The organism is Rhizobium sp. RU36D (assembly GCF_900176345.1).
Lineage (GTDB): Bacteria > Pseudomonadota > Alphaproteobacteria > Rhizobiales > Rhizobiaceae > Allorhizobium.
Map to the genome: position 1 here is coordinate 1 of NZ_FWXU01000002.1, position 56,967 is coordinate 56,967.

Consider the following 56,967-nt stretch of genomic DNA (forward strand, 5'->3'; position numbering starts at 1 on the left):
CGAAGGGTGGCGGAACGCGCTTGAGGCGAAAATTGCCACCATTTTCGGGATAACGCTCCTGGCGGACATTAGAAACGATAATGCAAGATTATCGGTTGTTAAAGGAAGGCGACGTTGCGTGCGGTAAAAGATATAAAAATTGGAAGAAACTGTATTTATTGGTGCCTTCGGCTCGATGACGAATGGCGAGGTATTCGGTGCGGACCACGCTGGAATGAACCGGCACCGCTTGGCGCGACGCGGCCCGGGACTTCCCGAGCGAGCCGTCGGGACCTCATCTGTTGGATGACGGAGTCCCCTATTTTTGCGGATGGCCCTTTGCGGTAAAGCGCTGCCTGGGTGTGGCTGGACGCTGGAGGATCGGCAGCGTGCTCGACAAGAAAGTTGGTCGCGACGACCGGCTGGTAGGCCTGAAGACTGCCGGAGCGCACTTTGCCGCTGCAGAGAGCCTCGTGGTTCATCCCGAGATCACCGCGCTGGGTGCGGCACGCTCATTCATATCGATGGCCGGGCAGATCGGGTGATATCACGCCAGGCCTGTTCTATATGTCGGGCCGTTCAGCGGAGACACTTGCACTTGTCATATATCAACGTCCAGTTGCACTTCATGTCCTCTGCAAGATGCGGGTTAAGGACGGTGATGTCATTGATGTCGACGCGGCCGCAATACCATCTGCCGCAGGCATCGACCTTGATGACACCGGGGAACCGGTCGGTGCGGCGGGTGCAGCTCCGACCGAGCACCACGCCCTTGGGGCCGACCGTGGTCGATTGCTGCCTCGTCTGGGGCTGTGCCTGTGTCTCTGTCTGTGTCTGGGCTGGCCCCGCCATGCCGAGCGTACCAATCACCAGCAGGCACAATAGCATAGGCAGACTCGGCATGGGCATGGTGCATCGCGACATCACGATCAATCCTTGGAATGGGTGTAGGTGGGCACGGGCGGTGGCGGTGCTGGCAGCGATGGCATGTCCTGGGTAGCGGGGGACTCCAATGTGGCAGGAGCGGTGCGGCGATCCGGGCGCGGTTCTGCTGCGGTCTCCGGCACGGGCGGTAGCGATCTCCGATCACGGGTCCGGCCGTCGCCCAAATCCAGTCTACGGCCCATATCAAGACCGAAATTCAGCATGTCCTCGATCGACGGGCCGGATGGTTGACGCTCCACCGGTCCCAGGAGCACATCGCCCTCATCACGCTGGGGACGTCTACGTTCACGCACAATGTCGTTGTCGGGCTTGCGGTTCTTTTCCCGGGTCTTTCTGAGGTCGGGCGTGACCGTCTTGCGCTCCCGCTCGATAATCAATTCCTTTGGCTTGTGAAGGACTTCCGGCTCGCACCGGCTGCCTTGGCGGACAAATCGCGGCGGGCATGCCATCGCAATCGGGTTGCCGACAGTATCCCCGCCATTGCAGACCAACCGCTTGTTCTTGCCTTCGCCCACCATCTTGCAGGCAGGTCGGCAGGCATGGGGATTGGTGGGATCTATGCCATTGGAGCAATCGAGCTGCCTGCATTGCCGATCGCCAGGTCTTGCCACCATGCCCGTTGGACACTCGTTGCATTGCAGGGCGCCCTGGCCGAGCGCTGCCGCATCCGGCACGAAATTGGCGGGGCAGGAACCGCAGGAACCCGCACTGGCCAAGGCTGCGGGTGCCTTGACGAAAAACTGGCCAGCGCTGCACAGCGGCTTGCATTGGTAGCCTTCCGTCACGCCAAGACGCACGGGCTTTTCACCGGCCGGGCAGGTTCTGGTGGCTGGGCTGCAGATTCCTTGGTTCAGCCGGCCCGAAGAGACCGTCACCGCCTGTGCGGTTTCGCTGAAACGCTCGGTGTCGCACGGCGTGCAGGTGCCATCCTCGATGCGCTGATCGGCAGGGCAACCGCAAGAGCGGGCCTTCGGATCATAGGTACCACCGACCGGCAGCGCGCAGCCGCAGCGGATCAGGTCAGTCGCGCCGGCCGGATCCTCCTGCCGCTCGAAGCGACCAGGCGGATAGCAGGTGCAGGTTCGGGTCTGGGTCAGGGTCGGCGTAACGGTGGTCTGCGAGATCATGCTCGCACCATCGGCCGTCTTGCTGAAACTATAGGGCCTGGGAAACTTGATCCAGCCGCCACAGCCATAGTCGGTACTCACATTCACATGCGGGGTCTCCTCAGAACTGCCAAATGCGCCTTCATCGGCATCCGGGAAGATATCATCTACAAGATTGCCGACCGCTTCCGCGCCGCTCTCCAATCCGTCCAGAACTGCTTCGCCAACATTGGCAATAAAGCCCGCGCATTGCTTGACGTCCTGGGCATAGCCCTTGGCGATTGCCGCCACGGCCTCCGCCTTGCCGTAGACGGCGCAGCCGCAGTTCATATATTGGAAGATCTGATCCAAACCCTGGATCTGTGCGATGTTCGAGCCCGCCTGCCCGGCGGCAAAGTCCACAAGCTTCTGGTAGCTGTCGCCAAGCGCTTCTTTCAGGGCATCGGAGATCCCAGGCGTATTGATCAGGATCTCGGAAATGGTGGTCCCGATCTGTCCCGTCGTCATATTGGTGCATTCGGCCTTGCTGCCATAGGCGCCCGCAGCGCCGGCACCAACAATCGCTACCACGGTCGCCGCCAGCACCACATCGCCGCTGGCGATCTGCGCCGAGCATTGGAGAAATTCCGGGTCGGCCGCCGAAAGCCCAAGCTGGGCCAGGGACTTGTAGCCGCTATAGGCATTCAGGCAACTTGCGATGTCATCAAGCGCATCGGCCTGGGCCGCACGCGGCGCAGCCGTAAACAAGGCGATGGTCACCAGGAGAGTGACGCCCCAGCGCAATGACGATCTGACCCGCCGCCGCAGCTTGTCCTTGCCGCGCGCCATGTCAATTCAGCCTGACCGCCTGTACCCGACGATTGCTCGCCCGCCCATAGTCGGTGCCGTTGTCCTCAAGCGGCTCCGACAGGCCACGCCCCTCCGCCTCGATCCTTGAGGGCAGGATACCCTGCTGGATCAGCCAGAACTTCACCGCGCTGGCGCGCTTGGTAGACAGCGTCTGATTGTATCCGGCGGAGCCGACATTGTCGGTATGGCCGATCAGTTTCAGGTTTAGGCCCGGATTGGCTCTCAGCGCCGCCAGCAGTTCGTTGAGCAGCGGCAGCGAATCCTCGTAGAGTTGATCGGAATCCGTGGCAAAATGAACATAAAGCTGAACCTGTCCCGTCTGCATAAGGCTCTGGGCGATCGGTAGCTGGACAGGAGCGGCCGGCGCTGCCACCGGCTGGACGAGTTGATGACTGAAGCTGAAGCTTCCCTCCATCGCGCCGCCATTGGAGGAAATGACGCCGTTGCGGGTTGCGCCAGCATAGCTTTTGCGGCCGGGCTGCGGCAGGACCGACACATTGCCACCAGAAGGCGTTAGGACGCCGTAGTGGACGGCGGCGAGGCAAATGGCCGAATCCTCAGAATAGATATCCATGCCCCAGATGCCGCCCGCATTGCTCTCTAGCGCCGAGCAGAAGCAGCTAAGGGCCTCGGAAGAGCCGCGAAACGCCACGAAATTGTCCGGGCACTGGCTGAGCGGCACCAGCGGCAGCGGCTGCACGATTGGCTGCACCGGGACGTAGCGGGCCTGAACCGTGGTTGGCTGGAAGCTGAAACTGCCTTCCATCGCACCATTGTTGGAAGAACTGATGCCGTTGCGCGTGACGCCGGCATAGGCCGGCCGGCCGGGCAGAGGCACCGCGGTCACCAGGCCGCCGTCAGCCACGAGAAAGCCGGCATGCACTGCCGCAAGACAAAGATTGGAATCCTCCGTATAGACATCCATGCCCCAGACTGCGGAACTGTTCGTATCGACGGGCGGGCAATGGCAGGTCAGGGGCGCGGTCTCACCGCGCCAGGCAACGAAATTCTCCGGACACTGGCCGACCGTGGCGGTGGCAGGCTGCGGCGCGGCCGAAGGCGCAGGCGCCGTCGTGACGGGCATGGCCGCAGGCTGGGGAGGGGGCGCCGGCATGGCGGGAGCAGGCGCCAGGGGAGCCTGACTGACGGGAGCGGGCAAGGGTTCAGCTGGAACGGGTGCGGTGGGCGGGGCCTGTGCCACCGCTGCCCCGGCGAAGCTGAAGCTGCCTTCCATCCGTCCGTTGTTGCCCGAGGGGATGCCGTTGCGGGTCAGCCCCGGATAGGCCCGTTGCCCCGGCAACGGAATGACCGTGACATCGCCGCCGTTTCTGCCGATCCGGCCCGCATGGACTGCCGCCACGCAGATGCTGGAATCCTCGGTATAGACATCCATGCCCCACACGCCGCCCCACTGCGTGCTCTCCGCAGAGCAGGTGCACGACAGCGGCGCGCTCGTGCCGCGAAACGCCACGAAGTTGTCTGGACATTGCTGCGCTGCCGTGGCTGCGCCACCATAGGACAGGGCGACAACAAGGCCACCGATCGATATCAGCAGTTTGAACAAGGGCGTCACGATCTGCTCCCAGGTGCCTTCCAGCGCTTTTTTCAGCTTGGGGAAACCTGTGGCTTTTTGCACTCCCCATTCGGGTAGGTTCCCGCACGGCGACTGATGGCGCTGTTGCGCCAATGCTGATATGCGGGCATGATGCCGCATTGGGTCATGTGTCCAGTGGGAGCCGGCATGGGACAGGTTGCAGGCGATGTGGCGCAGCTTCATACCGCATTCTACGAGGCCGCCGCCAATCCGCAGATATGGCCTGAGACGCTGGGCATGGTTGCGACAACCTTTTCGTCACGCGGCTGCCTGCTGACGACACCGAACTTCACCCCCGGCGCCATTCCCCATTCTCCCGGCATGCAGGATGTGCTGGATTGCTTCTTTTCAGAGGGCTGGCACAAGCGCGACCTGCGCACCGCGCTTGCCCGGGCCAAGCCCGCCATCACAGGTTTCTTCGCCGACCAAGACCTCATTTCGGCCGAGGAAATGGCAAAACACACCTACTATCGCGACTTTGCCCGGCAGGCCGGCGTGCCCTGGTTTGCCGCGGCGCTTCTAACGACAATTGCCGATGACGATTTCGTCGCGATTTCGCTGCAGCGCTCGCAGGCGGAGGGACCTTTCTCGCGTCGGGAGCTTAAGGCCCTGAACACGCTGTTGCCGCAGTTGAGAAATGCAGCCGAGCTTGCCCGAAGGCTGGCGACCCAGCACGGCAAGGCGCTTGTTGATGGTCTCGCGCTGGCATCAGAGCCGGCCGTGCTGATGGATCGACACGGAAGGGTGGCGTTCGTCAATGCCATGGCGCAGGCCTTGTTGGGATCGGCGCTCAGTATCGTGGCAGGCAGGCTGAGAGCCGCGCGGCCAGCAGACAATACGCAATTGAACGGGTTGATCGAAAGGGCATGCGTCGCGGTGACATCGCGAGACGAGATGCCCGCCCTGGCTCCCGTTTCGCTGCGCGACCGCGACGACGAACAGTTGCTCGTGGCCCGCGCCGCGCCGATACGACGGTCCGGGGAGGATGTGCTCGGCTTTTCCGGCGTGGTGCTGATGCTGACGGATGTCCGTGCCGTCCAGCGCGCCGACATGTCCCTGGCGACAAACCTGTTCGGCCTCACGGTTCGCGAGACGCAGGTTCTGGCCGCCCTGGGGCAATACAGCACCCTTGAGGCTGTGGGCCAACATCTCCAGATTTCGCGTGAAGCCGTCCGGTTTCACCTGAAGTCGATCTTCCTGAAAACCAATACGCATCGGCAGGCCGAACTCGTCAGGCTGATCGCAAAGCTGTGTTAAAGCGTGTTGCGATCTTTCAGATTCGCTTCCACGCTTTAATCCCTAGTTTTTCCAGCATCTCGTTGTCGCAAAACCGCTGCACACGTTTGCGCGACTCCTCTCTTGTCAACAAGACCAAGTCTGTCTCATCGGAGCTGATGTCGAACACGCGAGCTTGCCGCTGGCCGAGCGGCCATTTCGGAACCGAAGTTATTGAAGCTCGGCCTTGATGAAGCTTCCACCCTTCATGATGATCGGCATATGCGCTCCCTGTTTCGTTAGCAGTGAAAGATCCGTCAGCGGATTTCCATCGACAACGATGAGATCTGCGAAAGCACCTGATGCAACCGTGCCGATACGACCTTCCATGCGCAGGAGGCGTGCTGCGATATGGGTCGCGGAAGCGATGACTTCATGTGACGGAATCACGCGTCCGCGGATAACGAATTCTTCCGACTGATGCACATGCATGCCGCCCAGGAGGTCGCTGCCGTAGGCCATCTGCAGACCTGCGTCGCGCATGATGGACAGCGATTCCATGCCTGCCAGTCGCACGTCGTCGACCTTTGCAATCGACGCTGCAGGCAGCCCCATCGAGGCCCCTTCACTCGACAGTTTTTCGTAGGTGACCAAGGTCGGTACGGCGAATGCACCCTTTTCAGCGGCAAATTTCGCCGTCTCCGACGTGATCAAATTGCAGTGCTCCAAAGAATGAACGCCACATTCCACCGCGCGGCGAATGGCCTTGTCGGTGTAGAGATGCGCCGACACGTAAGTTCCGGCATTCTCGGCCTCTTCAACGATCGCTACAATTTCTTCGACCGAAAACCCCAGGAAATGGATCGGGTCCGTTGGCGAAGAAACACCGCCATTTGCCATGATCTTAATGAATTCGGCGCCGCTCTTCAGTTCTTCACGGGCAGCGCGCCGAACCTCGGGAATGCCGTCGCAGATACGGCCAAGTGCACCAAGCGGGAAACCGTTACGACGCGTCGGCTCATCGTTGTAGGGGCCGCGATAGTCGCAATGTCCGCCGGTTTGTGCCAGCGCCTTGCCCGAGATGTTGAGGCGCGGCGTCGGCCAGAAGCCTTCCCGCGTCGCGGCAACCAGGGCTGAGGTGGCTCCGCCGACATCGCGCACGGTGGTGAATCCGCGGCGGAGCATTTCGCCCATCAGCTTGAAGGCCCGCACCGTGATCAGCGCATCCGGCAACTGTCCGTTGAGGCCAAGATCGGCCGTCGAGGCGACCACATGCACATGGGCATCGATCAGCCCCGGCATCAAGGTCAGGCCCTTCAAGTCGATCCGCTGGGCGGTTGTGGACGAGACTGCTTTGCCAACCTCCCTGATCATCTCGCCTTCCACGAGCACCTGCATGGGCTCTGTCGGTTCGTCGGCTGTTCCGTCAACGATCCGGGCGTTTTCAAAGAGAATGCTTGTCATGTCAAAGTCCTGAATGAGAGAGGTCAAAGCCAAAGGCGCGCTCAGGCGCGGCGGGCTTCGAGATAGGCGGGAATGAGCAGAGGGGCATAGGCGGCAGCCTTGTCCAGATGCGCTTGCGTGTAGGCGCCTTCCTTGTCCAGCAGGTTCATCGTTCCGATCGTCTCGCCATTGTAGACGACCGGAATGTTGATGACGGCCCCGAGCCCGAGGCTGAAGATCAACTCGTGATCGAAGAAAGCCCAGACGATCGCAGCCTTGTCGGGACCGAGGAAGGGTTGCCCATTCTTCAAGACCTTTTCGCCCCAGGGTGTCGGGCCCATCGCCTTGCGGCCGAAGACCGGATAGGAGTTTTCATCGCTGGAATACACCCTGGCGACCTCGTGACCATCCGCATAAAGAAGCGTGAAGAGACCGAAGCCGATGTCCTTCGACAGCTGCAGTTCGAGTTCGCGGTAGAGCGTCTGCGGCTGGCCGGGTCTTGCAAGGTGTTGAAGAAGATCAATCATGGTTTTGGCTCCGTCTTTGGCGCAAGGCCGGTACGTTCGGGAAGAAGACCCTGCGGGCGTAGGTGAAGCACCACCAGAAGCGCAATTCCGACCAGCATCTCGCGCACAGCCGCAACCTGGCCAGCTTGCAGTCCGGGAAGGATTTCACCGAGGAAACGCGTGGCCTCAAGGAAGAACACAACGAGATAGGCACCGGCAAGGCCTCCCAATGGCCGCCCCACGCCGCCGGCCGTGACCGCCAGGAAAATGTAGATCGTGATCAGCGGCTGGAAATGATCCGGCGAGATATAGCTCTGGAAATGCCCATAAAGCGCTCCGGCCAGCGCCGCTATGGCGGCAGAGAGCGCGAAGGCCTGGATCTTGAAGCGCGTGACGCCCTTGCCCGCAAACGCCGCAAGCTCCGGATCTTCGCGTATGGCCTTCATGACCCGGCCAAAAGGAGAACCGTCCAGGCGGTTCAGCATCAGGAAGATGCCGAGAACGAAGACGCTGACGAGCGCGAGGTAAAACAGGTTGAAGCCCTCGGTACCGAGCGCCACGCGGAACGGTGCCGGAATGCCCGACACGCCATCGGAACCTCGCGTCAGCCAGCGCTCGTTTAGCGCCACCATGCGCACGACCTCGGCAAAACCAAGCGTGACGATGGCGAGATAGTCGCCGCGAAGCCGGATCGTTGCAAATGTCGCGATAACGCCGACGCCTGCACCGATGATGCAGGCGATCGGAATGGTCAGGGCGAGTGGTACGCCTGCTATGGAAATCAGCGCGGACACATAGGCGCCGACGGCAAAGAAGCCGGCAAGGCCGAGATTGACCATGCCGATCCCGCCCCAGATCAGGTTGAGGCTGAGGGCAAGAAGCGCATAAATGCCGCCGAGTGTCAGCGTGAAGATAAGATAGGACAGCATCAGGCGCTCCTTTCCCCGAGAAGACCCGCGGGGCGCAGTGAAAGGATAAGCAGGATGGTGGCGAAGCCAACGGCCGAGCGGTAGGTGGCCGGCAAGACCAGCACCGCCAGTTCCTCGCCAATGCCGATCATCACAGCACCAAGCACGGCACCCGGAATGGAGCCGAGGCCGCCAAGCACAGCCGCGGCGAAAATGGACAATAGCAGCCGCGATCCCGTCATCGGATCGATGGCGGTATCAAGCCCCAGCAGCACGCCGCCGACACCCGCAAGCCCCGCGCCGAGCGCGACAGTCACCATGGCGATCCGGCGCGGATCCATGCCCATCAGTTTTCCCAGATCGGCATTGTCGGCCACCGCCCGCATCGCCTTGCCGAAGCGGGTGAAACGCAGGAAGGCAAACACAGCGGCCATGATCGCAAGCGCGATCAGAGCCGTCTGCAATTGTTGCGGTCCGATCCGTAAGTCCGCAAAGCGCCAGTCACGCGCCAACGGCGTGTCAAATCCCTGCAGATCATTGCCGAAGGTGAAGCGGATAGCGTTTTCGATGATGAGGTTGACGGCGATCGAGGCAATCGCGACTGCTAGTGCTCCAGATGGCCGCAGCTTTGCCAGTGCGACCTCTTCGGCAAACAAGCCAACCGCCCCGCCGGCCACGAATGCCGTGATTGCGGAAGGCAAGACCCCGAAACCGAAATGCGTGTTCACATACCATGCGGCAAACGCGCCGACCGTGGCATAAGCCGCTATCGCGAAGTTCACATAGCGCAGCACTGCGAATATGGCGGTGAGGCCGATGGCGGGAATGGCAATCAGCATTCCCGTCATCACTCCGTTCAAGATGGCTTGAACCACGGTCGTCATCGTTGCCTCACGCGATCTTGACGAGGGTCAGTTTGCCGCCGAGAACCTGCTCGTAGCGGAAGGCGCTGTCGGTGATATCGCCCTTGTCGGTGAAGTCGCAGGGGCCTGAGGCACCCTGGTAATTTACCGGCTTGCCCTCGGCAATCAGCTTGAGCCCGTCGAGGGCGTTATCGACCGCGGTGCCGTCAGCGCCCTGTGAGACAAGGCGGATGGCATCGCGGATCGAAACGCCGTCCGAATTGCCCGCCTTGGCGATCGCCAGCGCCACCAGGTTCATCTGGTCATAAACCTGCGTCGTGTAGGGATCGGGATTGGCCACGCCGATCAGACCCACCAGGCGCTTGTATGCCGTCGAGGTTTCGGCCGGCGACGGTGCTATGGTGAAGATGCCTTCAACGACTTCTGCAGGCACGCTGTCGATGAGCTTCTGGTTGACGGAATATGCGAAGGCGATCTTCTTGCCTTCGTAACCGGCGCGATAGATATCCTTGAGCAGAACGGTCGTATCGGCTGCGTAGCCACCCAGCACGATGACGTCAGGCTCATAGGCCATCATCTCGTCGACTTCGCTGCGGTAGGACGGCTTCTTGTCGTCGTAGATCAGCGACTTCGTCTCGCCGCCGGCGGCCGTGACGGCGCTGGTGATATTGGTGAACTGGCTTTCGGCGAACGGCGTCTGCGGCGAGACGAAGAACAGCTTCTTGACACCCTGTTCGACTGCGAATTCACCGAACTTGCGGCCCTGGAGTATGGTCGTGGGCTGCGTGCGAATAATGAAGCCCTGGTGGGGAAGCGTGGTGATCGCATCGGCGCCGGAAACGGTCAGCAGCATGGTTTTGGATTCCCAGCAGATCGGTGCGACGGCGGTTGTGACCGACGATGCCCAGGTGCCGATGATTGCCGAGACCTTGTCCACATCCACGAGCTTGCGGGCGGCACGGACGCCGGCTTCCGGGTTGGTCTGGTCGTCTTCGGAGATGATCTCGACCTTGCGTCCGAGGATGCCGCCGGCAGCATTGATCTCGTCCGCGACCGCCTGAATGGCCTTGACCATGACCGGGCCGTAGGTGCCGCCGGAGCCGGTCAGGGGCGTGAGCGCGCCGATACGGATGGCTTCCCCCTCTGCCATGGCGCGCAAGGGTGCGATGCTGGTGAGGGCAAGCGCTGCCGTCCCACCGAGGAAGGCGCGGCGATGAATCTTCATGTCGATCATGTCAGTTCCCTTTGTTGTTTATGCGGATAAAGCTCGGATGGGCATGCGTGTCGTCAGCCACCGAGAAACAGGCGGCGGATTTCCGGATCGACTGCGAGATCCTTGCCAGCACCCGTCGCCGCATTGCGGCCGGTGACGATGACATAACCGCGCGTCGAGATTTGCAGGGCCTCAAGGGCGTGCTGCTCGACCATCAGGATTGGAAGCCCGGTGGTGTTGAGCTCGATGATGGCGTCGAACAATTCGTTGGCCGCCTTGGGCGACAGACCGGCTGTCGGCTCGTCGAGCAGCAGCAGCTTGGGCTCCGTCATCAGGCCCATGCCCATGGCCAGCAATTGCCGCTGCCCGCCCGATAGTGTGCGGGCAAGCGCCTTGCGCTTTTCGGCCAGCACCGGATAGCGCGCATAGATCGCATCGCGGCGACCGGCCATTCCGCTCGGGTTGGAAAAGCTTGCCACCTCAAGGTTTTCGGCGACCGACATGGTGCCGAAGACGTTCTTTTCCTGCATGACGAAGGCAAGCCCGGCCTTGGAGCGGCCAAGCGCATCCTGGCGGGTGACGTCGACGCCGGAGATCGTCACGCTACCGCCCTTCAGCGGCACCAACCCGGCTATGGCCTTGAGCAATGTCGATTTGCCCGCGCCGTTTGGCCCGATTATCGTGACGATCTCGCCCGACTGGATTTCGACCGTGGCACCCTTGAGAATTTCCTCTGCCGCGCCATAGCCGGCAATCAGTCCTTTTGCTTCCAGCATGTCAGTGCCTTCCCCCGAGATAGGCTTCCTGGACCCGTTCGTCGGCGACGACCTCCTCGAAGCGGCCCTGGGTCAGCCGGCGACCTTCGGCCATCACGATCACGGGGTCGCACAGATGGCCGATCAGCTTCATGTCGTGTTCGATCAGGCAGATCGTTACGCCCTCGGCATTCAGCGCGCGCAGATGTTCGGCGATTTCGCCTGTCAGCGTCGGGTTGACGCCCGCCATGGGCTCGTCGAGCAGGATAAGACGCGGCTTGGCCATCAGTGCGCGGCCGATTTCCAGCAGTTTCTTTTGCCCGCCTGACAGCGCGGTTACGGGATTGTCGAGCACATGGGAGAGCCGCAGTCGGGCAGCGACGGCCAGCGCCTCCTGAGCAAGCTCGTCCTCGTGCCGGCGGGCCGTGCGGTTGCCGGTCAGGCTGGCGAGCAGGCCTTCGCCGGGATGCCGCTGCCCATAGAGCATCAGGTGCTGGAACACCGTCAACTTTGGAAAACCGCGCGCCAGCTGGAATGTCCTGACCAGGCCGCGCTCGACGCGCTCGCGGGGCGATACACCTGTGATGTCGGTACCATCCAGCAGTACTTGCCCGCCGTCTGGCGGAAACAGGCCCGAGACCGCATTGAAAAGCGTGGATTTCCCCGCGCCATTTGGTCCTATCAATCCCGTGATCGTGCCATCGATTACCGTCAGATCGACGCCGTTCAGGATCTTCACGCCATAGAAGCTGCGCGTAACGCGCTTAACCTCGAGAAGCGACTTCATGCCTTGATCTCCCCGGGAGCGGAGAGGCTGGCAAAATAGGCGCGAACCTGTTGCTTCCAGAATTCCAAGAGGTGTTCGTAATAGGATCTGTCGGAACGCAGCACGGTTTGCGCGATCATGCCCCGGATCATGCACATGGTCGCGTTCATCACCACGCGGACCTTTACCGGCTCGACGCTGCGATGGACGGCCAAGGCAGACCAGATTGCATCCAGCCCGTCGTGAAACTCCTGCACGACAGGAATGAGGCGACTGCGGAAGCCCGGGTTGTGGCGCGCCTCCGGGAGGTATTCCATTGTGACGTAGAAAAGGCGATCAAACATGATGTCCCAGAGGTAGTCGACGATTTCGTCGCTGGACCCGCCACGCGTGCCAAACTCATCCGCGAACCGAAAAAGCTTCTTGTTGACGATCGCCAGATGGTTGGCGACGGCGCTGACAATCACATCTTCCTTGGTTGCAAAATGATGGGTCAGCGCGCCGCGGGAGACCTTGGCTCTTGCGGCGATTTCGGGTGTCGAGGTCTTGGCAAAGCCCTTGTCATGAAGAAGGTCGATGGTCGCGTTTAAGATCGCCTGAACAGTCTCGTCTGACCGCTCTCTTTGGGTGCGCGTCTGTGGTTTTGCAGTGGCTTTGGCGGGTTTCAGCATGTGCCCTCGAGCAGTAGTGGCTGTTCTTTGTGCATTCGTCCCTGGAGGCCGAAATTTGGGCCTGACACAAAAGCGCCATACAACTTACAAACAGTCAAGTCTGTTTTTATGTTGGCTTTCGCTGAGGGCCATCTGAAGCACTGCAAGGACGCAGCGCATCACTGTCGATCCCTGTCTGGGATGACTGTCAGTGGAGACGCATCATACTCCGATGGCGGATGGACGGGGGTCGATGATCAGCTATCGTCGGAAGAAGGAGGGAGCGCGATGACGGCCGATCCTGGTGTCGCAGACTTCAAGCCGCGAAGCTTTTCCCGGATGATGGTCAGCAGACCGGCCGACGCAATGACGACGATACCGACGAGAGCGAGTGCGTCAGGATATTCGCCAAACAGCAGAATCCCGAACACCACCGCCCAGGCGAGCTGGGAATAATGCATCGGCGCGATCTGGTTGGCGTTTCCATAGCGCGCGGCCAGAACGAAAGCCCATTGCCCCAGGCCATAACAGACACCTGCGAGCGCCAGCAGCGCCAGCTCCCGCAGCGTGGGAACCGTGATGCCCCGGAATGTCATGGCAACGGCATTGATCGCCAGGAGATAGAGGATGAGCGTGCCCAGCACGCTGGTGGTCTTCACCTTGCCGCCGACGCGCCGGAGAATGATGATCGCCGTGCCCGTGCCAAGCCCGGTGCCGATGGCGGCGAGATGACCCAGTTCGAAGGGCAGATAGCCAGGCTTGACCACGAGAAGCACGCCTATGAAGCCGATGACCACGGCGGTCCAGCGCCAGGGTCCGACATATTCCTTCAGCACCAGGGCCGACATGATCGTCACGAATAGCGGCGATAGAAACACCAGCGCATAGGCATGGGCGAGGGGAATGGTGGTGAAGGCATAGACGCCGCAAAGGCTCGCCACGACGCCGCAAATGGCGCGACCATGGACGGCAAGCGGATAGGGCGTGCGCCAGAAATCCCGCCATTTCTCATTGGGGTGGCGGGTGATCAGCAGGGCGAGCCCCGCAAAGACATTGACGATAAAGGCGATCTCGAAAATCGTCAGCTGACCGCCGGCACCCTTGACCGAAGCATCGGTGATGGAGAAGGCCGCATAGGCGAGCAGCGCGAGAATATAGACATTGGTCACCGTGCGGCTCGCATTCGATATGTCATTTCAACTCATGGACTTAGACGATCCTTTCGTGCTCAAAGGTTGATGTCAAGCAGTTTGGCTTGATGGCTGCTCGCGGACATGCCCACCGCCGGCATCGGAACGGCGGGCTGCAGACTGGTGCGGGGCATTGCCAGTATTTGATTGGCCGCGCTAGCCCGGCACATGTGCGGTCTGGACCAGGGCGGCCTTCAACCGCGCCGTCTCCATGCCAAGCTCGATGAACTGGCGGGCATGGCGGGCCAGGGCGACATTGTCGTTCCAGAGGTTGCGCCAGATGGCGGTCTTCAGCGACAGATCCTTGTCCACGATCGCGGTCGAGAAGGATTCGAAGGTGACATAGTCGTCCCAGCCGATGGCCACCAGCGCATCGAAAATCGCGGCGAAATCGATGGTGCCGGTGCCGAGATAGCCGCGGTGGCTTTCCCCGATATGCACATAGCCGATCTTGTCGGCGGCATGGCGAATGGCAAGGCCGACATCGGCTTCCTCGATGTTCATATGGAACGTATCGAGATGCAGGAAGACGTTTGAAGCGCCGGTGTCGCGGATATAGGCCAGGCCCTGGGCTGCGGTATTGAGCATGTTGCTCTCGAAGCGATTGACCACTTCAAGATTGAGCGTCACGCCGGATGACTTGGCGCGGTCGGCGACCTTCGACAGGGCGGTGACGCTGTTGTCCCAGCCCTTGCGGGTCAGCGCATGTTCCTGCTTGCCATGGGCGGAGCTCAGGATGCCGGCGAGTTTCTCGCCACCGAGATCGCGCACCAGGGCAACGGCCCGATCAAGGATGTCGATACCCTTGGCGACCACGGCGGGATCCTCGCTGGAGAGATCGCCCTCGGGCGGGAGACCCATGCTGATGGCCACGTCGAGCTTGAGCGCCTGCAGTCGGCCCGCTAGCCATGCCACATCCACCTGCGCGGGATCGAGATAGGAGAACTCGATCAGGTTGAAGCCGAGGCTGTGAGAGCTTTCGAGCGCCTTCTCCAGGTCCGCACGGGAAGAGCCTGCGCTCCAGACAAAGGAATGGACACCGATTTTCGACATGGTCGCAGCCGCTTTCGTCAATGATAACAGGGAAGGTGACCGCCGGGCATGCCGTCTTAGACATGCCCGGCGTTCCGGGAGGAAAAGATTAGCGGGCGGCAGTCCAGCCCTTGTAATCCTTGACGTTTTCGGCCGTGATCAGCTGCGGATCCAGCAGCACGACCGGCTCTGCCGGCTTGTTGCCGTTCAGCACCTCAACGCCCATCTTCAGCGCCTGGCCGGCCATGACATAGGGATCCTGCGAGGCAGACGCCTTGATCATCAAGGTGCCCGATGCCAGCGACTTTTCGATATCGGGGGCGCCATCCACGGCGGTCAGGAAGAATTCGCTGCGGTTCAGCTGCTTGGCCGCCAGTTCGGCGCCGATGGCCGTGGGATCGTTGATCGCGAAGACGGCGTCGATCTTGTCGAAGCGGGTCAGCAGGCCCTGCATGACGGCCAGACCGCCATCGCGCGAACCCTGGCCGTTCTGGTCATCGGATAGGATCTTGATGCCGGCATGCTTGCCGAGCGCTTCCTTGCAGCCCTGGACACGTTCCAGGATCGAGGACGATGCGGGGCCGTTGATGATGACCACGTCGCCCTTGCCGCCCAGCTTGTCGGCGATGTAGTTGCAGGCTTCGGAGCCGGCCTTGACGTTGTTGGTCATGACGGTGACATCGGCGCCGGGCGCGGAGACGTCGAAGGCGGCAACGACCACGCCAGCGGCCTGGGCCTTCTTGACGGCCGGTGCGATGGCCTTGGCATCCACGGCGTTCAGCATGATGATGTCGACGCCGGCGGCGATGAAGCTGTCGACCTGTGACACCTGCTTGTTCAGGTCGTAATCTGCGGAGACCGAGATGACCTCGACATTGGGGTTGATCTCCTTGGCGCGGTCTTCGATGCCCTTGATGGTGGCAACGAAGAAGGGGTTGCCGAGCAGGCCGACGGAAATGCCGATTTTCTTCAGATCTTTTGCGGCGGCAGGCATGGCGATTGCAACGGCCATGGCGGTGCCGACGAGCAGCTTGGACATAAGACGCATGTTTTCCTCCTTGGAAGGCGCTCCTCGCGCCGTTGTTTCCGGTCGCAACCGGTTTGTTCAGCCGGGCATCATGTCCGGCCAAGCCCTTGCAGCCTGTATCGATCGAGCCCGACGGCGACGATGATGACGAGGCCCTTGATGATGTATTGCCAGATGTCAGAGACCCCTACGAGGATGAGCCCGTTGGACAGGACGGCGATGATGAGCGCGCCGATCAGCGTGCCCCCATCTGGCGCTCGCCGAGCGACAGATCGGCGACGCGGCGCCCGCTGTCAAAGCCGATGCCGAGTTGGCGTAAGATCGGTTCCGCCCGGCGCCGCATCTCGGCGCGATCGGTCAGGCCGAACCGGGAGGGTTCGTTGCCGAGGAACATGTTCTGCGCCACCGTGAGGTTCGGCGCCAGCGACAGCTCCTGATAAATCACGGCGATGCCATGGGCCTTGGCCTTTAGCGGGTCGCTGAGCGTCACCGGTTGCCCGTTGATCACGACGGCCCCGCCCGGATCTGCGGTATAGGCGCCGGACAGGATCTTCATGAGCGTCGATTTGCCGGCGCCGTTTTCGCCCATCAGCGCGTGGACTTCGCCGGGATAGACGGTGAGGCTCACGCCGGAAAGCGCCTTGGTGACACCAAAGGTCTTGCTGATGTCGCGCATTTCCAGAAGCGTTTGGATCGGCTGAGGCGAGATGGTCATGCGTGCACCGCCTTCTTGCCGGAGCCGCTGTCCTCGATCAGGCGGCGCCATGCGGCACGATAGGCCTCAAGCCCCGCGATTGTGATCGGCGAGGCGACCTCGCAATCGTTGACGAATGGGCTTTCACCCTCCGACCGGAAGATCAGAGCGGCGGCGCCGAACGCGCTTCCTTTCGGATTGGCGCTGGTATGCACCGTCTGACCCGGACGCAAGGCCGCCAGAACCGAGGCGTAGAGGCCGGTCTTTACGAGGCCGCCATCAATGACGATGTCATTTCGGGACCTGATCAGATCGAGCGAGAGATCGGTCATCAAGGCCACATAAAGCGTTGCCACCGCGGCACGCTCCTCGCCCTCGACGACGGGGCCGATAAAATGACCTTGCTCGCCAGGCACAGGGCCGCCCGGCGCAAAGGACGGCAGCGCGAAGGCACGCTTGGCGATCACCGAAGCCAAGGCTTCCGGCGAAACCGGGCTGGTCCAGCCGCCGCTGGCGATGTCATATTCGCGACCGCCCATGAAGCGGATCGTCGCCACGGGTTGGTGATCGACCGTCACATTCGCCAGCATGTCGCGGGACGCGTCGAGCACATCGAGCGGGCTGGCGGAATTGAAGATGATGACCCAGGTGCCCGTGGAGATCAGCGTGAAGTCACTGAAGCCGAGCGAGCGATAGAAATAGAGGGCCGAATTGCTGTCGTGTACGCCGTTATGGACCACGACCTCACGGCTTTTGCCGTCTGGAAGTTCGACCTGGTGATGGCCGATAGGGCTGCCGGCGGCGGCGAAGTCCGGCATCAGGTTGCGCCAGTTCATCCGGTCGACCAGGCTTGAAAAATCATCTTTCAACGGTGCCCAGAGATGCGAATGGCAGCCGAGATAGGACACCTCCGACACCGCGCTGCCGGAAAAGCGCCAGCTCCAGAATTGCGGATAGGAGAGGATCGCATCCGCCCTGGAGATCAGTCCAGTGTCCCGTTCATTCAGCCAAAGAAGATGACGGCCATAGTTGAAGCCCAGGGGCAGCATCGGCGAGAAGGTTTCCCGAAACTCCGGTACCATCGCATCGATGCGTGCGGCGATGTCAGCCGGCGGTTCCTGTTCGTAGTCGAGGATGCCATGCACCAGCGCATCCCCGCTCACCAGAGCGAAGGTGCAGCCGTGACCGGAGAACATCACCCGATCGACCTGATGTTCCGTGATCACACGGGCGAGTTCCCGGCGCATCCAGTCATAAAGAGCCGCGTCATCAAGGACCCGCAGATCGCCATCCATGCGCCAGACCGGACGGGTTCGCGCCTCGTCCAGCACCTTGCCTTCGGCCGATATGACGAAGAGCTTGGAATTGGTCTTGCCGAGGTCAAAAACGGCGATCGGGAAACGGCTCAATTGGAACCCCCCATGCGCGCGATCAGGATGGTGACGCCGGCATCCTCCAGCATCTTGGCCGCGCCATCCGGCAGGCCGTCGTCGGTGATGATGGTGCCGATCCGCGATAGCGGCAGGACCACATTGCGCGGCTGAATGGAAAACTTGCGGCTGTCGGCCAGAAGGACGATTTCGTCGGCGCAGGCGGCGAGTTCGCCGATGACCTTCACCAGCAGCGGATGGGATTCCAGCAGGCCCTTGCTGCTGATGCCTTGGGTGCCGACGAACAGCCGCGAGGCATAGAAGCTTGGCGAACCCGCGGCCGCATCATGAATGATGCCCGGCTCGCGATAGAGATCGCCGCCGGCAAGCGAGAGCTGGCAGGTGCCGTGTTCGCCAAGATGGGCGGCGAGCGGCATGGAATTGGTCCAGATCCTGAGATTGCGCTGCGCCAGCAAGATGCCCAGTTGATAGCAGGTGGAGCCGGCATGCACGATGATGGAATCGCCATCGCGCACCAGGCTTGCGGCCATGGTGGCAATCGCACGCTTCGCCTCAACGGCAATATCACGGTTCTCGTCATAAGGCTTGGCCGAGAGGCGGGCGCTGTCGCCGGCTTCGCTGGCGGAAATGCCGCCATAGACCTTCCGTGCCCGACCGAGTTCGTGAAGCTTGTCGATATCCCGGCGGATCGTGGCCGGAGACACACCCAGATGCTCCTGCAAGTCGCGAACCGAGGCAAACGGCGTCTCGCGCAAGAGATCGATGATGGCCTTGTGTCTCTCGGTATCGTTCACGGAAATCCTCCCGGCGTCTCCCTGCGCAAGTGACAAAAGATAATCACAGATCAAACTTCCTCGCAAGCATGATGATCAAAATTCTTCACGGTTGACGATATGTCGTCATTCACCTACGATCTCTAGCAAAGTTTTCTCAGGCCTGTCCGGTCATGAGCGAGTAGAGGAGGAGCCAGGATGGCCTTGGGCATTCGGGCGCAAGACACTGAAGAATTCGACGCCTTTATTGAGTTGTCGCGGGAGATCGGCAGCGACATTCTCAAAACCCAGGGCGCTGGCGGAAACACGTCCTGGAAACGCGACGGGCTGATGTGGGTGAAGGCCTCCGGAACCTGGCTGGCCCATGCGTGCGAGCGCGACATCATGGTCCCCGTGCGGGTCGATCCTCTGGTCGCGGCCTTGCGCGATCATGACCCAAGGGCGGAGAAGGCGGTCGACTTCATCGTAGACGACTTGAATAGCTCGGGCCTTCGCCCTTCGATCGAGACGAGCTTCCATGCCGCCCTGCCGCAGGCCGTCGTCGCGCATTATCATTGCGTCAACACCATCGCGCTGTCCGTGCTCCAGGATCGTGATGCGGTCATTGCCGGGCGGATGGCCCGCGTGCCAGACCTGACCTGGGCGACCATTCCCTATCGGCGCCCCGGAACGCCGCTGGCGCACGAGATCGACCGGTTTGCTGCATCGAGGCCCGACGTGCTGATCCTCTACAATCACGGCATCCTGGTCACAGGCGACACGGCCGAACAGGTGCGCCAGCGCATCCGCCTGATAACCGAGGCGCTGGCCGTGCCGGAGCGAGGCACCGATGCCGCCGATTTCGATGGGCTGACCGCGCTGGCTGAAGGCTCTGATTTTCATCCGGCAGAGGATGCCGGCAGCCACAAGACGGCGCTATCCCTTGATAATGTTGCCATCGCTACCAGCGGTTCGCTTTATCCGGACCACGTGGTGTTCCTGGGCGCCGAGATCGGTGTCCTTGCCGAGGGGCAGGCCGTGCGCGACTACGTCGCCGGCAGGCGTTCGCAGGGGAGTGCGGTGCCGAAAATGCTGTTGGCGCCGGGGCAGGGGGTGCTGCTGGCCAACGAACTGACCGCTGGCGGACGCGTCATGGCGCGTTGTCTGGCAGAGGTGGTCGGACGCATCCCTGATGCGGTATCTCCGGTCTATCTCAATGCCGCCCAGGAATACGAACTCACCCATTGGGAGGCGGAACAGTATCGCCAGGCGCTGGATCGCAAGGCGAGCCAGAGGGCATGAGCATGGGCGCTGAGCCGGCTGTGGCGCTGGGCATCGATATCGGCACCTCGGGCGTGCGGGCGTCAGCCGTCACGGCCGAAGGCGAGGTGATTTGCCTTGCGTCGCGACCGTTCGCCGACGACGTTTCTGCCAGGTCTCCGGCCGCCTGGTGGGCCGGGGTCGAGGATTGCCTGAAGGAACTCGCCACTGCCGTCTCGCTGAGTTCCATAGAAGGCATAGCCGTGGATGGAACCTCGGGTACGGTCTTGGCCGTCGACAGCGACGGTGCGCCCATCTGTGAGCCCTTGATGTATAACGAGACCTGCCCGGACGCCGCCATTGTCGAGCGCATCGCCGCCCATGCACCGCTCGACAGCCCCGCCCGCGGTGCCACGTCGGCGCTGGCGCGGGCCATCCACCTGTCCAGACAGCCCGGTGTGCGAAACGTCCTGCACCAGGCAGACTGGATCCTGGCGAAGCTGGGGCTTCCCGTGGTCGCCAGTGACGAGAACAACGCACTGAAGACCGGCTTCGACCTGGCCGCAGGGCTGTGGCCCGACTGGCTTGAGGCCTGCGGCATGGATATCGCGCTTTTGCCTGATGTGATGCCCGCGGGCATGCCGCTTGCGCCGGTCGGCCGTGCCGGAGCCGCATTCGGCCTCTCTGCCGGCTGCCGGCTTCACGCGGGGACCACGGATGGCTGCGCCTCCTTCCTGGCGACCGGGGCCGGCGCGATCGGCGACGGCGTGACGGCGCTGGGCTCGACGCTTGTGCTGAAGCTCGCCTGTGCCGCACCGGTCAATGCCGCTGCCTACGGCATTTATTCTCATCGGGTGCTGGACTTCTGGCTGGCGGGTGGCGCGTCCAATTCCGGTGGTGCGGTCATCCGTCATTTCTTCGACGAGGCGGCGCTGAAAACCCTGACACCGCTGCTGCGCCCGGCCGAACCGACCGGGCTGGACTATTATCCGCTGCTGCGGCCGGGTGAACGATTTCCCGTCAATGATCCGGCCTGGCCAGCGCGGCTTGAGCCGCGCCCGGCCGACGAACTGACCTTCTTCCAGGCCATACTTGAGGGGATAATGGCCATCGAGAAGTCAGGATACGAGCGCTTGACGGAGCTGGGCGGGCCGTCGCTCAAATCCGTACGGACTGTCGGTGGCGGGGCGGCCAATCCCGCCTGGTCGAAAATGCGTGAGGTTGCCATCGGTGTTCCGCTGCTGCCCGCCCGCTCGGCGGAGGCCGCGGTCGGTACGGCCTCGCTGGTGCTTGCAGGACGGGAGCGCTGGCCATGAGCCTGGCGCCGATGACGACGCTTTCCGCCCTCTGCGTCCGGTTCGACACCTTCTTCGTCGACCAGTTCGGCGTGTTGCGCGACGACGACGGCGCCTATGCCGGGGCCAACCAGGCGCTGTTGCACCTGAAGGCACTTGGCAAGACCGTGATCATCCTGTCCAATTCGGGCCGCAGCGGCGACTACAATGCCGAACGTTTCGTCAAGCTGGGCTTTGATCGCGGCGGTTTCGACCGCTTCCTGACCTCGGGAGACGTCGCCCATGCCGTGCTGAAACAGGAGTTGACGGCATCGCCAGCGGCCAGGCGCTGCCTGACCATATCAAGCGGGGACGACCGCAACCTGGCAGAGCGCCTGGGCTTTGCCTCGGTCGAGGCCGCGGCGGATGCCGATATTGTCATCATCTCCGGCAGCGAGGCGGAGAGCATATCGCTCGACGCCTATCGCGACAGGCTGTTGCCGGCCGCCTGCCGCGGGGTTCCCTGTGTCTGCACTAATCCGGACCGTGATAAGCTGGTCAAGGGTGGCGGGACCGCGCCGGGCGCCGGCGCGATCGCCGCGCTTTATGAGGAACTTGGTGGCAGTGTGCGCTGGTTCGGCAAGCCGTTCCCGGACATCTACAGCCAGGCCCTATCCTTGGTCCCCACCAGCGCCGAGCGGATCGTCTGCATCGGCGACAGCATAGAACACGATATCGCCGGCGCCGCCGGAGCAGGTCTTGCATCCTGCCTGGTCCGCACCGGCATACTCGCCGATGCGGTGCCCGCCGACCTCGAGGCGGTCGCTGGGCTTCACCGGGCCTGGCCCGACTATCTCATGCAGGCCTTTGTGGTTTGAGGAGCTTGCGGCCCGCTCCGAGATTGCCGAACCCATGATCGACCTGCGGCGGGTCAGTTCGACCTGCGGCCCGTTTTGGGGTCGAAGAGGTGCAAGGCTCCAGCCGTGCCCGCGAGGTGGACATGGTCGCCAACGCTGATCTCCATGTCACGCGGGAACTCCACGGAAATGGAGGTACCGCCCGCAAGTTCGATATAGCCGAATGTCTGGCTGCCCAGCCGCTCGGCGACCGCGACCGCGCCTGAAAACCATGCGGCCTCCGCCGAACAGGGCGTCAGGTCGCTGGCCCTGACGCCGATGACATAGGCACCGGCGGGAGCAGCTAGGCCCGCCACGGCAAAGGTTTCCCCGGTTGCCAGGGCCACTTTCGTGCCGCCCGTGCCATCGGCGGAGAGGGTCGCCTCCAACGTGTTCATCGTCGGGCTGCCGATGAAGCGGGCGACAAAAAGGCTTGCCGGGCGGTGATAGAGTTCCAGCGGCGCGCCGACCTGTTCGACCACGCCGCCATTCATGACCACGATCCGGTCTGCCAGCGTCATTGCCTCCACCTGGTCATGGGTGACGTAGACCGTGGTCGCTTTCATCCGGCCATGCAGCTTGGCGATTTCGAGACGCATTTCGACGCGCAGCGCCGCATCGAGATTGGAGAGCGGCTCGTCGAACAGGAAGGCCGAGGGCTCGCGCACGATGGCGCGGCCCATGGCGACACGCTGCCGCTGGCCGCCCGAGAGCTGGGCCGGGCGACGATCAAGGAAGGGCTGGATCTTCAGGATATCGGCGGCCTTGGCCACGCGCCCATCGATTGTCTTGTCATCGGCACCGCGCATCTTCAGGCCGAAGGCCATGTTTTCCTTGACGCTCATGTGGGGATAGAGCGCGTAATCCTGGAACACCATGGCGATATCACGATCCGAGGGTGGCAGGGCGTTCACCACCTTGCCGCCGATCAGCAGCTCGCCGCCGCTGATCTCTTCCAGCCCGGCGATCATGCGCAGCAGGGTGGATTTTCCGCAGCCGGACGGCCCGACCAGCACCAGGAACTCGCCGCTCTCGATTTCGATATCGACATCGTGGATGACCTGCAGCGCGCCATAGGACTTGCGAACCTGCCTCAACGAAATTGCACTCACCGGTATCTCCTCCCACGGCCAAAACAGGCCTTGACGTCATTTATCAATATCATTATCGATAATGATGACAAGACGTCAAGCAACTCCTTCGGGTATCGACATGTCGTATTTTTCAGAGCGCAGCCAGGGCCGCCCCATCCAAGGCAAACCGCCGAAATCGGCGGCTGCCTTCAATGGGCTGAAGCGAGAGATCATGCTGGGTCTGCTTCCTGCGGGGGCGGCGCTGACCGAACTGGAGCTTGCCGCGCATTTCGGCTGCAGCCAGGGCACTGTGCGCGAGGCACTGCTGCAGCTGCAGGAAGAGGGGCTCGTGCTGCGCAATGGCCATCGTGGCACCCAGGTGTCGCAATGCACGGAAGCCGAGGCGGTCGAGATGTTTCGCGTGCGCCAGCAGATCGAATGCAACGGCATGGTGCGCGTCATGCATGCCCGCAGCGCCTCGCTGGTGCCGGATCTGCGCGCCATGCTGGCCGACATGCTGGAGGCGGCGGAGGCCGGCGACGAACTGGAGCTCGCCTCCCACGACAGGGATTTCCACCGGCGCATGTTTCGGGATGCCGACCTTCCGGCGCTCGATCCGATCCTGCACCGCTGTCTGATCCATAATCACCGGTTCAAGATTTCGCGGTCCCAGACGCCGCGCGATCTCGTGGCGACCGCGCGCCGCCATGGCGTCATCATCGAGGCAATTGCGGACGGAAATGTTGCTGCGGCCTGTGCCGCGCTGAGTCACCACATCGCCACGATCGTCGATCTCGGTCCCGATGTTTTCGCGGATGCCACGCAATGACGGCCGAGCCTTGCAACTTTCCCCGAGACCTTTCGGCCGAAATGGCGGCGCTCAATGCCCGCGTGCTGGCCGAGGACGGTCCGCAGCCGGACGCCACGCTGATGCCGTCGGCCGAAGGCCGCGCCCTGGTGGAGCGCAACAATGAGAGGTGGAACCGCGACCTGCTGGCGCTTGCCCGCCGCGAGACGGTTTTCATCGAGGCCGATCCGGCGCTGGGTTCCGCCCGGCGCAAGCTCGAAGTGCTGGTGCCGGACAATGCCCGGTCTGGCGCGCTGATCTTCGTTCATGGCGGCGGCTTCTGCTTCTGCAGCACCGCAACCCACGAGCGCTGCGCCCGTCTGCTGGCGATCGAAAGCGGCCTGCCGGTGCTGATGCCGGATTATCGGTTGGCGCCGGAAGACCCTTTCCCTGCCGGGCTGAAGGACGTGGTAGCGGCCATGCGCGCTGCCTTTTCCGCGACCGCCAATCTCGGCGTGACATCAGGCCCGCTGCTGATTTCGGGGGATTCCGCCGGTGCCAATCTCGCGCTTTCGGCCATGCTGCACGAGCAGGAAGCCGGCCGAACCAGTCTTGCCGGGGCCCTGCTGTTCTACGGCACCTATGACTGCGATTTCGACACGCCGTCCTATACCGAATTTGCCGAGGGTTTTGGGCTGACGCGCGCGAAGATGCAGCGCTACTGGTCGGCCTATGCCGGCGGGCGGGAACCGACGGCGCTAGGCAGTGACGTGCTGGCCGCGCCGCTCCGGGCCTCCGATGAGGCGCTCGCCGCCCTGCCGCCGCTTTATCTCGCCGCCGCCGGTGTCGATCCGCTGCTGTCGGACACGCTGCGGCTGGAGGCACGGCTGAAGGCGCTCGGGCGCGACGAGACAACCACCATTCATCCCGGCGTCACGCATGGGTTTCTGCAGAATTCGATCGACCTTGAGGCGGCGCGGGGGGCGCTCCGCCTTGCGGGACAGGCAGCATCAAGACTGGCCGCGACAGCGTAGCCAGATAATCTCAGGAGGAGGAAACATGAGCTACTTGAAAAAACTGACCATGGGTGTTGCCCTTGGCGCCATGCTGGTTGCCGGTGGTGCCCAGGCGGAAACCGTTCGTTTCTGGTATCACTTCGACAACCCGGAAAACCCGATGGCGGACCTCGTGAAGAAATTCGAGGCGGCCAATCCCGGCATCACGATCGAAGCCGAAAACGTGCCGTGGAACAGCTATTACGACACGCTCTACACCTCGCTGGTCGGCGGCAATGCGCCTGATGCGGCCATGGTCAAGCTGTTCGCCCAGCCGCGCCTGGTCGAGATGGGTGCGCTGGAGCCGATCAGCGAGCGCATCGATGCCTGGCCGGGCAAGGCCGACCTGCTCGACAACCTGCTGGAACTCAACAAGTCTTCCGATGGCCAGCAATACTATCTGCCGATCCAGTATGTGGCGCTCTATCTCTATTATCGCGCCGACCTGTTCGAGCAGGCGGGCCTCAAACCCCCGACGACCTGCGAGGAATTCCGCGACGCCGCCATCAAGCTGACCAAGGCGCCCGACACCTATGGCTTCGGCCTGCGCGGCGGCAAGGGCGGCTGGGACCAGTGGGGCGCATTCGTGCTTTCCCAGGGTGCCGAGTTGAAAAAAGGCGGCCTGACCAATGACAAGGCTGTCGCCGCCAACCAGTGGCTGATCGACCTGTTCCAGAAGGACAAGGTCATTCCGCCATCTGCCCCCAATGACGGCTTCCAGGAAATCACGGGCGCCTTCAAGAGCGGCAAGACGGCCATGACGATCCATCACATCGGCTCGTCCAACGACATGGTGAAGGCGCTCGGCGACAAGGTCTCCGCCGTACCGGTGCCGGAATGCGGCGGCGGTCGCTGGACCTCCTATGGCGATGAATCGCTGGCGATCTTCTCCGCTTCGGAAGCCAAGGATGCCGCGTGGAAGTGGATCTCCTTCCTGGCGGAAGGCGAGAACAACGTGGCCTTCAACAAGGCGACCGGCCAGATGACCGTGACCCAGAGCGGCGCCGCCAACTGGACGCTGCATGAGCGCCGCTTCGTCGATGCCACGGTCGCCTCGCTGCCCTTCGCGCATGTCCTGCCGCAGAACACGGCAACGTCGGAATTCGTCAACACCGCCTGGCAGACCAACATGCAGCAGGCGCTGACCGGCCAGATCACGTCAAAGCAGATGATGGAGCAACTGGAAGCCCTGTTCGCGCAGTAACACGGATCCTCCCGAGGGGGCGTGCGAGCGCCACCTCGACCCTCTCCCCGTCTCCGTATCCGGGGAGAGGGCCTTTTTGCCACACCAGAAAGGGCCTTTTGCCAAGCAAACAAGGCCTTTCCTTCGAACCCATACCCGCCCGGCCTTCGGGCGGCCTTCTCCACCCAGCCGCAAGGCGAGGATCAAGATCATGTCGACCGTTGTTTCACCCCGTCAGCCCGCCGTCGTTATAGCGCCTCAGCTATCGACCCGGCTGATGCCCTATGCGCTTCTGGCGCCGGCCTTCCTGGTCACCCTGTTCATCGTCTTCTTCCCCATGGCGCAGGCGGTCTATACCAGCTTCTTCGACCTGATCCTGTGGAAGCCGAATGCCTCGAAATTTGTCGGTTTCGGCAATTATATCAAGCTGTTCGCTGATCCGGTCTTCTGGACGGCGCTGGGGCATACCGCCGTGTGGATCGGGCTTACCGTGCCCCTGCAGATGGGGCTCGGGCTGATCACCGCCTTGCTGCTGAACCGGGAATTCCCCTGGCGCGGCCTGGCGCGAGCGCTGATCATCATTCCCTGGGCGCTGCCATCTGTGGTCATCGCGTTGATGTGGCGGTGGATCTATGACCCCAATACCGGCGTGCTGAACGACATCCTGTTGCACCTCTCCATCGTGCAGACGGCTGTGCCGTGGCTGGCCGATCCCGATCTCGCGCTCTATGCCATCATCGCCACGCTCACCTGGCAGGGTTTTCCCTTCTTCGCGGTCATGATCCTCGCTGGTCTTCAGGGCATTCCGAAAAGTCAGTACGAGGCCGCCTCGATCGATGGCGCCAGCGCCTGGCGGCAGTTCCGCCATATCACGCTACCGGGCATCGCCCCCGTGCTTGGCACTGCCGGTCTGCTCAGGGTCATCTGGGTTGCCAATTCCATGGACGTGATCTTCGTCATGACCGGCGGTGGCCCCGGCTATGCCACCCACACGCTGCCGCTCTACGCCTTTGTCCGCGCCCGGCAGAACCTCGATTTCGGCTATGGCACGGCGATCGCTGTCACCTTCACCCTGCTGCTCGGCGCCGTCGTCGCCGTCTATCTGATCCGCACCATGAAGGAGGTCGAACGATGAACCAGCCCTCGACGCTCCGCCGCATCCTGACCACCGACCTGCCGGTGGCCATCATCGTGCTTTTCGCCATGGCGCCCTTCGCCTGGATCATCCTGACCTCCCTGACACCGACCGATATCCTGAATGCAACGGGTGTATCGCTTGACCCAACGGGCTGGAGCTTCGACAATTATGTCAGGCTGTTCCGCCAGACGAGCTTCCTCGGCAACATGCTGGACAGCCTGATCATCGCGGCCGGCACTGTCGTCATCGGCCTTCTTGTGTCGGTCACCGCGGCCTATGCCTTCTCGCGCTTCCGCTTTCCCGGCCGCAAGCTGGTCATGCTGCAGTTCCTGCTGATCAACATGTTCCCGATCGTGTTGCTGATCCTGCCGCTGTTCATGCTGATGCGCAAAGCCGGCATTCTCGACACCCATTTCGGCCTGATCCTTGCCAATGCCACTGTCGCCATTCCCTTCGCGGTGTGGATGCTGACCAGCTATATCGGCGCCATCCCCAAGAGCCTGGATGAGGCTGCCATGATCGACGGTTGTTCGCGGTTGACGGCCCTGCGCCGCGTCGTCCTGCCGCTGACCATGCCCGGCATCATCTCCACCGGCATCTACATCTTCATCACCGCCTGGAACGAATATCTCTATGCACTGACGCTTGGCGGTAGAAACGTCCGGCCGGTGACGGTGGCGATCCAGACGCTGATCGGCGAATACCAGATCGAGTGGGGTTTGCTCTCGGCCGGCGCGGTCGTCGGCGCCATGCCGGCCACCATCCTGTTTCTCATCGTCCAGCGTCGCCTGATCGGCGGTCTTACCCAAGGGGCCGTCAAGGGCTGAGTTTTTAGAAGTAAAGGAATGACCATGAACCCCGTCGGGTTGATTTCAATGCAGTATGCAAGGCCATTTACGGCCGAGCATTTCCATCTCTTTTCCCGCATGCGCGAACTCGGCTATGATTTCGTCGAGCTTTTGGTGCCAGAGCCCGGCGAACTTGTCCTCGCCGACACCCGCAAGGCGCTGGAGGATGCCGGTCTCGGCGTGGTGCTCGCCGCCCGCGTCAACCTGGAGCGCAACCTCTCGTCGGAGGACCAGACCGCCTATCGCAACGGTGTCGATTATCTGAAATATGCCGCCGATACGGCCGCCGCCCTAGGCGCCACCATCGTCGGCGGGCCTCTGACGGGCAATCCGCTGGTGTTTGCCGGCCGTGCGCCCAAGCCTGTCGAGGAAAGCGAGCGCCATGCCCGCAAGGCGCGCTGCGTTGCCGGGTTGCGCGATGCCGGCGACCATGCGGAAAAGCTCGGCGTGACGCTGGCGGTCGAGCCGCTCAATCGCTTCGAAAGCGATGTGCTCTGCACGACGCAGCAGGCCATGGAACTGCTGGACGCCGTGTCCCATCCCGCGGTGAAGATGATGCTCGACACCTTCCACATGCATATGGAAGAAGCCGACATTGCCGAGGCCATCCTTCTAGCCGGTGACCGGCTGGTGCATTTCCAGGCCAATGAAAACCATCGCGGCTTCCCGGGCACCGGCGCGACCGATTGGGTGAGCGTCTTCCGGGCACTGCACCAGGTCGGCTACAAGGGCCCGGTCTCGCTCGAACCCTTCCGCCGCAATGACGACCGCTTCGGCGTTCCCTTCGCCCAGTGGCGCCCGCCGCACGAGGACGAAAGCGAGCGGTTGGCCCAGAGCGCCAATTTCATCAAATCCCACATCATGCTGACGGAATATCGCAGATGACACTGAAAATCGGCTGGATCGGTTGCGGCGTGCACGCAACCCAGATGCTTCTTCCCCAGGTGGTACGCCACGACGTGCAGCTTGCCGCGCTTTGCGATATCGACGGCGCCCGGCTTGCCGCGGCGGGCCGCCAGTTCGGCGTGTCCAAACTGACCAACGATGCCGCGGAACTCATCGCAACGCCGGGGCTCGATGCCATCGGCATGGCTGTCGGTCCCGACCAGCATCTGCTGTTCGGCAAGGCGGCCCTGGAACGGGGCCTGCCGGTCTTCATGGAAAAGCCGCCATCGGGCAGTGCGGCCGGCGCGCGCGAGCTGCTGGCCGCCTCTGAAAAGGCGAAAAAACCGCTGCTTGTGGGTTTCATGAAGCGCTATTCCGCCGGCAACAAGATCGCGGCGAACATCGTCAAGTCGGGCCGCTTCGGTCAGGTGCTGGGTCTCACGGGCTATTACATGACGGCGCCCGGCTATTTCGTCGGCAATGTCGATTACACCGGCTTCTTCCTGCACCACTGCGTGCACTATATGGACCTCGTGTCCTTCCTCGTCTCCCCGGTGAAGAAGCTGACCGCCCGCAAGGTGGAGAAGGAGCCGGGCAAGGTGCTGTTCCATATCAGTCTGGATTTCGAATGCGGCGCCATCGGCACCATCGCCATGGGCACGATCCAGTCCCGCGGTGCACCGGTCGAGCGCATCGAACTGATGGGCGACCACCAGCGCATCGAGGTGGACAATGTCATCGATGTCAAGTGGAACCGCAATCCCGCCTTCAAGATCGACGACCCCAGGGCGGCGCTGCTTGACGATGTCGACAGCCTGACCTGGAAGCCGAACTTCACCGCCGCAGCAAATGAAGACCCGAAGGGATACTACTCCCTGCTGCAGGACGTGATTCCGGCCCTGGGCGGCAAGGAAACGGCAGCCCCGACCATTGCGGACGGTGTCGTGGCCATGGATAGGCTGGAAACGCTGCGCCGGGAACTGGCACTGTAGGGTAGGCAAACAGGGTGTGCTGCGGTTGCAGACTGAAGCGTGTCGCGATCTTTCAGATTCGCTTCTACGCTTCAGTCCCTTGTTTTCCGCATGTCGTGGTCGCAAAACCGCTGCGCACTTTTGCGCGACATGCTTTAGAGCCTTTCAGGGTTAACTAGAAGCGTTCTGCCGGAGCAGATTTTCGTCAGGGCAGAGGCGATTGGCGACGGGCATACCCTGGGTACGTCCGAGCCGATCGCCTCTGATCCTGGCGGAAAGATGCCCGGCCCTTCGGGCTGGCTGAAACGGGCCGCCTGGTCGACCGACCGGCTTGGCCGTAGAGCCTGGCTACGACGCGCGCCGGTCGGTCCACCATCCGACTCCGTTTGAGCCAGCAGAACGCTTCTATTTGACCCTGAAAGGCTCTAAGACGCGATCAGGACTTCCACGCCACGCCGCTCGAACTCGCGCGCGACCCGGTCCGGAATGCCATCATCGGTGATCAGGGACTGGATCACGTCGAGGGAACTCAGGCGGGTGAAGGAGGATCGGCCGATCTTGGTGGAGTCGGCGACCAGGTAGACATGGGCCGCCGCCTTGATCATCGCTTCCTTCAACTGAAGATCGGCAAAGGACGGATAGGTCAGTCCGGCTTCCAGATCGACGCCGGCGGTGGCGAGGAAAAGCTTCCCGGCAAAGATGTTGCTGAAATACTCGACCGACTTGTCGCCCGAAAGGGACAAAGTCGGCGACTTGAACTGGCCGCCGGGCATATGCACGGCGAAGGTGGGCACGGCGCCCAGGATGATCGCGATGTTCAGCGCATTGGTGATCAGGGTCAGATTGCGACGGGTGGTCAACCGCATGGCGATCTCGGTCGTCGTGGTACCCGCATCAAGGATCAGCGTTTCTCCGTCCTTGACGAGCCCTGCCGCCAAGGCGCCGATCTTGCGCTTCTTGTCCATGTTCTCCTGGTGGTGCAGGGTCATGGTGCCGACCTGGGGCGCCACCGGGTTCAGATAGGCGCCGCCATGTTCGCGGGTGATGAAGCCGTCATTTTCCAGCCGCTCCAGATCCTGCCGGATCGTGGCTTCCGACACATGGAAGGCTGAGGCCAGTTCACGCACACGGGCAGACCCCTCCTCCTGGAGCCACTCCAGAATCCGGCGGCGCCGCGGCTCGGAAAGCAGCCCCACCATGGATTCGGAAGAGTCATTGTCCGTCTTCGAGTCCATTCGCTGGCCCAAACCCCATATTCGCAAACAGTAGAAACTGTTTTGATCTTATCCAACGGCTCCCTTACAACAAGGGGCCGCTGGTGGAAATCCTCAGGCGGCCTGGCTCTGGAGCACGACGCGGGCCTGCAGTTTCTGCTGCACCTGGTCGACCACGACAGCCGCGATGATGACAAGGCCCTTGATGACGGTCTGCCAGAAGGATGAAACGCCCATCATGATCAGGCCATCGGCCAGGATGCCGATGACGAAGGCACCGATAATGGTGCCGCCAATGCGGCCGCGACCACCGGACATCGACGTGCCGCCCAGGACGGCCGCCGCGATCGCGTTGAGTTCAAACGTCTCGCCGGTAGCGGGATGGCTGGCCTGAAGCTGCGAGGCGATGATGAGGCCGACCAGGGCGGCGCAGAAGCCCGAAAACATGTAGACGAAGAGCTTGATGCGATCGACATTGACGCCGGACAGGGCCGCACCGCGTTCATTGCCGCCGACGGCATAGATGTGGCGGCCGAGCGGCGTGCGTGTCGCCAGGTAGGCGGCGAGCAGCGCGACGACGACCATGATCCAGACCGAGAGGGGAAGGCCGAACAGGCTGCCCGAGCCGATCAGCTTGAACGTATCGGAACCATAGTCCGGATTGCCGGCGAGATTGGGGAACGTCCGCCCGTCCGAGAACAACAGGGCCGCACCACGGGCGACATAGAGCGTGCCCAGCGTCGCGATGAACGGCGCGACATTCAGCTTGGTGATCAGCACCCCATTGATAAGCCCGATCAGGATGCCGACGATCGAGACGATCAGGCAGATTTCCAGCGTATTGAACTGCAGGCTCCAGCCGATCTGCAGGTCGATGCCGTAGAGCACGAGATAGCCCGCGACCATGGCGCAAAGGCCGACGATCGACCCGACGGAGAGATCGATGCCGCCGGACACGATGACGAAGGTCATGCCCATGGCAAGCAGGGCATTCAGCGCCACATGCTTCGAGATGATTAGCATGTTCGCACCGGTGAGAAAGTTGGGTGCGGCGATGGCGAAAAAGGTGAAGACCAGGATCAAGGCGACAAAGGTCCGCATCTTCAGGAGAAGCAGCAGCATCGAGGTCTGCGAAGACGGGCCGGCAATCTTGCTGCCGCTGGCGGTGGCTGTACTCATCGGGATTGGACCTTGTTCAGATTGGGCGTGGCGGCGGAAATGACATCCGCTGCGGCGGCGCCGGCGGGAAAATCGCCGGTCAGCCTGCCATTGGCCATGACGAGAATGCGATCGGACAGAGCAAGCACCTCTTCCAGATCGGATGTGACGAAAAGGATGCCGAGACCATCGGCGGCCAGCTTGCGCATGGTGCGGAAGATCTCCGCCTTGGCGCCGATGTCGATGCCGCGGGACGGCTCGTCCATCAGGAGAATGCGCGGGCCGGTCATCAGGGCCTTGCCGATGACGACCTTCTGCTGGTTGCCACCGGACAGGCTTGAGACGGGATGTTCGAGGCTGGCGATCTTGATCGCCATGCGCTTGACGAAATCCGCGGCCTTGGCGGCTTCGGCCTTCAGGCTCAAATGAAAGCCGCGGGTGAAATCCCCAAGCGACGAGAGCGTGAGGTTTTCGCGAATGCTCATGATCTGCACCAGACCATCGCGCTTTCGGTCCTCGGGGATCAAGGCCAGGCCACGGCGGATCCTGCCGGAAACGCTTCTTTCGCGAACATACTCTCCGCCGATGAAGAGCTTTCCGGTGGAGGCGGGATGTTGCGCCATGATGCATTCCAGCAGTTCGGACCGCCCGGCACCCATCAGGCCATAGAGGCCGACAATCTCGCCTGATCGTACCGACAGCGACATGTGGTCGACCACATAGCCGCCCGCGGGACTGGGCAGCGATATCTCCTCGACACGAAAGACCTCTTCGCCCAGGGCGTGGTTTTCGGTCTTCGGAAACTCCTTGGATGCGCTGCCGATCATGTTGGAGACGATCCAGGGGATATCGACACCATCCATGGAGCGCGCACCGGTGATCACGCCGTCCCGCAACACGGTAATATAGTCGCCGATGCGGATCAGTTCCTCCAGGCGATGGGAGATATAGACAATTCCCACACCCTGGCGCTTCAGATCGCCGATGACGCGGAACAGCACCTCGACCTCCGCCGCCGAAAGGGCTGACGTGGGCTCGTCGAGGATCAGGATGCGCGCATTTTCGGCGAGCGCCTTGGCGATCTCCACGATCTGCTGCTGGCCGATCCTGAGGCTTCCGAGCTGCGTATCGGGAGCGATATCCTGTTCCAGCCGCTTCATCAGCGCAGCCGCGACGGCCCGTTGGGCAGCCCGGTCGATATGGATGCCGCCGACCGTCTTTTCGTGACCGACGAAGATGTTCTCCGTCACCGTCAGGTTGGGAAACAGATTGAGTTCCTGGAAGACGATGCCGACGCCATGGCGGGCCGCATCCGTCCGGTCGGCAAAGACGACAGGCTTGCCGTCGAGCGTGATCGTGCCGCCATTCAACTGCTCGACCCCGGCGATGACCTTCATCAGGGTGGACTTGCCGGCGCCATTTTCGCCGACGAGGACATTGACCGCGCCCATGCGCAGATCGAAATCGACATTCTTCAAGGCCTGCGTGCCGGGATAGACCTTGGAGCCTGAGCGGATCGTCAGCCCGATCGGATGCGTCTCGCTCATGGGGCAACCTCGATCGAAACCGGGGTGACCAGCGGCATCTCCGTGGCGGAGCGAATGACGGTCGCGCCGACAAATTCCACCGTGTTGTCCTTCAAAGATCCCTCGGCGGGCAGGGCTGAGACCGCCCGGTCATTCAGCGCACGGCCGAGCCGGGCATATTCGATCTGGTCGCGAAACGCGGAGAAATCATAGAGGGGCGTGGCGTCGCGCAACGCCGATCCCTTGACCACCGGGCCGAGCTGCAGGGTGGCATCGGCCTTTCCGTCGCCATTCACGTCGATCTCGGCAATCGCCGCCTTGGATTCGCGGTTTTCCGACAGAACCTTGGCCTTGCCCTTGACGGCGAAGTTCCAGCCACCGCCGGCACCTCCCACCCGCAAGCCATATTTGCCGCCGGCAGCATCCAATCCCGCAACGACCGCCTCGCGCAACACGGCGAGATCGACCGCCTTTTCAGAAAGGGCCGGAACGAGCTTTGCGTCGAACGTGTCGGCCACGAGGGTCGCGATCGGATCGGCAGCAGCCTGGTCGGCCGTCTGCGTCTTCACGAGCTTGCAGCCCGTGAGACCAGAGACAGCCAGCAGGCCCATTGCATAAAGGATGGGTTTCATCATCTGGGGACCATGCTCTTCAACAAAAGACGGTCACCCGGAGCGCGGACGCACCGGGTGACCTGAGACGTCACGTTACTGCTTGAGAGCAAAGGTCTCGAGCTTGGACGCGTTGTCCTTGTTGATCAGAATGCAGTCCATCAGCTGCTTTTCTTCAACACCGGTCGAGCCGGTCTTGATGAACTTGTCGGCCTGCTCGACTGCCAGCTGGGCCTGCTGGTAAGCGGGCTGCAAGACCGTGGCCTTGATGCCGTCCTTCAGGATGGAATCGCGGACATCGTTGGAGCCGTCGAAGCCGACGACGATGACATCCTTGCGACCAGCGGCTTCAAGGGCAGCATAAGCACCCATGGCCATGGTGTCGTTGCCGGAGATGACGCCCTTGATGTCGGGATGCGCCTGCAGGATCGATTCCATCACCGTATAGGCTTCGGTCTGCGACCAGTTCGCCGTCTGGCGGGCAACCATCTTCATGTTCGAATACTGGTCGATCACGTCATGATAGCCCTGCGAACGAATGCCGGCATTGGTGTCGGATTCCTTGCCGACGAGTTCGGCATAGTTGCCTTTTTCGCCCATCAGCTTGACGAATTCTTCCGCGCCAAGCTGCGCGCCCTGGTAGTTGTTCGATACGATCTGCGAAACAGCCACACCCGTTGCCGTGATTTCGCGGTCGATCAGGAAGGACGGAATGCCCTTGTCCTTGGCCTTCTGGACGGCAGCGACGGAAGCGTCCGCACCGGCGTTATCGAGGATGATGGCCTTGACGCCGGCCGCGATGGCGGAATCGAACAGCTCGTTCTGCTTGTTGGCGTCGTCGTCATGAACCATGATCATCGTCTCATAGCCCAGTTCCTTGGCCTTGGCCGCGGCACCGTCGGCTTCCGCCTTGAAGAACGGATTGTCATGGCTTGGCGTGATGATCGCGATGGTACCGGCGGCCATGGCAAGGCCCGGAACGAAACCGGACAGCGCCAAAGCGCAAACGGATACGAGCATGCGGCGTGAAATTTTCATGAGAAACCTCCCTCTCTCTAGCCACCTCCATGTGACCTGTTGCGTTTTCTATCGAATGGTTTCGTTTCTTGTCAATACGTTTTGTATTTGTCCCGATTTATCGCCACTTACCTGTCGTTTCGACCGCATAGCGAGATAATTTCGCCGCAACGCAGCAATTATGATGAGGTATCGCGAAACTCTCTTGTCGGAACTGCGAAATTATGGAAGATATCGAAATCAAACGTCATCAAACGAAAACATCTGCACAGGCCATCGACCCCAGCGAAGCCAAGTTCCCCACGCCAGCAAACCGGCGGCCTGTTGCACCGATTACCCGAAATGGAGGAGATAAACCCATGACGACACAACGCTTTGGCGCCGGCATCTGGCACTTTGCGACCTATGTCGATCGCTACGCCACGGATGGCTACGGCGCACCCCGCAGCGTCATCGACGCAATCGACCTGGCTGGCCAGGTCCGCGATCTCTCGGTCGTCGACATCAACTATCCCTTTTTCGGCGGAGATTTCACCAACGCGCAGATCAAGGCCGCCCTCGACCGCAACAATCTCGGTGTCATCGGCATTACGCCTGAGATCTACACCCGGGAATTCTCCAAGGGCTCCTTCACCAATCCCGATGCCGGGGTTCGCAGGCGCGCCCATGAGATCGTCACGGAAGCCTGCGACCAGGTTCGTTACTTCGGCGCCGATTATGTGAAGCTGTGGCCGGGCCAGGATGGCTGGGACTATCCCTTCCAGGTCGATTACGGCACGCTCTGGAAGCACTCGCTTGATGGTGTCGGGCAGCTGGCCAGCGAAAATCCCGATCTGAAATTCGTGATCGAATACAAGCCGCGCGAGCCAAGGGTGCGCATGAGCTTCGGCTCGGTCGCCCGCACGCTGCTGGGCATCGAAAAGATCGGCCTGCCGAATATCGGCATTCTCCTGGATTTCGGTCATGCGATCATGGGCGGGGAATCCGCGGCCGACAGCGCGCAGCTCGCCATCGACTATGGACGTCTGTTCGGCATGGACGTGAACGACAACTATCGCAGCTGGGATGACGATCTCGTCGCCGGCAGCCTGCATCCCATCGAACTCTTCGAGTTCTTCTATGTGCTGAGGAAGAACAAGTGGGAGGGCGTCTGGCAGCTCGACCAGTTCCCCTTCCGCGAGGACAGCGTCGCGACGGCCAACCACGCGATCGATTTCCTGAAGGCGGCAGACAAGGGGCTGGATGCGCTCGATGTCGATGCGCTGAAAGAAGCCCAGAGCCGGCACGACGCCATCGCTGCCTTGCGGATCGCGCAGAAGGCTCTCTTCGGCGCCATGTGAGCACCGCTTACGGCGGCTTAGGCCGCCAGATTGAAAGGCTTGTTGAATGCTGAACAACGATACCGTTCAGACCATCCGGGAGAAGGCGCTGTGGATGCGCCGGCGCGCCTTCACGATGGTCTATGAGGCCCAGCTCGGACATCCGGGCGGGGACTTTTCCGCCATCGACATCATCGCCACACTCTATTTCGGCGTGATGCGGTATGATCCCAAAAAGCCCGAACTGGAAGGCCGGGACAGGTTCATCATGTCGAAGGGACATGCGACCGGAGCGCTCTATACCGCGCTCTGCGCCGCTGGATACTATCCCGAGGATTGGCTGAGCACCTATATGCAGCCGCATTCGAAGCTGAACGGCCATCCGAACCGGAACTACCTGCCGGGCGTGGAAACCAATACGGGGCCACTCGGCCACGGCATGCCGGTGGCGCTCGGCATTGCCATCGCGGGCCAGATCTCGGGAAGCGACCACCGTACTTTCGTGCTGACGGGAGATGGCGAGTTGCAGGAGGGATCCAACTGGGAGGCGGCGATGACCGCCGGTCACCGCAAGCTGGAGAACCTGACCCTGATCGTGGACCGAAACCGTCTGCAGCAAGGCATGGGAACGGAGGAGACCAATGGCCTCGATCCCCTGGACGAAAAATTCCGCGCCTTTGGCTGGGAGGCCGTCATGGTCGATGGCCACGATATTGGTGCGCTGCTCGAGGTTCTGGCATCCCCGCGCTTCGGCAAGGGTCGTCCGCTCTGCGTCATCGCCAATACGATAAAGGGTCGCGGCGTGTCTTTCATGGAAAACAAGGCCTCGTGGCACCATGGCGTGCCCAATGCCGAACAATACAGGATTGCCTTGGAGGAACTGGTCTGATGGCTGCTCCCGCTGCAAAACAGGAAGGCTTCAGCGATTGCCGTGATGCCTGGGCACGCACCCTTGAGGAACTTGCTGCCCGTGATCCACGGATTGTCGCCGTGGTCAACGATTCCGTAGGATCATCGAAGCTCGGTGGCTTCCAGAAGGCATTCCCCGAACGGATTATCAATGTCGGCATCGCCGAGCAGAACATGGTGGGCGTCAGCGCCGGCCTTGCCAATGGCGGCAAGGTGCCGTTTGTCTCCGCGGCCTCATGTTTCCTCACCGGCCGCGCCATGGAACAGATCAAGGCGGACATCGCCTATGCTGGTTTCAATGTGAAACTTGTCGGCCAGTCCTCTGGCGTGGCCTATGGCGAGCTTGGGCCCACACATCACTCGATCGAGGATTTCGCCTGGCTCCGTCCGCTTGATGCCATCACCGTCATCGTGCCCGCGGATGCCTGGGAAACGGCTGAAGCGGTGAAATGGGCGGCGGCCCATGAAGGTCCGGTCTATATCCGTCTCAGCCGCATGCCGGTGCCCGAGCTTGCCGTGAAGGACCGTGTCTTCCGCCCTGGAAAGGCCGAACGCGTTCAAGACGGAGGTGACGTAACGCTGATCGGCTGCGGCACCACGGTGCATCTGGCCGCCCGTGCAGCACAGACGCTGGAGGCCGAAGGCATCAGCGCCCGCGTGCTCAACATGGCCACCCTCAACCCGCTCGACGAAGAGGCGCTCGCCGCTGCTGCCGACGAAACCGGAGCGATCGTGACGATAGAAGAGGCAAATATCCGCGGCGGGTTGGGCGGCGCGGTTGCCGAGTTTACGGCAGGGCACCGCCCCGTGCCGGTAGAGCGGGTCGGCTTCCCGGGCTTTGTTGTTACCGGCTCCGTCGACTTCCTCTTCGAGCACTATGGCATTAGCCCCCACGGTATCGCTGCGGCAGCGCGTCGGGCATTGGCGCGCAAGCGGTGAGGTCCATGGTGGAGAGGCAATCCTTCGTCATCGCCATTGACCAGGGCACGACCAATACCAAGGCGGTGTTGGTCGATGCCTCCGGCAAGGTCGTCTCCAAGGCATCCGCATCCCTGACATCGAGCTATCCACGCCCGGGATGGGCCGAGCAGTCGGCCAACGACATCTGGGACAGCGTGCGCTCGGTCATTTCAGAGATTGTTGTGGGCGGCCACGGCCCCATTGCGGGGATCGCGATCAGCAACCAGCGGGAGACCCTCGTGGTCTGGGATGCTGAGACCGGCGAACCGCTGGCACCTGCAATCCTGTGGCAGTGCCGCAGGACCGCAGCCGCCTGCCAGTCCCTGATCGATGCCGGGCACGACCCTGATGTCGTCGACGTGACCGGGCTGTCGATCAACGCCCTGTTCCCCGCCTCGAAGCTCGGCTGGGTCATGGACCATGTGGCATCGGCGCGGGACCTGGCGGCGCAGGGACGGCTGCGCGCCGGCACGGTGGACAGCTGGCTGCTGTTCAAGATGACGGGCGGCAGCGTCTTCGCGACGGACCATTCCAACGCCTCGCGCACCATGCTGTTCGACACGGCCAGACTGGCCTGGAGCCCTGAGCTCTGCGACCTCTTTCATGTGCCCATGTCGGCGCTGCCACAAGCCCGACCGTCCAACAGTCATTTCGGCGAAACCGCTCTGGACGCGACCGCGCTGCCCGGCGGGACGCCGATCCTGACCATGATGGGTGATAGCCATGCCGCTCTCTACGGCCATGGGGTGCGCAGGCCGGGACTGGTGAAGGCGACATACGGAACCGGCTCCTCGCTGATGACCCTGACCGACAGGCGCGTGCTCTCTGGCCATGGCCTGTCCAGCACGATCGCCTGGTCCGACGATCGCGGGGTTGCCTATGCGCTGGAGGGCAACATCACCGTCTCGGCTCAGGCGATTGCCTTTGCCGCGACCATGCTGGGCCTTGCCGGGCCTGCTGCATTGTCCGACCTGGCGCAGTCAGTTCCGGATAGCGGCAAGGTGGTCTTCGTCCCGGCGCTTGCCGGCCTGGGCGCGCCGCACTGGACGGATGCGGCCACCGGCACGATTTCCGGCATGACCCATGCGACTGCCCCGGCCCATATTGCCCGCGCAACCATGGAGGCCGTGGCGCTCCAGATCGCCGATGTCTTCAACGCCATGCAAAAGGATGTCGGGGCGGATTTGTCGGGCCTGATGGCAGATGGCGGCGCGTCCACCAACGACTTCCTGATGCAGTTGCAGGCCGACATCCTGGATCGACCCGTGCTTCGGGGCGATCAGCCTGAAGTCGGCGCCCTCGGCGCGGCCGCTATGGCATTTCGCGCGCTGGGCATCACGGCACCCGAACCGTCCCATGCTCGCACATTTGCTCCCGGAACCATGCCGGCGGAGGTGCGCGCCGATGTGCTCACACGTTGGCATGAGGCGATCGCGCGGGTGAAATCGCCGGTATCGACAAAAGGTTGAGACGATCGGAAAGCCTGCAGTGGCGCTATCATCGCGGTCCTGCCGCGGTTTCCGTCAACAAGGTGTTCCGATACGGCGCAGACCTTGACACCTCCGACCCCCTTCCGCGGTGCGGATTCGCAGGCATCTGCGAAGTCCAAAGCGTCGAGACCAGCAAGACGCCGTAGCAGCCGCGCCCGACGCGCCGCATTGCAAGCCCAAGATACAGACCGCAAATCGGCAAGCGGAGATCAAAGACCCCCCGTGCGCCTACACGGTTGCGCAAACGGAGGCGCGCGCGATGGATTCTGGATAAAAAAATAACAATGTTGACAATGTCTTAAGGTAATATATAACGTAATACTTAACAACATAAAATCCATTTTTATGTTTCAAGATTAGGTTATTACTTGTCCGCTTAGATAGAAAATTTTGATGTCTAAGATGAGAGTTGAGTGAGCTATGCAAAACAACCCGCTGGTCGCCGTCATTTTACCTGCATATAATGAGGAATTGACAATTGCCTCTTGCATACACGATTTTCATGCGGCGTTACCAGATGCTTCTATTTGGGTTATTAACAATAGATCAGCGGACGCTACAGAAACAATAGCCAGGGACACTATATCGAAGTTGGGTTGTGCAGGGGGCGTTATCAACGAGCGTCGCCCCGGCAAGGGCAATGCAGTCCGTCGCGCCTTCATGGATGTCGAGGCAGACATCTATGTTCTCGCCGATGCGGACATGACATACCCGGCCTCCCAGGCGAAGGATCTCATAGCGCCCGTTGTGGCGGGCCAGGCGGATATGGTGGTGGGGGATCGCCACAGCGACGGGCACTATGCGGCCGAGAATACGCGGGCTTTGCATGGCTTTGGCAACCGTCTGGTGCGAAACCTGGTAAACAAGCTGTTTGGCGCCCAGCTTGCCGATATCATGAGTGGTTACCGGGTTTTCAATCGTCATTTTGTCAAATCCTATCCCATTCTCGTCGAAGGTTTTGAGATTGAAACGGATATGACATTGCATGCGCTGGATAAGCGTTTTCGCATTGTGGAAATTCCGGTGAATTACCGTGACAGGCCGGAGGGCAGCTTCTCCAAGCTGAACACATTCGCGGATGGTGCGCGCGTGCTCACCACGATTGGCAATATCCTGCGCTATTATCGCCCCTTGATGTTTTTTGGTGGTGCTGCCGTTTTTGCCGCTATCCTGGCGCTGCTGGCCGGCATGCCTGTGATCGACGAATATATTCGTCACGCTTACATCGAACATATTCCTCTGGCGATCCTTGCCACGGGGCTCGGGATCGTGGCCATGCTGCTGGCGGCCATTGGCCTCATTCTCGATTCCATCACGCACCAGGACAAGCGCCGGTTTGAACTCGCACTTCTGGCGCGACGATTTTGACGTGACATCTCCCGACGCCAAAAATCGCGGAGTGACGACCAGGCTGAATGATATGTCCTCCGTTCCGTCGAAGGTTCTGGATCAGACTGATGATCGGGATGGTTTGGCAAAAGAGGTCAATCACCTGCATCAATCCCTGTTCGGGCGGCCTCCCACTGCATCCGTCATAGAGCACTATATTCAGGCACATATGATCATGCCTGAATTGCATGATGTCCATGACGCTGAGGTTCGAACCGTTCGTGCGGTTATCGAAAAAAAGCTGGACGCTATTGCCGTTGAGCCATGGCTGCGCGACAAGAACAGGCATCATCTGCTGTCAAGGAAGATCTTTCTGCTGAGTTATATTTCTGAATGTGACGCGGAGCACGTTGAGTATAACAATCATATCGAAAACAGATTTATTTACTTCGGTGTCATGCTGTTCGAATGTGCGCGCGCATCCTTTACTATGGCAAAGGGGCTGTATTTGAAGGTGCGGCATGGACTTTTTTGATTATGTGATCATCGGTTCCGGCCCGTCAGGTGTTTCAGCGGCCAGAAGGCTGGCTGGGTTGAAGACCTGCATCATTGATGTTGGAGAAACAGCCCAGACCGGATTTGCCTATAAGACGCTGTCCGAGGCGAAAGCCTCCGGAGATGTCCAAGGCCTCCTGGGGCATCGGTTCGAGATGCTCTCAACGATCCAGGCAGCAACGGCATCGCATCCAAAACTACGCGCGGCGGCTGTGCGCCATATCATGCAGGGCATTCCGTTCCATGTCCGGGGCGCGCAAGGCGAAACGATTGTTCGCGGCGCCGGCAGCTATGCCCAGGGGGGCATGTCCAATGTATGGGGCGGCCAACTGCTGCGCTATTCCGAGGCCGATCTCAGCCATGCCGGCCATTGGCCCTTCAAGGCATCCGTCCTTGAGGCGTATTATGAGGACCTCGAGAAGCATATTGGCATTTCGGGAGAGCAGGATGATTTATATCCCTTTCTTGGTGCGGCTACCGATCTGATGCCGCCTGTCCCTCTTGTTCCTGCGGCACGGCATATGCTTCAGGCATACAAGACGGTCAAAGCGAAGAACAGAAAGCTCGACATACTGCTTGGCCGGGCGAGGCTTGCCATACACACGGTCAACCGCGGGGAACAATCTGCTTATCCCTTTGGCGAGACGGAGTTTTTCCTATCCAATCAAGCCGGCTTCTACACGGCCGGGCGCACCCTGGAGCAGTTGCGCTCGTCATTGGACATCACCTATATCGGGGGGCATGAGCTCTGCGCCTTTCAGGAGACGGATGACTACGTCGAGTTGAATGTGCTGGACCGCGCCTCCGGCGCAAGACGGTCAGTGCGAACACGGCATCTGCTGCTTGGCTGCGGCACTTTGCAAACAGCGCGTCTGGTGCTGCTGAACAAGCAGGGCTCGAAGCGATCCCTGCCTTTCATGGATCATCCACCAACCTTGCTGCCCCTGTTCATCCCCGCCATGTTCGGGCAGAGACTGCCTGCCAACAGTTTTCCGGTTCAACTGGCGGCAACACTGGATGGAGTAGAGAATTGCGATATGATCAGCCTTTATTACCCCGGCGCAATGCTGCGGTCTGACTTGATACCGGATATCCCTCTTCCGGCGCGCAACTCCATTCGTCTGATGAACTGGCTCCTGGCCGGCATGTTGGTCGCGCAGATTTGGGAAACATCTCGGCCATCCACCAATCGCCTTGGCCTTGATGAGAACAATGATATCGTCATTGATTACCCCGATCGGCCGTCTTACGGGCGACTGGGCAAGGTTATTTCTGCCTTCCGGGCACTCGGGGCATATTCCCACCGCAGCCTGGCATCCATGTCGCTGCCGGGTTGGGGGTTTCACTATGCAGGATGTCTTCCAATGCGCCAGGCACCTTCGGAATTTGAAACGCACGTCGACGGCCGCTTGTGGGATAGCCGCCGCGTGCGCGTGATTGATGGCTCCGTGCTACCCTCGTTGCCGGGAAAGAACCACTCCCTGACGATGATGGCGAATGCGGCGCGTATTGCAGATGAGGCACGCCAATGCGGATACTGATTATCGGGGCGGCAGGCTTCATCGGCTCGCATTTGTGCCGCTATTTTTCAAGCCAGGGGCATGATGTCGTGGCGTTGTGCCGGTCCGGCAGAGTAGCGGGGTTTTCCGGCGCGGTTTTCAAATGGGCCTTGGGAGACCCTATCCCCGACGGCGCCTTGAAAGGCATTGATTGCGTCATTCATCTTGCGCATGATTTCGACGGTGAGAAAGGCGCAGATCTGACGGTTTCCTCGACCTTGGCTTGCATCGCACAAGCGCGGGCGGCACGTGTGCCAAGGCAGCTCTTCTATTCATCCTATTCGGCGGGTGAGCATGCAAAATCGATTTACGGGCGCTCCAAACGTATTATCGAACGCGCTGTCCTTGAATCAGGGGATGTGATCATCGTCCGGCCCGGGCTCGTTATTGGTGATGGGGGGCTTTACCAGCGCATCAAAGGCATCGCCCGCACGTTTCCCATCATCCCGCTGCCGGATGGTGGCGTCGGTCTTGTGCCTGTCATCACCATTGAGCGGCTGTGTGAGGAAACGTTGCACCTGATCACGGACGCCTCGGTGCCTGCTCAGGCGAATATTTTTGAACGTCAGCACAAATCCTTAAAGGACCTGGTCCTGGACGCTGCGGCGGAAACCGGCAAAAGACCGCGTATCCTGTATATCCCCTCAGGCCTTGTTGTTGCCGTGCTTCGCCTTGCCTCAAAATTGCGCCTGCCACTCCCGGTTAACGTTGACAATCTTGAAGGCTTTCTGGCAAACCAAACCGCAGTTCATTACTCGACCTTGCGGAAAGAAATACCATGATTGTTAATCAGTTGCGTCGCATCATGTATGAGCCGAAGGTTCGTGATGTTCCTGTTGACGATAATGCTCTGCTGGGTATTCACGGCGCTGTGCTGCGCGAGAAGCCTTTGCTGCGATCGGCCTTCGAGACCTTCTACACCGATATGGCGGCGTATTGCGACAGGTTCTTCAAAGTGCCGGGCCTTGAGGTGGAGCTTGGCACGGGTGTCGGCTTCTTCAAGCAGATGCGCCCGCAACTGAAAACCTCCGATGTGCGCAAAGGCCCAAATATCGATCTTGAGCTTGATGCGCAGGCGATGGATCTGCCGGACGCCTCCGTGCGCTGCGTCTACGCCATCAACGTCTTCCACCATCTTCCAGAGCCTGAGAAGTTCTTTTCGGAATTGACCCGCGTGCTTCAGCCAGGTGGCGGCTGTGTCCTGGTCGAGCCGAATGGCGAATTCTTTTCCGCGCTGGTCCACCGTCATCTGCACACGGACGAGCATTTTGACCCGAATGCCGAGGGCTGGAAGACCCAGGATATCGCAGGCCCTCTTTCCGGCGCCAATCAGGCCCTTTCCTACATCGTGTTTCAGCGGGATCGGGAAGAGTTCGACCGGAAATGGGGAGACAAACTGGAAATCGTTCATCAAGGCCATGAGCTGAACTCGCTGCGGTACCTGCTCTCCGGCGGGCTGAACTTCCGCTCGCTTGCACCTTCGTTTATGACCCCTGTCATCAAGGGGCTTGAACTGGCCTTGTCGCCGCTGAGCCGGTTCTGGTCTCTTCACCAGGTCATCGTAATTCGTAAACGCGCATGACCATTGAGTACATCAAGTTTTTCATCAATGGCGGCATTCTAGGGCTCCTGGCTTGGGGTATTCAGCTCTGGTTGTTTACTATTCTTGATGGCGATTCAGGATATGTTTATGCCATTGCAAGTGCGGTAACATATCTCCCCCTTATCGTGATAAACTTCATCATTCAGAAGAAGCTTATATTCAAACGCCAGGGAATATTCTGGCGTTTTGTTGTTTCAAATCTGTCCATCATGATTTTTGTGTCGCTGCTGTCGCCGGTCTGTCGTGATGTGCTGGACGTCATTATCGGGCCGGACTGGGGGAAATATGGTGGCTTTGCGCTCGCCGCCTTGATCGGGTCCATCCCATCATTTCTCATCAAGAAATTCTGGGCATTCAATAAAGTCGGTGAAAAGACCTGAACTATGGAAAAATTGGGCAGTTCAAATAATAGTTTGGGACTTGTCATAGGCCGACTGAACCAGCTCTTCATCACCAACCTTCATTTGGTCGGTTTGATATTTTGTATATTATTTGCGGCGCAGTTTTTTTATTTGAACGATATTTCCGATCTACGACTTATAGTTGACGGAGACACAAGAGGTTACATCTATCCCGCTTTCCACGCATTGGAAGGCGATGGCCTGACGCTTATTTACGCGAGGCCCTTTATCTATCCGTTTTTCCTTGCCGCTGTTGGATATGTCACCGGGGGGATTGAGGATGTAGTATACGTTCAATTTTTCATTTTCTTTGCGACATGCTATGTGATTTATTTGACTTGCTTGAATCTGGCGTGGTTCATGCACGTGAATTTCGAGAATAAGAGCTTATATTATTTTAATTTCATTTTCAGTTTATTGTTCTGTTATCTGTTTTATGTATCTGAATTCCAGCTATACATGGCCTCTTCGGCGAGGCCGGAGATATTTACGTCTTTTATTTCTGTATTGTTGATATATTTAATTACTAAGCAGCTGAACCCAAATTCTTTGACCGTGAAAGTTTCGGCCTCGATTTTGGTCGTAATATTTGGATCGATCTTGATTTTTACGACCCAAAAATGGGGCCTTTTCCTGCTTGTTGTATTTGCAATATCTCAGGTTATTTTATACGTTAATTTGAGAAACGCTAAGAAATATTTTGCAGTTTTAATATCATCAGTAGCTATATACGCCGCTTTTTTTGGGACCAATTCATATCTGGTCAATAAATACGACGCTGAACTTAGTAAGATTTTTGGACCGACAGTTTTGGCGTGTTCAAATCTGGATATCATTGCTAAAAATATCCAGAAAAACAATTACGCTGAATTTGATGCGCCCCTTTTAGGGGATATAGTCAAACTGTATAATCAGAGTGCATCAACGCCGGGATATCAGAGACTTGGTTTTAACATTGACTTTTGTCTTTATAACCAAACTGATAACATAGTTGCGCTGCTTGGGCGTAACAACATTGCCAGCTATGAGGGAATCAAAGATGTTTCCAATAAGATGGCTTTGGATTCTATAAAAAGTAACATCGATCTATTTTTATATAGAGTGTTAAATCAAATATTTGTGCCTTTGACCGAGATATTTGAAATTGCAAATTATAATATTGATGGTAGCCATAAAATTGAGCACGTTAACGATGAACGGACTCTAACTGAGCTGGACAATGGTGAATATCATCGTAGATTCATCGAAAGTGAAATCGTTTCCGGAAAAATGGATTATGATGTACCTAAGTCTTTGTACATCGTCGATCTTATTAAGAACAACTATCTCGTGATGTTTGGAATTTTAAATTTAATTATTCTCGTCAATATTCTGCTATCAAGAAATGTAAAGCAGATAGCTGTGTATGCGCTTGCGTTTATCGTATACGGGGCTTCTGTGCTGCCGGTTGCCATGACGCATTCCTTTGATATCGGCCGATATATCATCAATACACAGCAAATTATTTTTCTTCTTTTGTTCTCTTTGATTGTGCTGACGCAGCTCGCGCTCACTGATCTTTTGCGCGGAATAACGCAGAGGCTAGGCGCCGCGAAAAAGCTCCCTTCTTGAGCTTTGACGGATTGCAGCGTTTCAAGCGACTGCCTCTTCCGAGGCAGCGAACGAGGCGCGTCTAGAGGTGGGCCGGTATGGCCGTCTGCAGAGTGGCCGCAGTTCCACGCGGTCCGTTGACTGAGGATGCGACCATATCAGGCTGCCCCGTAAGCGCTTTATCCTGTACTCGGATCAGGATCGCGCGATGCGCGAAGGCGCTTCATCAAGAAGGGTGCCGAAGCCTTTGTTTGGGAAACAGTGCTGGAAACGTGAAATCGGGTTCAGCGTGGCGTTACCGCCGAACCTCAGTCCGGCGGACGCACATTCCTGGAGACGACGATGCGGAAGCCGTTGCCGCGCCAGAAGCCGTCTGGTTCCAGGCTGCCGCGATAGGTGCAGCAGGCCTTGGCCAGGCCACTCGAAAAGCAGCCGCCGCGCAGCACCCGCCGGATGGTCGGTCCGGCATCCGGCGCCTCGCGGCCGTCGTCTCGATAGGGATAGCGGAATGAAGGCGTTGCCATGTCGTCACCCCAAAGCGTGGTCGCCCATTCCCATACCTGGCCGGCCATATCATAGCAGCCATAGGGGGAGCGGCCCTTCGGAAACAAGCCGACTGCGCATGTGTTGTTGAAGCCGGCTTCTTCCGAATTCGCCGCATCTTCGATCCATGCGGTGCCCCAGGGATAGACGATGGTATTTGGCCCCATGTCGGGCTGATCACCGCGGGCCGCGCGCTCCCATTCCGGCTCTGTCGGCAGTCGCACGATCTCGTCCTCAGCGATCCGTCCAGCTGCACGCCATCGGGCCGTCAACCATTCACAATAGGCCCGTGCGTCGCGCCATGTCAGGTCCGTCGCCGGTGCGGTGGCCCGCTCCTCGGCAAATCCGTCGGGACTGCGCCACGATCGCCCTGTCTCCTGCACAAACCGGCCATAGGCGCCATTGGTAACGGGATAGATGCCGATGCGGAATGCATCAACCACGACAACGTGAGGCGGTGCCGAGTTCGGATGCGTATCCGAACCAAACGTGAAGGACCCGCCGGGGACATCGGCCAGTTCCTCAAGATCGCGCGGGTCGCCCCAGCGCGCCAGGAACCGGGCGGCCTGTTCGCGCTCTGGTGCAGAAAGCGCGCCTTCCTGAATGATCGTCAGCAGGTGGGCGGCAATTCGGTCCCGCTGCGCACCGGCGTCTGTCTCAAGATCAGCGGCCAGAAGCGCGCCGCGCAGCACGGCATCGCCGCCTTCGCCTTCCAACAATGCATCGATCAGCGCCGCCCCTGCCGGCTGGCCAGCGAGGCGCGCGGCAAGACTGCGCAGCGAAGGCGCCCACACGGACGGCTGCCCTCGGAAATGCTCTGTTGCCAAGGCAGCTGGTTCGCCTGCCAGATGGCGCGCGGCGAGCAATTGCCGCACCCGCGTTACCGTCGGCACGGTCTGGTCGGCGTCATGCCCGGCCAGAGCAGCGAAGGCTCGTGCGCAGAGACGATCGATGGCCTCATTGTCCGCCGCAGTCCTGGGCAGCCAGCGATCGGTTATCGTTTCGGCGGTCTCTCCGACGTCGCCAGCCTGCAATGCCATGATGAACTGCGCCGGATTGGCTGCCGCCGACCCCAGAGCGATGCCGGATGCATCAAGGTCAAGGCCGGCGAGCCGCATGGCCGCCTGCCGGCGCTGGAATAGCAGAAGCGGCAGCAGGTCGTAACGCACGATATCGGGCGGCAGCGTCCAGCTCTTGACGACAGATGTCTCGCCGAGCGCCAGCATCCTCACGCGCGCGTACCGCTTCTGGAAGGCGATTGCGTCCGTGAGCAGCTCAAGCCCCCGGTCGCCGGCCGCCTCGATACCGTCGAGAATGACGAGAAGCGTCGCACCATCAGGCTCCACCGCCCCCGGTAACGCACTATCGATCAGTTCAGCAAAGGTCTTGGATGCCTGGACCGCCAGGTAGATGGGCCGGACCTCGCCCATCTCACAGTCTTCCGCCTGCAACAGGCCATCCTCGTTGCGCGGCAACGGGATCGGTGACGCCGGGGACTGGCCCCCGGATAGCCGAAAGGCCAGGTTCCGGGCAAAGCTGGTCTTGCCGCTGCCGGTCTCACCCGTCAGGACGAGGGCAGGATGCGCGGCGGTCATCTCCAGTGCCGAGAAATAGACCGCCGGCTGCGGCTCGGCCTTTTCCGTCAGCTTGCGCAGTCCCTTGGCAGCCTTGTCCTCTACGGTGAAGTTGACCAGCAATGGGATGTAGCCGGTTGCCAGATCGATGACGGAGCCATCGGCAAGCGCGAGCAGGGGCTCGGCACCGAAGGCGCGCTCGGCGGCCAGCAGCGCGTCCAGGCCTTGGGTGGTGTCAGACATGAAAGAGCTTTGCGACATCGGGGTTGTGGAAGCGCTGGATCTCGATCGCGTAGCCGGCCGGATCTTCGAAGAAGAAGTGTTCGCAGAACGTGCCGCGCAGGATCTCGGACAGCCCCTTGACGCCGACCTCGCGCATCCGCTTGTGCCATCCCTCGACATCCTGCGAAACGATCGTCAAAAGCACAGCGCTCTTTTCCTGATGCTTCAGATGGCCGCGATTGCCATCAACGAGGCCGAAATAGCTGTTGTCGGCAATCCGGTAGATGCGGGCCATGGTCTGGTCCAGCACCAGTTCGAACTTCAGCACCTCTTCATAGAAGGGCGCCACGGCCAGAATGTCGTCATAGTAGAAAAAGGTGATCGCGTAGTCTTTTTTCATCGTTCCGGTCCTTGGATGTGTCAGGCGATGTTCAGCGTGCCCTTGTGATCGATCGATAGTCCCGCAATGTCCTTTTTCGCGGCGAAGACATCGACAGGATGCAGGAGATAAAGCCAGGGCGGGTTGGCATTGAGATAGGCAAGGCAGGCGCCATAGGCAGCCTCGCGCGCCTCCTGCGTGACGCTTGCATTGGCAGCGGCGATCAGGCGTTCTGCCTCCGGGTCATCATAGCCCTGCCACCACACGGCCTTGGTGCGGCTGGAAATCTTGTCGTTGAGAATGCGGTAGGTGCTGTGTGGCGAGGAATCGAAGATCGCCAGATCCCCCATTTCCTTGCGCCCGATCTGTCGCGCATATTCGGGCCGGTCAAGTTCCACGTCGATCTCGACCTCGAAGCCGACGGCCTGGAGCGCCTCCGCCACCACGCGACTGACCTCCAGCGCCCGTTCGGGCATATAGGTCGGCGTCCTGAGCTTCACCCGGCGGTCGCCCTCCACCTCGGCCAGCAGGGCGCGGGCGCGCTCAGGGTCGAAGGGGATCGGCGACAGGCCGGCCGAGGCCAGGCCGAGATGAAAAGGGCTGACAATGCTGGCAGAGGGCACCGCGAGGCCATGGAAGATGTCGCGGGCAATGGCCGCCGCGTCGACCGCCAGATTGGCCGCGAGCCGGGCCTTGGGCGAGCGAAACAGGCCGTTCTGGCAATTGAGATAATACATCACCGAGAGCGTATTGACCGCCTTGCCCCACTGGAAGGCATCATCGAAATCAAGGCGGCCTTCGACACGCTCCAGGTTCAGCGCCGCATCCACGGTGCCGGCCTTCAACGCCGCGTAGCGTCTGTCGGCCAGGGGTTCGCAGACCGCCACGATGTGCTGCGGCCCGCCATCGCCTGACACCCGCTCCAGCACCGCACGCATCTTCGGCTCGAATGCCGTGACGCGGTACGGCCCGGTCCCCAGGACAGGCGTTCCATCTGAAGCAAACCGGCAAATGTAGAATTCGGAGAAGATATCCAGGATATCGGCGATCGGCTGCGGATTGCGCACCACGACAATGCTGTCGTCCTTGCCGTCTGCGGATATCTGCGCCTCCGCCAGATAGCGCGCATAGGACCATTTCATCCCAAACGTATCGACGGCATCCAGGATTCCCTCGATGAAGCCGATGATATCGCCCGCAACGCAGGGCTTGCCGTCATGGAACCAGGCACCCTCGCGGATCGAAAACCGCCACTCGCGTCCGTCCTCGCTATGGGTCCAGTCGGAAAACAACGCCGGCAGCACATGTCCGTCATGCCATTTCAGCAGCGGCTCGAACACCAGGTTTTTCAGGGTCAGAACGCTGGTATCGTCGGTCACGCGCGTGGGCGGCAGGAAATCGACCTTTTCCAGGCTGATGGTCAGGGTGGACATGGAAGACCTCACTCAAGCGCGCTGCGGCGCCGGGGATTGAACCAGTCAGCCAGGGAATCGCCGATCAGGTTGAAGGACAACACCGCCAGCAGGATCGCCGTGCCGGGCGCGAGCGCCACCCAGGCGGCGCTGCGCACATATTGCAGGTTGGCGGAGACATCCGCACCCCACTCGGCCATCGGTGGCTGGGCGCCGAGGCCCAGGAAGCCGAGGCTGGCCGTCTGCAGAATGGCGCTGCCGAGCGCCAGCGTGGACTGCACGAGCAGCGGCCCGAGCCCATTGACAAAGACGTAGCGGAACAGGATCCTCGGCGTCGAAAGCCCGAGGGACACGGCGGCTTCGACATAGGGCTTGACCGAGATGCTGAGCGCCTGGCTGCGGGCCACCCGGGCGAATTGGGGCGCCAGCGTGATCGACACCGCGAGCATGGCATTTTCCAGGCTGGGTCCGAAGGCCGCGGCGAGCGCGATGGCGAGCACCAGCGCGGGAAAGGCGAGCATCGCATCGACGATGCGCATCAGGATCGTATCCAGCCAGCCGCCGGCAAATCCGGCGAGCATGCCGACGGTGACGCCGACGAGGAAGGCGATCACCACCACGCCCACGCCGATGGCGAGCGTTGCCCTGCCGCCATACATGATGCGGGTGAAGACGTCGCGGCCGAAGGCATCGGTGCCGAGCCAATGTTCAAGACTGGGTGCGGCCAGCTTGTGGAGAATATCGAGCTTGGTTGGCGAATAGGGCGAGATCATCGGCCCGATGGTGATCACAAGGATCAACAGCCCCAGGATGATGGCACCGGCCAGCGCCAGCGTGTTGTTTCGCAGGAAGGTGATCAAGTCTGCCATGTCATCACTTCATCTTCTTGCGGACGCGCGGGTCGAGTACGCCGTAGAGCAGATCGACCAGGATCGACGTGACGACGAACAGCAAAGCGAACACCAGCGTCGTGCCCTGAATGACCGGGTAGTCGCGGTTCTTGATGGCCTCGAACATATAGCGGCCGATGCCGGGCCACGCGAAGATCGTTTCGGTCAAGATGGTGCCGCCGAGCATTTCAGCGAATTTCAGCCCGATGACGGTGATGGCCGGCAGCAGCGAGTTGCGCAGGCCATGCCCCAGGATCACCTCGCCGCGGCGCAGGCCCTTTGCCTTGGCGGTGCGAATGAAATCCTCGCTCATCACTTCCAGCATGGAGTTGCGCACGAAGCGGCCGAGCGTGGCACCCAGAAAGGCAGCAAGCACCGTGGCCGGCAGGATCAGGTGCTGCACGGCGCTCCACACGGCAGCCCCATTGCCGGTGATGATGCCGTCGAGGATGGCAAAGCCGGTGACCGGCTCTGAAATGATGAAGGAATTCATCCGCCCGGAGACCGGAAGCAGGCCAAGATAGGTGCCGAACAGCAGTTGCAGGATCAGTGCCAGCAGGAAGGCCGGCATGGAAACGCCCACCAGCGAAACGACGCGGGTGATATGGTCGAACATGGAATTCGGGCGGGTGGCCGAGAGAACGCCGATCGGAATGCCGATGACGATGGCGGCCAACAGCGCCAAGACCGCAAGTTCGATCGTTGCCGGCAGGCGGGCAAGGATTTCCTGTGCAACGGGCTCTCCGGTCTTCAGTGACACACCGAAATCGCCCTGCAGCAGTCCGGCCACATAGTTGAGGAACTGGACGGGAAAGGACTTGTCGAGATCGAGCTGGCCCCTGAGCGCGTCGATCTGCTCCTGCGTCGCGCCTGGCCCCAGCAGCGTTACCGCCGGATCGCCGGGGATGAACCGCACCAGCGAAAAGACGATGACCAGCACGATACCCATGACTGGTATCAGGCCGATCAACCGGCGTAAGATGAAACTCGCCATGCCCTACACTCATATTTCGGGAAGGTGGCCTGCGGCGAAGGAGCGCCGCAGACCTGGATCCTACAGCAGGTCGCGTTGATTCGGATTCATGCGACCTGCTGTAGACTTTTGTTTCGCATGTCTTTGTCCCAAAACCGGTGCCCACTTTTGGGAGACATGCTTTAGCAAGGATCGAAGAGCCCACCAATCACGGGAAGCGGCATCGATGCCCATGGAAAATCCCGGGCGGAGAGGATGCTCCGCCCGGGATGAGGTTATTTCTTCGAGACAGACCAGTACTCGTTCAGCGGCGGTGCGCTGTTGACCACGAGACCCTCGACATTGGCGCGCTGGAAGACGATCAGCTTGGGGCTGAACAGGTAGGCACCTGGCACGCGCTTGATGATCTCTTCCTGCACCTGATGATAAAGAGCGGTGCGCTCGGCCGTATCGACGGTCTGCTGGGCCTTGAGGATCAGGTCGTCGAGCGCCTTGTCCTGCGGCATGCGGAAGGTCATGGCAGTGTCGGCGAGCGAAGAGAGGTAGCCGATCGTGATATGGGCGTCGGGATCGTTGTACCAGGGCTGACGTCCATCGAGAGCGAAATCGAACTGGCCGGCGGTCTGCAATGCGCGGTAAGCCGGGAATTCGGTCTGCTCGATGGTGGCGGTGATGCCGATATCAGCAAGATTGGCCTGCACGAAGGTGGCGACGGCACCCCAGAGCGGTCCCTGGAAGCTGTAGAGCTTGAGCTGGATAGTCGAGGGATCAACACCCGCCTCGGCCAGCAGCGCCTTCGCCTTTTCAACGTCGTAAGTCGGCGCGAGCTCCTTGATCTTCGGATTGAAGGCCCAGCTGTTGGTGGTCAGCGGACCATAGACACGCTCGGCCGTACCGCCGAACACACCCTCGAGAAGACCGTCATAATCGATGGCATGGGCGACAGCCTGACGCACGCGGATATCTGCGAACGGACCATCGGTCTTCTTGTTGTTGAACTCGAGCTGGCGAATGATCTGGCTTGATACTTCGATGATCTTCACATCCGGATTGCTCTTGAGCGCGGCAATGTCCTCAGCCGCGATGGCTGACAGCTGGCCCTGCTGCTGGATGATATCGACGCCACCGCTTTCGAGCTCCAGACGACGGGTCGAAGCTTCCGGAATGACGCGGTAGATGATGCGCGACAGCTTCGGGGCACCGCGGAAATAGTTCGGGTTGGCTTCGAGCACGACATTGGTGTCGGCCTGGGCGCTCTTGAACACGAACGGACCGGTGCCAACAGGGTTCGAGGCAAACTTGTCGCCGAATTTTTCAACGGCCGCCGGGCTGACGATGGCCGATTGCGGCTGCGCCAGGATCGACAGGAAGGCCGGATAAGGCGAGGACAGCGTGATCTTCACCTCCGTCGGAGAAACCACGGCGATGTCTTGGATCAGACCAAAGGTGGCCGCGACATAGGAATTGCCTGCCTTGGTCCGCTCCAGCGAAAACTTAACCGCTGCCGCATCGAATGCCGTGCCGTCCTGGAACTTGACGCCTTCGCGCAGCTTGAAATCAAAGACCTTGCCGTCGGCCGAGACCGTCCAACTGCTGGCCAGACGCCCTTCAAGCGTCTTGAACTCGGGCGATGTCCAGGCAACGAGCGTGTCGAAAACGTTCAGGATGATTTCGCTGCCGATCGGCTCGGCCTTGTTGGTGCCCGGCTCGAGACTGACGGGATCGGATGGAACCGCAATTACCAGCGTCTTCAGCTTGTCATCGCTCTGCGCACTTGCCACGCCTGCAAACAGCGGCAGTGCGACCAGCGCTGCGGTTGCAAGTCCTTTCAAGAGTTTCATCCACATGACCCTTTCACGGTCTGGCGGAAGCACCCCCGGAGAGGCGCCGCCGCGCTTCGTTAAATCCACCAGACAAGACTGCCGTCCTCTGATATTCTACGAAATATACCATCACTCGAAATGCTGTAAAGGCAAGTTGCCGGCATTTTGACCAAATAGATTTAATGGCTCAATTTTTGTGCATCTGCGAAAAAGTTGATGTCGTTCAGAGTGGAAATTGTAGAATTTTAAAGCAGTGCAGAGCCAGTCTGACTGCAATCGTCAGGCGGGATTCGCCCCGCGGACGACAGGGCGGGAGGGGTCGCTGACCCAGGCGGACCACGAACCGGGATACATGGCCGCCTCTATGCCGATGGAGGCGAGCGCCAGAACGCTGTGGGCGGCCGACATCCCGGCCCCGCAATAGACGCCGACAGGTCGGCTGCCATCCGCACCCAGCGCCCGATACATTTCCTGCAATGTCTCGGCATCGGTGAAATTGCCGTAATCCGTGACATTGTCCGGCGCCGGCGCGCTGAGCGCATGGGGGATATGGCCGCGCGGAGGCTGGCCCGGCTCGGACCGCCCGCCGATATAGTTGGGCCGGATGCGGGCATCGAGCAGCACACCCTCTCGCGCTAGGCGGAGTGCGCCATCCGCATCGAGTTCGGGCATATGGCCGGGCGACAGCACGATGTCGCTTGGGTTCGGCTGTGTAGCCTCGCTCGTCACCGGAAGGCCGGCGGAAAGCCAGGCTGGAAACCCGCCATCCAGAACGCGGACATCCGGCAGGCCGGCCCAGCGCAACACCCACCAGGCCCGTGCCGCCGTCATGCTGCGATCGCCGTCATAGACAACAATGGTGCTTTCTGGCCGCAGACCCCAGGAGCGGGCCTTCTCCTGCAGCACCGCAATGTCGGGCAAGGGGCGTTGCCCGCCCTCGAAGCTGGCTGGCGACTGGAAATCCGTGTAAGCTTGCGTATCGATCGCTCCGGGTATGCGCTCGCCCTTGAACGAGGGTTGACCGGTGTACGGATTGATCGAGTGCACGGCAATCACGGTCACGTCGCTGCCGGCAGCCTGCATAGCCTGCAGTTGCGCTGGCGTCAGAAGAACCCTTTGGCGAATGTCTGTTGTCATGGCGGTCTCCGATGGCGACTGTATCTATGCGAGGCTCGCCGATCCTGCAGAGGAAGGCAAGTGAAAATATATCTCGTGATATTCTACGAAATATTTCTGATTGACATTTTCCGGCTTGGCCTGTGCAATGTCATGGTGCCAACAATATGCCATGACCCGGAGTGTGGAGCTTGACAGTTCTTTCGGTCGAAAATCTCACGACTGCCTTTCGCCGCAAGGGCATCTGGACCCCCGTGGTCAACGACGTCAGCTTCACCGTCGATGCTGGGGAGACCGTGGCCATCGTCGGGGAATCGGGCTCGGGCAAGAGCGTCACGGCCATGTCGATCATGCGGCTTTTGCCGGAGCATGTGTCGCGGGTCACGGGCAGCATCCGGCTGGAGGGCAGGGAACTGCTTACACTTCCGGAAAACGAGATGCAGGACATTCGCGGCAACGCGATCGCGATGATCTTTCAGGAGCCGATGACCTCGCTCAATCCGGTGCTGACGGTCGGGCGGCAAATTGCCGAGGCGATCATCCGCC

General features: G+C 60.8%; 53 protein-coding genes and 2 pseudogenes (1 of these 55 only partly in view). 24 read left to right on the forward strand and 31 right to left on the reverse strand.

Annotation, left to right across the window (positions count from 1 at the left end; all coding sequences use genetic code 11):
* Positions 1-368: 368 nt before the first annotated feature.
* On the forward strand, positions 369-524 hold the full coding sequence (locus B9A97_RS29695) for a hypothetical protein (RefSeq protein WP_179145203.1): 156 nt from the start codon (positions 369-371) through the stop codon (positions 522-524).
* A 34-nt stretch (positions 525-558) separates the two neighbouring features.
* Here B9A97_RS29695 and B9A97_RS02935 read toward each other — a convergent pair whose 3' ends face one another.
* The 3 genes from B9A97_RS02935 to B9A97_RS02945 are packed head-to-tail and all read right to left on the reverse strand — an operon-like array spanning position 559 to position 4,515.
* The gene (locus tag B9A97_RS02935) at positions 559-888 is read right to left on the reverse strand and encodes a hypothetical protein (RefSeq protein WP_143530306.1); all 330 of its coding nucleotides are present in this window, start codon (positions 886-888) and stop codon (positions 559-561) included.
* A gap of 20 nt (positions 889-908) precedes the next feature.
* Positions 909-2,858 carry a hypothetical protein gene (locus B9A97_RS02940; RefSeq protein ID WP_084363514.1) on the reverse strand — a complete coding sequence of 650 codons (1,950 nt, stop codon included), beginning with the start codon at positions 2,856-2,858 and terminating at the stop codon, positions 909-911.
* 1 nt (position 2,859) lies between these two features.
* The gene (locus B9A97_RS02945; RefSeq protein WP_179145204.1) at positions 2,860-4,515 is read right to left on the reverse strand and encodes an LCCL domain-containing protein; all 1,656 of its coding nucleotides are present in this window, start codon (positions 4,513-4,515) and stop codon (positions 2,860-2,862) included.
* Between the two features lie 105 nt (positions 4,516-4,620).
* Here B9A97_RS02945 and B9A97_RS02950 point away from each other — a divergent pair, with 105 nt between their 5' ends.
* A complete protein-coding gene (locus B9A97_RS02950) occupies positions 4,621-5,730 on the forward strand; it encodes a helix-turn-helix transcriptional regulator (protein ID WP_179145205.1) in 1,110 nt (369 codons plus the stop codon).
* Positions 5,731-5,919: 189 nt separating this feature from the next.
* Here B9A97_RS02950 and B9A97_RS02955 read toward each other — a convergent pair whose 3' ends face one another.
* The 15 genes and pseudogenes from B9A97_RS02955 to B9A97_RS03020 all read right to left on the reverse strand — a co-directional run bounded on the left by B9A97_RS02955 (position 5,920) and on the right by B9A97_RS03020 (position 18,920).
* The gene (locus B9A97_RS02955; RefSeq protein ID WP_084363516.1) at positions 5,920-7,152 is read right to left on the reverse strand and encodes a metal-dependent hydrolase family protein; all 1,233 of its coding nucleotides are present in this window, start codon (positions 7,150-7,152) and stop codon (positions 5,920-5,922) included.
* A 41-nt stretch (positions 7,153-7,193) separates the two neighbouring features.
* Positions 7,194-7,658, reverse strand: coding sequence for a GAF domain-containing protein (locus B9A97_RS02960; protein WP_084363517.1), 465 nt, complete (start codon positions 7,656-7,658; stop codon positions 7,194-7,196).
* Complete coding sequence (locus tag B9A97_RS02965) at positions 7,655-8,566, reverse strand: branched-chain amino acid ABC transporter permease (protein ID WP_084363518.1); 912 nt, start codon at positions 8,564-8,566, stop codon at positions 7,655-7,657. The genes B9A97_RS02960 and B9A97_RS02965 overlap by 4 nt, the downstream gene beginning before the upstream one ends.
* Entirely contained in the window at positions 8,566-9,429 is an 864-nt protein-coding gene (locus tag B9A97_RS02970) for a branched-chain amino acid ABC transporter permease (protein WP_084363519.1), read from the reverse strand. The genes B9A97_RS02965 and B9A97_RS02970 overlap by 1 nt, the downstream gene beginning before the upstream one ends.
* A gap of 7 nt (positions 9,430-9,436) precedes the next feature.
* Positions 9,437-10,642, reverse strand: a complete 1,206-nt coding sequence (locus B9A97_RS02975; protein ID WP_084363520.1) for an ABC transporter substrate-binding protein — start codon at positions 10,640-10,642, stop codon at positions 9,437-9,439.
* A gap of 53 nt (positions 10,643-10,695) precedes the next feature.
* Positions 10,696-11,397, reverse strand: coding sequence for an ABC transporter ATP-binding protein (locus B9A97_RS02980; protein ID WP_084363521.1), 702 nt, complete (start codon positions 11,395-11,397; stop codon positions 10,696-10,698).
* 1 nt (position 11,398) lies between these two features.
* Positions 11,399-12,163: an ABC transporter ATP-binding protein gene (locus B9A97_RS02985; protein ID WP_084363522.1), complete on the reverse strand. Its 765-nt coding sequence runs from the start codon at positions 12,161-12,163 to the stop codon at positions 11,399-11,401.
* Positions 12,160-12,813 (reverse strand): TetR/AcrR family transcriptional regulator, encoded by a 654-nt coding sequence (locus B9A97_RS02990; RefSeq protein WP_084363523.1) that lies wholly within the window; start codon positions 12,811-12,813, stop codon positions 12,160-12,162. Before B9A97_RS02990 ends, B9A97_RS02985 begins: the two co-directional genes overlap by 4 nt.
* A gap of 236 nt (positions 12,814-13,049) precedes the next feature.
* Positions 13,050-13,961: a DMT family transporter gene (locus tag B9A97_RS02995; protein WP_084363524.1), complete on the reverse strand. Its 912-nt coding sequence runs from the start codon at positions 13,959-13,961 to the stop codon at positions 13,050-13,052.
* Positions 13,962-14,138: 177 nt separating this feature from the next.
* A complete protein-coding gene (locus B9A97_RS03000) occupies positions 14,139-15,035 on the reverse strand; it encodes a sugar phosphate isomerase/epimerase family protein (protein WP_084363525.1) in 897 nt (298 codons plus the stop codon).
* 88 nt (positions 15,036-15,123) lie between these two features.
* Positions 15,124-16,062: an ABC transporter substrate-binding protein gene (locus B9A97_RS03005; RefSeq protein WP_084363526.1), complete on the reverse strand. Its 939-nt coding sequence runs from the start codon at positions 16,060-16,062 to the stop codon at positions 15,124-15,126.
* A gap of 68 nt (positions 16,063-16,130) precedes the next feature.
* Positions 16,131-16,286: pseudogene (locus tag B9A97_RS30090) on the reverse strand (ribose ABC transporter permease); the annotation flags it as partial.
* Positions 16,287-16,288: 2 nt separating this feature from the next.
* A pseudogene (locus B9A97_RS03010) lies at positions 16,289-16,756 on the reverse strand (ATP-binding cassette domain-containing protein); the annotation flags it as partial.
* Entirely contained in the window at positions 16,753-18,144 is a 1,392-nt protein-coding gene (locus B9A97_RS03015; RefSeq protein WP_084363528.1) for an FGGY-family carbohydrate kinase, read from the reverse strand. The gene B9A97_RS03015 and the pseudogene B9A97_RS03010, both read right to left, overlap by 4 nt.
* A complete protein-coding gene (locus B9A97_RS03020; protein WP_084363529.1) occupies positions 18,141-18,920 on the reverse strand; it encodes a DeoR/GlpR family DNA-binding transcription regulator in 780 nt (259 codons plus the stop codon). The genes B9A97_RS03015 and B9A97_RS03020 overlap by 4 nt, the downstream gene beginning before the upstream one ends.
* Before the next feature lie 177 nt (positions 18,921-19,097).
* Between B9A97_RS03020 and B9A97_RS03025 the strand changes: the two genes are divergently transcribed.
* From B9A97_RS03025 to B9A97_RS03035, 3 genes are read left to right on the forward strand one after another with little or no spacing between them, the layout of a single operon-like run.
* A complete protein-coding gene (locus tag B9A97_RS03025) occupies positions 19,098-20,180 on the forward strand; it encodes a class II aldolase/adducin family protein (protein WP_084363530.1) in 1,083 nt (360 codons plus the stop codon).
* On the forward strand, positions 20,177-21,454 hold the full coding sequence (locus tag B9A97_RS03030) for an FGGY-family carbohydrate kinase (RefSeq protein ID WP_084363531.1): 1,278 nt from the start codon (positions 20,177-20,179) through the stop codon (positions 21,452-21,454). The genes B9A97_RS03025 and B9A97_RS03030 overlap by 4 nt, the downstream gene beginning before the upstream one ends.
* The gene (locus B9A97_RS03035) at positions 21,451-22,290 is read left to right on the forward strand and encodes a TIGR01459 family HAD-type hydrolase (RefSeq protein ID WP_084363532.1); all 840 of its coding nucleotides are present in this window, start codon (positions 21,451-21,453) and stop codon (positions 22,288-22,290) included. Before B9A97_RS03030 ends, B9A97_RS03035 begins: the two co-directional genes overlap by 4 nt.
* 53 nt (positions 22,291-22,343) lie before the next feature.
* Here the strand turns inward: B9A97_RS03035 and ugpC are convergent, their stop codons facing one another.
* Entirely contained in the window at positions 22,344-23,420 is a 1,077-nt protein-coding gene (gene ugpC / locus B9A97_RS03040) for an ABC transporter ATP-binding protein (protein ID WP_084363533.1), read from the reverse strand.
* Positions 23,421-23,520: 100 nt separating this feature from the next.
* On the opposite strand from ugpC, the gene B9A97_RS03045 reads away from it, so the two are divergent.
* The 7 genes from B9A97_RS03045 to B9A97_RS03075 all read left to right on the forward strand — a co-directional run bounded on the left by B9A97_RS03045 (position 23,521) and on the right by B9A97_RS03075 (position 30,269).
* Positions 23,521-24,210 carry a GntR family transcriptional regulator gene (locus B9A97_RS03045; protein WP_084363534.1) on the forward strand — a complete coding sequence of 230 codons (690 nt, stop codon included), beginning with the start codon at positions 23,521-23,523 and terminating at the stop codon, positions 24,208-24,210.
* Positions 24,207-25,202: an alpha/beta hydrolase gene (locus B9A97_RS03050; RefSeq protein WP_084363535.1), complete on the forward strand. Its 996-nt coding sequence runs from the start codon at positions 24,207-24,209 to the stop codon at positions 25,200-25,202. The genes B9A97_RS03045 and B9A97_RS03050 overlap by 4 nt, the downstream gene beginning before the upstream one ends.
* Positions 25,203-25,227: 25 nt before the next feature.
* Positions 25,228-26,427: an ABC transporter substrate-binding protein gene (locus B9A97_RS03055; RefSeq protein ID WP_179145206.1), complete on the forward strand. Its 1,200-nt coding sequence runs from the start codon at positions 25,228-25,230 to the stop codon at positions 26,425-26,427.
* 190 nt (positions 26,428-26,617) lie between these two features.
* Complete coding sequence (locus B9A97_RS03060) at positions 26,618-27,541, forward strand: carbohydrate ABC transporter permease (RefSeq protein ID WP_084363536.1); 924 nt, start codon at positions 26,618-26,620, stop codon at positions 27,539-27,541.
* Positions 27,538-28,371 carry a carbohydrate ABC transporter permease gene (locus B9A97_RS03065; protein ID WP_084363537.1) on the forward strand — a complete coding sequence of 278 codons (834 nt, stop codon included), beginning with the start codon at positions 27,538-27,540 and terminating at the stop codon, positions 28,369-28,371. Before B9A97_RS03060 ends, B9A97_RS03065 begins: the two co-directional genes overlap by 4 nt.
* A gap of 24 nt (positions 28,372-28,395) precedes the next feature.
* Complete coding sequence (locus tag B9A97_RS03070) at positions 28,396-29,277, forward strand: sugar phosphate isomerase/epimerase family protein (RefSeq protein ID WP_084363538.1); 882 nt, start codon at positions 28,396-28,398, stop codon at positions 29,275-29,277.
* Entirely contained in the window at positions 29,274-30,269 is a 996-nt protein-coding gene (locus B9A97_RS03075; RefSeq protein ID WP_084363539.1) for a Gfo/Idh/MocA family protein, read from the forward strand. Before B9A97_RS03070 ends, B9A97_RS03075 begins: the two co-directional genes overlap by 4 nt.
* A 404-nt stretch (positions 30,270-30,673) precedes the next feature.
* On the opposite strand, the gene B9A97_RS03090 is transcribed toward B9A97_RS03075, so the two are convergent.
* From B9A97_RS03090 to B9A97_RS03110, 5 genes are all read right to left on the reverse strand, one after another.
* A complete protein-coding gene (locus tag B9A97_RS03090; protein WP_084363540.1) occupies positions 30,674-31,483 on the reverse strand; it encodes a DeoR/GlpR family DNA-binding transcription regulator in 810 nt (269 codons plus the stop codon).
* Positions 31,484-31,576: 93 nt separating this feature from the next.
* Positions 31,577-32,641: an ABC transporter permease gene (locus B9A97_RS03095; protein ID WP_084363541.1), complete on the reverse strand. Its 1,065-nt coding sequence runs from the start codon at positions 32,639-32,641 to the stop codon at positions 31,577-31,579.
* Positions 32,638-34,167: a sugar ABC transporter ATP-binding protein gene (locus B9A97_RS03100; RefSeq protein ID WP_084363542.1), complete on the reverse strand. Its 1,530-nt coding sequence runs from the start codon at positions 34,165-34,167 to the stop codon at positions 32,638-32,640. Before B9A97_RS03100 ends, B9A97_RS03095 begins: the two co-directional genes overlap by 4 nt.
* The gene (locus tag B9A97_RS03105) at positions 34,164-34,781 is read right to left on the reverse strand and encodes a DUF2291 family protein (RefSeq protein WP_210189673.1); all 618 of its coding nucleotides are present in this window, start codon (positions 34,779-34,781) and stop codon (positions 34,164-34,166) included. Before B9A97_RS03105 ends, B9A97_RS03100 begins: the two co-directional genes overlap by 4 nt.
* A 72-nt stretch (positions 34,782-34,853) precedes the next feature.
* Positions 34,854-35,795, reverse strand: coding sequence for a D-ribose ABC transporter substrate-binding protein (locus tag B9A97_RS03110; RefSeq protein WP_084363543.1), 942 nt, complete (start codon positions 35,793-35,795; stop codon positions 34,854-34,856).
* Between the two features lie 338 nt (positions 35,796-36,133).
* On the opposite strand from B9A97_RS03110, the gene B9A97_RS03115 reads away from it, so the two are divergent.
* The 11 genes from B9A97_RS03115 to B9A97_RS03165 all read left to right on the forward strand — a co-directional run bounded on the left by B9A97_RS03115 (position 36,134) and on the right by B9A97_RS03165 (position 47,510).
* The gene (locus B9A97_RS03115) at positions 36,134-37,114 is read left to right on the forward strand and encodes a TIM barrel protein (protein WP_084363544.1); all 981 of its coding nucleotides are present in this window, start codon (positions 36,134-36,136) and stop codon (positions 37,112-37,114) included.
* Positions 37,115-37,160: 46 nt separating this feature from the next.
* The gene (locus B9A97_RS03120) at positions 37,161-37,982 is read left to right on the forward strand and encodes a transketolase (protein WP_084363545.1); all 822 of its coding nucleotides are present in this window, start codon (positions 37,161-37,163) and stop codon (positions 37,980-37,982) included.
* Positions 37,982-38,941, forward strand: a complete 960-nt coding sequence (locus tag B9A97_RS03125; RefSeq protein ID WP_084363546.1) for a transketolase family protein — start codon at positions 37,982-37,984, stop codon at positions 38,939-38,941. Before B9A97_RS03120 ends, B9A97_RS03125 begins: the two co-directional genes overlap by 1 nt.
* Positions 38,942-38,946: 5 nt before the next feature.
* Positions 38,947-40,431, forward strand: a complete 1,485-nt coding sequence (locus B9A97_RS03130) for an FGGY family carbohydrate kinase (protein WP_084363547.1) — start codon at positions 38,947-38,949, stop codon at positions 40,429-40,431.
* 441 nt (positions 40,432-40,872) lie between these two features.
* Positions 40,873-41,820, forward strand: a complete 948-nt coding sequence (locus tag B9A97_RS03135; RefSeq protein ID WP_084363548.1) for a glycosyltransferase family 2 protein — start codon at positions 40,873-40,875, stop codon at positions 41,818-41,820.
* A gap of 1 nt (position 41,821) precedes the next feature.
* The gene (locus tag B9A97_RS03140; RefSeq protein ID WP_143530307.1) at positions 41,822-42,316 is read left to right on the forward strand and encodes a hypothetical protein; all 495 of its coding nucleotides are present in this window, start codon (positions 41,822-41,824) and stop codon (positions 42,314-42,316) included.
* Positions 42,303-43,877: a GMC oxidoreductase gene (locus tag B9A97_RS03145; RefSeq protein WP_084363550.1), complete on the forward strand. Its 1,575-nt coding sequence runs from the start codon at positions 42,303-42,305 to the stop codon at positions 43,875-43,877. Before B9A97_RS03140 ends, B9A97_RS03145 begins: the two co-directional genes overlap by 14 nt.
* The gene (locus B9A97_RS03150) at positions 43,865-44,677 is read left to right on the forward strand and encodes an NAD-dependent epimerase/dehydratase family protein (RefSeq protein WP_084363551.1); all 813 of its coding nucleotides are present in this window, start codon (positions 43,865-43,867) and stop codon (positions 44,675-44,677) included. Before B9A97_RS03145 ends, B9A97_RS03150 begins: the two co-directional genes overlap by 13 nt.
* Entirely contained in the window at positions 44,674-45,477 is an 804-nt protein-coding gene (locus B9A97_RS03155) for a class I SAM-dependent methyltransferase (protein ID WP_084363552.1), read from the forward strand. Before B9A97_RS03150 ends, B9A97_RS03155 begins: the two co-directional genes overlap by 4 nt.
* Positions 45,474-45,878, forward strand: coding sequence for a GtrA family protein (locus tag B9A97_RS03160; RefSeq protein ID WP_084363553.1), 405 nt, complete (start codon positions 45,474-45,476; stop codon positions 45,876-45,878). The genes B9A97_RS03155 and B9A97_RS03160 overlap by 4 nt, the downstream gene beginning before the upstream one ends.
* 3 nt (positions 45,879-45,881) lie before the next feature.
* On the forward strand, positions 45,882-47,510 hold the full coding sequence (locus tag B9A97_RS03165; protein WP_143530308.1) for a hypothetical protein: 1,629 nt from the start codon (positions 45,882-45,884) through the stop codon (positions 47,508-47,510).
* A 287-nt stretch (positions 47,511-47,797) separates the two neighbouring features.
* Here the strand turns inward: B9A97_RS03165 and B9A97_RS03170 are convergent, their stop codons facing one another.
* The 7 genes from B9A97_RS03170 to B9A97_RS03200 all read right to left on the reverse strand — a co-directional run bounded on the left by B9A97_RS03170 (position 47,798) and on the right by B9A97_RS03200 (position 56,442).
* On the reverse strand, positions 47,798-49,849 hold the full coding sequence (locus tag B9A97_RS03170) for an SUMF1/EgtB/PvdO family nonheme iron enzyme (protein ID WP_179145207.1): 2,052 nt from the start codon (positions 49,847-49,849) through the stop codon (positions 47,798-47,800).
* Positions 49,842-50,228 carry a VOC family protein gene (locus tag B9A97_RS03175; RefSeq protein WP_084363556.1) on the reverse strand — a complete coding sequence of 129 codons (387 nt, stop codon included), beginning with the start codon at positions 50,226-50,228 and terminating at the stop codon, positions 49,842-49,844. Before B9A97_RS03175 ends, B9A97_RS03170 begins: the two co-directional genes overlap by 8 nt.
* A gap of 20 nt (positions 50,229-50,248) precedes the next feature.
* Positions 50,249-51,640: an ABC transporter substrate-binding protein gene (locus tag B9A97_RS03180; RefSeq protein WP_084363557.1), complete on the reverse strand. Its 1,392-nt coding sequence runs from the start codon at positions 51,638-51,640 to the stop codon at positions 50,249-50,251.
* Positions 51,641-51,648: 8 nt separating this feature from the next.
* Entirely contained in the window at positions 51,649-52,488 is an 840-nt protein-coding gene (locus B9A97_RS03185) for an ABC transporter permease (protein ID WP_084363558.1), read from the reverse strand.
* 4 nt (positions 52,489-52,492) lie between these two features.
* Positions 52,493-53,503: an ABC transporter permease gene (locus B9A97_RS03190; RefSeq protein WP_084363559.1), complete on the reverse strand. Its 1,011-nt coding sequence runs from the start codon at positions 53,501-53,503 to the stop codon at positions 52,493-52,495.
* A gap of 254 nt (positions 53,504-53,757) precedes the next feature.
* Positions 53,758-55,323 (reverse strand): ABC transporter substrate-binding protein, encoded by a 1,566-nt coding sequence (locus tag B9A97_RS03195; protein WP_084363810.1) that lies wholly within the window; start codon positions 55,321-55,323, stop codon positions 53,758-53,760.
* Positions 55,324-55,584: 261 nt separating this feature from the next.
* A complete protein-coding gene (locus B9A97_RS03200; RefSeq protein ID WP_084363560.1) occupies positions 55,585-56,442 on the reverse strand; it encodes a sulfurtransferase in 858 nt (285 codons plus the stop codon).
* 170 nt (positions 56,443-56,612) lie between these two features.
* On the opposite strand from B9A97_RS03200, the gene B9A97_RS03205 reads away from it, so the two are divergent.
* Positions 56,613-56,967, forward strand: partial view of an ABC transporter ATP-binding protein gene (locus tag B9A97_RS03205; RefSeq protein WP_084363561.1) — the start only. It continues 1,448 nt past the right edge of the window; the window shows 355 of its 1,803 coding nt (coding positions 1-355); its start codon is at positions 56,613-56,615; its stop codon lies off the right edge, out of view.

What these genes read in the sequence shown, in the direction of transcription:
- B9A97_RS02935 (WP_143530306.1), bottom strand. Translation starts at nt 888, where the DNA reads ATGCCCATGCCGAGTCTGCCTATGCTATTGTGCCTGCTGGTGATTGGT.
- B9A97_RS02940 (WP_084363514.1), bottom strand. Translation starts at nt 2,858, where the DNA reads ATGGCGCGCGGCAAGGACAAGCTGCGGCGGCGGGTCAGATCGTCATTG.
- B9A97_RS02950 (WP_179145205.1), top strand. Translation starts at nt 4,621, where the DNA reads ATGGGACAGGTTGCAGGCGATGTGGCGCAGCTTCATACCGCATTCTAC.
- B9A97_RS02955 (WP_084363516.1), bottom strand. Translation starts at nt 7,152, where the DNA reads ATGACAAGCATTCTCTTTGAAAACGCCCGGATCGTTGACGGAACAGCC.
- B9A97_RS02960 (WP_084363517.1), bottom strand. Translation starts at nt 7,658, where the DNA reads ATGATTGATCTTCTTCAACACCTTGCAAGACCCGGCCAGCCGCAGACG.
- B9A97_RS02965 (WP_084363518.1), bottom strand. Translation starts at nt 8,566, where the DNA reads ATGCTGTCCTATCTTATCTTCACGCTGACACTCGGCGGCATTTATGCG.
- B9A97_RS02970 (WP_084363519.1), bottom strand. Translation starts at nt 9,429, where the DNA reads ATGACGACCGTGGTTCAAGCCATCTTGAACGGAGTGATGACGGGAATG.
- B9A97_RS02975 (WP_084363520.1), bottom strand. Translation starts at nt 10,642, where the DNA reads ATGATCGACATGAAGATTCATCGCCGCGCCTTCCTCGGTGGGACGGCA.
- B9A97_RS02980 (WP_084363521.1), bottom strand. Translation starts at nt 11,397, where the DNA reads ATGCTGGAAGCAAAAGGACTGATTGCCGGCTATGGCGCGGCAGAGGAA.
- B9A97_RS02985 (WP_084363522.1), bottom strand. Translation starts at nt 12,163, where the DNA reads ATGAAGTCGCTTCTCGAGGTTAAGCGCGTTACGCGCAGCTTCTATGGC.
- B9A97_RS02990 (WP_084363523.1), bottom strand. Translation starts at nt 12,813, where the DNA reads ATGCTGAAACCCGCCAAAGCCACTGCAAAACCACAGACGCGCACCCAA.
- B9A97_RS03000 (WP_084363525.1), bottom strand. Translation starts at nt 15,035, where the DNA reads ATGTCGAAAATCGGTGTCCATTCCTTTGTCTGGAGCGCAGGCTCTTCC.
- B9A97_RS03005 (WP_084363526.1), bottom strand. Translation starts at nt 16,062, where the DNA reads ATGCGTCTTATGTCCAAGCTGCTCGTCGGCACCGCCATGGCCGTTGCA.
- B9A97_RS03025 (WP_084363530.1), top strand. Translation starts at nt 19,098, where the DNA reads ATGGCCTTGGGCATTCGGGCGCAAGACACTGAAGAATTCGACGCCTTT.
- B9A97_RS03030 (WP_084363531.1), top strand. Translation starts at nt 20,177, where the DNA reads ATGAGCATGGGCGCTGAGCCGGCTGTGGCGCTGGGCATCGATATCGGC.
- B9A97_RS03035 (WP_084363532.1), top strand. Translation starts at nt 21,451, where the DNA reads ATGAGCCTGGCGCCGATGACGACGCTTTCCGCCCTCTGCGTCCGGTTC.
- B9A97_RS03045 (WP_084363534.1), top strand. Translation starts at nt 23,521, where the DNA reads ATGTCGTATTTTTCAGAGCGCAGCCAGGGCCGCCCCATCCAAGGCAAA.
- B9A97_RS03050 (WP_084363535.1), top strand. Translation starts at nt 24,207, where the DNA reads ATGACGGCCGAGCCTTGCAACTTTCCCCGAGACCTTTCGGCCGAAATG.
- B9A97_RS03055 (WP_179145206.1), top strand. Translation starts at nt 25,228, where the DNA reads ATGAGCTACTTGAAAAAACTGACCATGGGTGTTGCCCTTGGCGCCATG.
- B9A97_RS03060 (WP_084363536.1), top strand. Translation starts at nt 26,618, where the DNA reads ATGTCGACCGTTGTTTCACCCCGTCAGCCCGCCGTCGTTATAGCGCCT.
- B9A97_RS03065 (WP_084363537.1), top strand. Translation starts at nt 27,538, where the DNA reads ATGAACCAGCCCTCGACGCTCCGCCGCATCCTGACCACCGACCTGCCG.
- B9A97_RS03070 (WP_084363538.1), top strand. Translation starts at nt 28,396, where the DNA reads ATGAACCCCGTCGGGTTGATTTCAATGCAGTATGCAAGGCCATTTACG.
- B9A97_RS03075 (WP_084363539.1), top strand. Translation starts at nt 29,274, where the DNA reads ATGACACTGAAAATCGGCTGGATCGGTTGCGGCGTGCACGCAACCCAG.
- B9A97_RS03090 (WP_084363540.1), bottom strand. Translation starts at nt 31,483, where the DNA reads ATGGACTCGAAGACGGACAATGACTCTTCCGAATCCATGGTGGGGCTG.
- B9A97_RS03095 (WP_084363541.1), bottom strand. Translation starts at nt 32,641, where the DNA reads ATGAGTACAGCCACCGCCAGCGGCAGCAAGATTGCCGGCCCGTCTTCG.
- B9A97_RS03100 (WP_084363542.1), bottom strand. Translation starts at nt 34,167, where the DNA reads ATGAGCGAGACGCATCCGATCGGGCTGACGATCCGCTCAGGCTCCAAG.
- B9A97_RS03105 (WP_210189673.1), bottom strand. Translation starts at nt 34,781, where the DNA reads ATGATGAAACCCATCCTTTATGCAATGGGCCTGCTGGCTGTCTCTGGT.
- B9A97_RS03110 (WP_084363543.1), bottom strand. Translation starts at nt 35,795, where the DNA reads ATGAAAATTTCACGCCGCATGCTCGTATCCGTTTGCGCTTTGGCGCTG.
- B9A97_RS03115 (WP_084363544.1), top strand. Translation starts at nt 36,134, where the DNA reads ATGACGACACAACGCTTTGGCGCCGGCATCTGGCACTTTGCGACCTAT.
- B9A97_RS03120 (WP_084363545.1), top strand. Translation starts at nt 37,161, where the DNA reads ATGCTGAACAACGATACCGTTCAGACCATCCGGGAGAAGGCGCTGTGG.
- B9A97_RS03125 (WP_084363546.1), top strand. Translation starts at nt 37,982, where the DNA reads ATGGCTGCTCCCGCTGCAAAACAGGAAGGCTTCAGCGATTGCCGTGAT.
- B9A97_RS03130 (WP_084363547.1), top strand. Translation starts at nt 38,947, where the DNA reads ATGGTGGAGAGGCAATCCTTCGTCATCGCCATTGACCAGGGCACGACC.
- B9A97_RS03135 (WP_084363548.1), top strand. Translation starts at nt 40,873, where the DNA reads ATGCAAAACAACCCGCTGGTCGCCGTCATTTTACCTGCATATAATGAG.
- B9A97_RS03145 (WP_084363550.1), top strand. Translation starts at nt 42,303, where the DNA reads ATGGACTTTTTTGATTATGTGATCATCGGTTCCGGCCCGTCAGGTGTT.
- B9A97_RS03150 (WP_084363551.1), top strand. Translation starts at nt 43,865, where the DNA reads ATGCGGATACTGATTATCGGGGCGGCAGGCTTCATCGGCTCGCATTTG.
- B9A97_RS03155 (WP_084363552.1), top strand. Translation starts at nt 44,674, where the DNA reads ATGATTGTTAATCAGTTGCGTCGCATCATGTATGAGCCGAAGGTTCGT.
- B9A97_RS03160 (WP_084363553.1), top strand. Translation starts at nt 45,474, where the DNA reads ATGACCATTGAGTACATCAAGTTTTTCATCAATGGCGGCATTCTAGGG.
- B9A97_RS03165 (WP_143530308.1), top strand. Translation starts at nt 45,882, where the DNA reads ATGGAAAAATTGGGCAGTTCAAATAATAGTTTGGGACTTGTCATAGGC.
- B9A97_RS03170 (WP_179145207.1), bottom strand. Translation starts at nt 49,849, where the DNA reads ATGTCTGACACCACCCAAGGCCTGGACGCGCTGCTGGCCGCCGAGCGC.
- B9A97_RS03175 (WP_084363556.1), bottom strand. Translation starts at nt 50,228, where the DNA reads ATGAAAAAAGACTACGCGATCACCTTTTTCTACTATGACGACATTCTG.
- B9A97_RS03180 (WP_084363557.1), bottom strand. Translation starts at nt 51,640, where the DNA reads ATGTCCACCCTGACCATCAGCCTGGAAAAGGTCGATTTCCTGCCGCCC.
- B9A97_RS03185 (WP_084363558.1), bottom strand. Translation starts at nt 52,488, where the DNA reads ATGGCAGACTTGATCACCTTCCTGCGAAACAACACGCTGGCGCTGGCC.
- B9A97_RS03190 (WP_084363559.1), bottom strand. Translation starts at nt 53,503, where the DNA reads ATGGCGAGTTTCATCTTACGCCGGTTGATCGGCCTGATACCAGTCATG.
- B9A97_RS03195 (WP_084363810.1), bottom strand. Translation starts at nt 55,323, where the DNA reads ATGAAACTCTTGAAAGGACTTGCAACCGCAGCGCTGGTCGCACTGCCG.
- B9A97_RS03200 (WP_084363560.1), bottom strand. Translation starts at nt 56,442, where the DNA reads ATGACAACAGACATTCGCCAAAGGGTTCTTCTGACGCCAGCGCAACTG.